Annotated in this window: 56 protein-coding genes and 2 pseudogenes (1 of these 58 running past the window's edge); 30 read left to right on the forward strand and 28 right to left on the reverse strand. The window is 71.8% G+C overall.

What is annotated here, in order from left to right; genetic code table 11:
- Window positions 1-78: 78 nt before the first annotated feature.
- From M1L60_RS39960 to M1L60_RS48415, 4 genes and pseudogenes are all read right to left on the reverse strand, one after another.
- Entirely contained in the window at window positions 79-423 is a 345-nt protein-coding gene (locus tag M1L60_RS39960; protein ID WP_253242798.1) for an ArsR/SmtB family transcription factor, read from the reverse strand.
- Window positions 420-845 (reverse strand): SRPBCC family protein, encoded by a 426-nt coding sequence (locus tag M1L60_RS39965; RefSeq protein WP_253242799.1) that lies wholly within the window; start codon window positions 843-845, stop codon window positions 420-422. The genes M1L60_RS39960 and M1L60_RS39965 overlap by 4 nt, the downstream gene beginning before the upstream one ends.
- 65 nt (window positions 846-910) lie before the next feature.
- Window positions 911-1,036: a hypothetical protein gene (locus M1L60_RS47405; protein ID WP_256518239.1), complete on the reverse strand. Its 126-nt coding sequence runs from the start codon at window positions 1,034-1,036 to the stop codon at window positions 911-913.
- A gap of 97 nt (window positions 1,037-1,133) precedes the next feature.
- Window positions 1,134-1,289 (reverse strand): annotated as a pseudogene (locus M1L60_RS48415) (RNA polymerase subunit sigma-70); the annotation flags it as partial.
- A 10-nt stretch (window positions 1,290-1,299) separates the two neighbouring features.
- On the opposite strand from M1L60_RS48415, the gene M1L60_RS39970 reads away from it, so the two are divergent.
- From M1L60_RS39970 to M1L60_RS47410, 6 genes are all read left to right on the forward strand, one after another.
- Window positions 1,300-1,719 carry a dihydrofolate reductase family protein gene (locus M1L60_RS39970; protein WP_253242800.1) on the forward strand — a complete coding sequence of 140 codons (420 nt, stop codon included), beginning with the start codon at window positions 1,300-1,302 and terminating at the stop codon, window positions 1,717-1,719.
- A 38-nt stretch (window positions 1,720-1,757) separates the two neighbouring features.
- Entirely contained in the window at window positions 1,758-2,807 is a 1,050-nt protein-coding gene (locus M1L60_RS39975) for an AI-2E family transporter (RefSeq protein ID WP_253242801.1), read from the forward strand.
- 65 nt (window positions 2,808-2,872) lie between these two features.
- Complete coding sequence (locus M1L60_RS39980) at window positions 2,873-3,214, forward strand: hypothetical protein (RefSeq protein WP_253242802.1); 342 nt, start codon at window positions 2,873-2,875, stop codon at window positions 3,212-3,214.
- Complete coding sequence (locus tag M1L60_RS39985) at window positions 3,211-4,551, forward strand: soluble NSF attachment family protein (protein WP_253242803.1); 1,341 nt, start codon at window positions 3,211-3,213, stop codon at window positions 4,549-4,551. The genes M1L60_RS39980 and M1L60_RS39985 overlap by 4 nt, the downstream gene beginning before the upstream one ends.
- Complete coding sequence (locus tag M1L60_RS39990; RefSeq protein ID WP_253242804.1) at window positions 4,548-5,372, forward strand: hypothetical protein; 825 nt, start codon at window positions 4,548-4,550, stop codon at window positions 5,370-5,372. Before M1L60_RS39985 ends, M1L60_RS39990 begins: the two co-directional genes overlap by 4 nt.
- Entirely contained in the window at window positions 5,369-6,970 is a 1,602-nt protein-coding gene (locus M1L60_RS47410) for a CHAT domain-containing protein (protein WP_308208609.1), read from the forward strand. The genes M1L60_RS39990 and M1L60_RS47410 overlap by 4 nt, the downstream gene beginning before the upstream one ends.
- On the opposite strand, the gene M1L60_RS40000 is transcribed toward M1L60_RS47410, so the two are convergent.
- Window positions 6,945-7,475, reverse strand: coding sequence for a CGNR zinc finger domain-containing protein (locus M1L60_RS40000; RefSeq protein WP_253242805.1), 531 nt, complete (start codon window positions 7,473-7,475; stop codon window positions 6,945-6,947). The two genes, M1L60_RS47410 and M1L60_RS40000, sit on opposite strands and share 26 nt — an antisense overlap.
- A 55-nt stretch (window positions 7,476-7,530) precedes the next feature.
- Here M1L60_RS40000 and M1L60_RS40005 point away from each other — a divergent pair, with 55 nt between their 5' ends.
- Window positions 7,531-8,781, forward strand: coding sequence for an MFS transporter (locus tag M1L60_RS40005; protein WP_253242806.1), 1,251 nt, complete (start codon window positions 7,531-7,533; stop codon window positions 8,779-8,781).
- 33 nt (window positions 8,782-8,814) lie between these two features.
- Window positions 8,815-9,633: a VOC family protein gene (locus M1L60_RS40010; protein WP_253242807.1), complete on the forward strand. Its 819-nt coding sequence runs from the start codon at window positions 8,815-8,817 to the stop codon at window positions 9,631-9,633.
- Window positions 9,634-10,061: 428 nt separating this feature from the next.
- Here M1L60_RS40010 and ligD read toward each other — a convergent pair whose 3' ends face one another.
- Window positions 10,062-11,207 carry a non-homologous end-joining DNA ligase gene (gene ligD, locus M1L60_RS40015; RefSeq protein WP_253242808.1) on the reverse strand — a complete coding sequence of 382 codons (1,146 nt, stop codon included), beginning with the start codon at window positions 11,205-11,207 and terminating at the stop codon, window positions 10,062-10,064.
- A gap of 76 nt (window positions 11,208-11,283) precedes the next feature.
- Window positions 11,284-11,664 carry a VOC family protein gene (locus M1L60_RS40020; protein ID WP_438862206.1) on the reverse strand — a complete coding sequence of 127 codons (381 nt, stop codon included), beginning with the start codon at window positions 11,662-11,664 and terminating at the stop codon, window positions 11,284-11,286.
- Between the two features lie 70 nt (window positions 11,665-11,734).
- Between M1L60_RS40020 and M1L60_RS40025 the strand changes: the two genes are divergently transcribed.
- Entirely contained in the window at window positions 11,735-12,700 is a 966-nt protein-coding gene (locus M1L60_RS40025) for a hypothetical protein (RefSeq protein WP_253242810.1), read from the forward strand.
- Window positions 12,701-12,753: 53 nt separating this feature from the next.
- Here the strand turns inward: M1L60_RS40025 and M1L60_RS40030 are convergent.
- The 4 genes and pseudogenes from M1L60_RS40030 to M1L60_RS40045 all read right to left on the reverse strand — a co-directional run.
- Window positions 12,754-13,146 (reverse strand): annotated as a pseudogene (locus M1L60_RS40030) (pectate lyase); the annotation flags it as partial.
- Between the two features lie 48 nt (window positions 13,147-13,194).
- The gene (locus M1L60_RS40035; protein WP_253242812.1) at window positions 13,195-13,467 is read right to left on the reverse strand and encodes a phospholipase D-like domain-containing protein; all 273 of its coding nucleotides are present in this window, start codon (window positions 13,465-13,467) and stop codon (window positions 13,195-13,197) included.
- A gap of 59 nt (window positions 13,468-13,526) precedes the next feature.
- Window positions 13,527-14,147, reverse strand: coding sequence for a 50S ribosomal protein L11 methyltransferase (locus tag M1L60_RS40040; protein WP_253242813.1), 621 nt, complete (start codon window positions 14,145-14,147; stop codon window positions 13,527-13,529).
- The gene (locus M1L60_RS40045; protein WP_253242814.1) at window positions 14,147-15,421 is read right to left on the reverse strand and encodes an APC family permease; all 1,275 of its coding nucleotides are present in this window, start codon (window positions 15,419-15,421) and stop codon (window positions 14,147-14,149) included. The genes M1L60_RS40040 and M1L60_RS40045 overlap by 1 nt, the downstream gene beginning before the upstream one ends.
- Before the next feature lie 6 nt (window positions 15,422-15,427).
- Between M1L60_RS40045 and M1L60_RS40050 the strand changes: the two genes are divergently transcribed.
- Window positions 15,428-15,757, forward strand: a complete 330-nt coding sequence (locus tag M1L60_RS40050) for an Lrp/AsnC family transcriptional regulator (RefSeq protein ID WP_253242815.1) — start codon at window positions 15,428-15,430, stop codon at window positions 15,755-15,757.
- Between the two features lie 3 nt (window positions 15,758-15,760).
- Here the strand turns inward: M1L60_RS40050 and M1L60_RS40055 are convergent, their stop codons facing one another.
- Entirely contained in the window at window positions 15,761-16,561 is an 801-nt protein-coding gene (locus M1L60_RS40055) for an Fpg/Nei family DNA glycosylase (RefSeq protein ID WP_253242816.1), read from the reverse strand.
- 192 nt (window positions 16,562-16,753) lie between these two features.
- Between M1L60_RS40055 and M1L60_RS40060 the strand changes: the two genes are divergently transcribed.
- Window positions 16,754-18,226 carry a gluconokinase gene (locus M1L60_RS40060; protein WP_253242817.1) on the forward strand — a complete coding sequence of 491 codons (1,473 nt, stop codon included), beginning with the start codon at window positions 16,754-16,756 and terminating at the stop codon, window positions 18,224-18,226.
- Here M1L60_RS40060 and M1L60_RS40065 read toward each other — a convergent pair.
- The 3 genes from M1L60_RS40065 to M1L60_RS40075 form a co-directional block, all read right to left on the reverse strand.
- Window positions 18,210-18,623, reverse strand: coding sequence for a DUF6640 family protein (locus tag M1L60_RS40065; RefSeq protein ID WP_253242818.1), 414 nt, complete (start codon window positions 18,621-18,623; stop codon window positions 18,210-18,212). The two genes, M1L60_RS40060 and M1L60_RS40065, sit on opposite strands and share 17 nt — an antisense overlap.
- The gene (locus M1L60_RS40070) at window positions 18,620-19,168 is read right to left on the reverse strand and encodes a DUF1697 domain-containing protein (RefSeq protein WP_253242819.1); all 549 of its coding nucleotides are present in this window, start codon (window positions 19,166-19,168) and stop codon (window positions 18,620-18,622) included. The genes M1L60_RS40065 and M1L60_RS40070 overlap by 4 nt, the downstream gene beginning before the upstream one ends.
- Window positions 19,169-19,246: 78 nt before the next feature.
- Window positions 19,247-20,008 (reverse strand): LPXTG cell wall anchor domain-containing protein, encoded by a 762-nt coding sequence (locus M1L60_RS40075; RefSeq protein WP_253242820.1) that lies wholly within the window; start codon window positions 20,006-20,008, stop codon window positions 19,247-19,249.
- An 85-nt stretch (window positions 20,009-20,093) separates the two neighbouring features.
- Here M1L60_RS40075 and M1L60_RS40080 point away from each other — a divergent pair, with 85 nt between their 5' ends.
- Window positions 20,094-20,450, forward strand: a complete 357-nt coding sequence (locus tag M1L60_RS40080; RefSeq protein ID WP_253242821.1) for a cyclic-phosphate processing receiver domain-containing protein — start codon at window positions 20,094-20,096, stop codon at window positions 20,448-20,450.
- Here M1L60_RS40080 and M1L60_RS40085 read toward each other — a convergent pair.
- The 3 genes from M1L60_RS40085 to M1L60_RS40095 form a co-directional block, all read right to left on the reverse strand.
- Complete coding sequence (locus M1L60_RS40085; RefSeq protein WP_253242822.1) at window positions 20,438-21,250, reverse strand: hypothetical protein; 813 nt, start codon at window positions 21,248-21,250, stop codon at window positions 20,438-20,440. The genes M1L60_RS40080 and M1L60_RS40085 overlap by 13 nt on opposite strands.
- Before the next feature lie 12 nt (window positions 21,251-21,262).
- A complete protein-coding gene (locus M1L60_RS40090) occupies window positions 21,263-21,871 on the reverse strand; it encodes a YdeI/OmpD-associated family protein (RefSeq protein WP_253242823.1) in 609 nt (202 codons plus the stop codon).
- A 125-nt stretch (window positions 21,872-21,996) separates the two neighbouring features.
- Window positions 21,997-22,488: a hypothetical protein gene (locus M1L60_RS40095; protein ID WP_253242824.1), complete on the reverse strand. Its 492-nt coding sequence runs from the start codon at window positions 22,486-22,488 to the stop codon at window positions 21,997-21,999.
- A 108-nt stretch (window positions 22,489-22,596) separates the two neighbouring features.
- On the opposite strand from M1L60_RS40095, the gene M1L60_RS40100 reads away from it, so the two are divergent.
- Both M1L60_RS40100 and M1L60_RS40105 read left to right on the forward strand, forming a co-directional pair.
- Window positions 22,597-22,848: a hypothetical protein gene (locus tag M1L60_RS40100; protein WP_253242825.1), complete on the forward strand. Its 252-nt coding sequence runs from the start codon at window positions 22,597-22,599 to the stop codon at window positions 22,846-22,848.
- Window positions 22,839-23,090: a hypothetical protein gene (locus tag M1L60_RS40105; RefSeq protein WP_253242826.1), complete on the forward strand. Its 252-nt coding sequence runs from the start codon at window positions 22,839-22,841 to the stop codon at window positions 23,088-23,090. The genes M1L60_RS40100 and M1L60_RS40105 overlap by 10 nt, the downstream gene beginning before the upstream one ends.
- On the opposite strand, the gene M1L60_RS40110 is transcribed toward M1L60_RS40105, so the two are convergent.
- Both M1L60_RS40110 and M1L60_RS40115 read right to left on the reverse strand, forming a co-directional pair.
- Complete coding sequence (locus M1L60_RS40110) at window positions 23,080-23,871, reverse strand: DUF1963 domain-containing protein (RefSeq protein WP_253242827.1); 792 nt, start codon at window positions 23,869-23,871, stop codon at window positions 23,080-23,082. The genes M1L60_RS40105 and M1L60_RS40110 overlap by 11 nt on opposite strands.
- Window positions 23,872-23,894: 23 nt before the next feature.
- Window positions 23,895-25,811 (reverse strand): S9 family peptidase, encoded by a 1,917-nt coding sequence (locus M1L60_RS40115; RefSeq protein WP_253242828.1) that lies wholly within the window; start codon window positions 25,809-25,811, stop codon window positions 23,895-23,897.
- A 32-nt stretch (window positions 25,812-25,843) separates the two neighbouring features.
- On the opposite strand from M1L60_RS40115, the gene M1L60_RS40120 reads away from it, so the two are divergent.
- Together M1L60_RS40120 and M1L60_RS40125 are read left to right on the forward strand one after the other, a co-directional pair.
- Window positions 25,844-26,848 carry a hypothetical protein gene (locus M1L60_RS40120; protein WP_253242913.1) on the forward strand — a complete coding sequence of 335 codons (1,005 nt, stop codon included), beginning with the start codon at window positions 25,844-25,846 and terminating at the stop codon, window positions 26,846-26,848.
- A gap of 35 nt (window positions 26,849-26,883) precedes the next feature.
- Complete coding sequence (locus tag M1L60_RS40125; protein ID WP_253242829.1) at window positions 26,884-27,804, forward strand: aldo/keto reductase; 921 nt, start codon at window positions 26,884-26,886, stop codon at window positions 27,802-27,804.
- Here the strand turns inward: M1L60_RS40125 and M1L60_RS40130 are convergent.
- The gene (locus tag M1L60_RS40130; protein WP_253242830.1) at window positions 27,801-29,783 is read right to left on the reverse strand and encodes a S9 family peptidase; all 1,983 of its coding nucleotides are present in this window, start codon (window positions 29,781-29,783) and stop codon (window positions 27,801-27,803) included. The genes M1L60_RS40125 and M1L60_RS40130 overlap by 4 nt on opposite strands.
- A gap of 277 nt (window positions 29,784-30,060) precedes the next feature.
- Here M1L60_RS40130 and M1L60_RS40135 point away from each other — a divergent pair, with 277 nt between their 5' ends.
- Window positions 30,061-30,636, forward strand: coding sequence for a DUF4352 domain-containing protein (locus M1L60_RS40135; protein ID WP_253242831.1), 576 nt, complete (start codon window positions 30,061-30,063; stop codon window positions 30,634-30,636).
- Between the two features lie 270 nt (window positions 30,637-30,906).
- Here M1L60_RS40135 and M1L60_RS40140 read toward each other — a convergent pair whose 3' ends face one another.
- A complete protein-coding gene (locus M1L60_RS40140) occupies window positions 30,907-31,746 on the reverse strand; it encodes a helix-turn-helix transcriptional regulator (RefSeq protein WP_253242832.1) in 840 nt (279 codons plus the stop codon).
- Between the two features lie 177 nt (window positions 31,747-31,923).
- On the opposite strand from M1L60_RS40140, the gene M1L60_RS40145 reads away from it, so the two are divergent.
- Complete coding sequence (locus M1L60_RS40145) at window positions 31,924-32,427, forward strand: DUF6624 domain-containing protein (protein WP_253242833.1); 504 nt, start codon at window positions 31,924-31,926, stop codon at window positions 32,425-32,427.
- Here the strand turns inward: M1L60_RS40145 and M1L60_RS40150 are convergent.
- On the reverse strand, window positions 32,422-33,216 hold the full coding sequence (locus tag M1L60_RS40150; RefSeq protein WP_253242834.1) for an HAD family hydrolase: 795 nt from the start codon (window positions 33,214-33,216) through the stop codon (window positions 32,422-32,424). The two genes, M1L60_RS40145 and M1L60_RS40150, sit on opposite strands and share 6 nt — an antisense overlap.
- A gap of 69 nt (window positions 33,217-33,285) precedes the next feature.
- On the opposite strand from M1L60_RS40150, the gene M1L60_RS40155 reads away from it, so the two are divergent.
- The 3 genes from M1L60_RS40155 to M1L60_RS40165 are packed head-to-tail and all read left to right on the forward strand — an operon-like array spanning window position 33,286 to window position 35,757.
- A complete protein-coding gene (locus M1L60_RS40155) occupies window positions 33,286-33,966 on the forward strand; it encodes a response regulator transcription factor (protein WP_253242835.1) in 681 nt (226 codons plus the stop codon).
- Entirely contained in the window at window positions 33,959-35,287 is a 1,329-nt protein-coding gene (locus M1L60_RS40160) for a HAMP domain-containing sensor histidine kinase (protein ID WP_253242836.1), read from the forward strand. The genes M1L60_RS40155 and M1L60_RS40160 overlap by 8 nt, the downstream gene beginning before the upstream one ends.
- A gap of 35 nt (window positions 35,288-35,322) precedes the next feature.
- On the forward strand, window positions 35,323-35,757 hold the full coding sequence (locus tag M1L60_RS40165; protein ID WP_253242837.1) for a hypothetical protein: 435 nt from the start codon (window positions 35,323-35,325) through the stop codon (window positions 35,755-35,757).
- Window positions 35,758-35,851: 94 nt separating this feature from the next.
- Here M1L60_RS40165 and M1L60_RS40170 read toward each other — a convergent pair whose 3' ends face one another.
- Window positions 35,852-38,572: a helix-turn-helix transcriptional regulator gene (locus tag M1L60_RS40170; protein ID WP_253242838.1), complete on the reverse strand. Its 2,721-nt coding sequence runs from the start codon at window positions 38,570-38,572 to the stop codon at window positions 35,852-35,854.
- 81 nt (window positions 38,573-38,653) lie between these two features.
- A complete protein-coding gene (locus tag M1L60_RS40175) occupies window positions 38,654-40,369 on the reverse strand; it encodes an MOSC domain-containing protein (protein WP_253242839.1) in 1,716 nt (571 codons plus the stop codon).
- A gap of 32 nt (window positions 40,370-40,401) precedes the next feature.
- Between M1L60_RS40175 and M1L60_RS40180 the strand changes: the two genes are divergently transcribed.
- Both M1L60_RS40180 and M1L60_RS40185 read left to right on the forward strand, forming a co-directional pair.
- Complete coding sequence (locus tag M1L60_RS40180; protein WP_253242840.1) at window positions 40,402-40,557, forward strand: P-loop NTPase family protein; 156 nt, start codon at window positions 40,402-40,404, stop codon at window positions 40,555-40,557.
- A 6-nt stretch (window positions 40,558-40,563) separates the two neighbouring features.
- Window positions 40,564-40,959 (forward strand): P-loop nucleotide/nucleoside kinase family protein, encoded by a 396-nt coding sequence (locus M1L60_RS40185; RefSeq protein WP_253242841.1) that lies wholly within the window; start codon window positions 40,564-40,566, stop codon window positions 40,957-40,959.
- Here the strand turns inward: M1L60_RS40185 and M1L60_RS40190 are convergent.
- Window positions 40,943-41,416: an NUDIX domain-containing protein gene (locus M1L60_RS40190; RefSeq protein WP_253242842.1), complete on the reverse strand. Its 474-nt coding sequence runs from the start codon at window positions 41,414-41,416 to the stop codon at window positions 40,943-40,945. The two genes, M1L60_RS40185 and M1L60_RS40190, sit on opposite strands and share 17 nt — an antisense overlap.
- A complete protein-coding gene (locus M1L60_RS40195; protein ID WP_253242843.1) occupies window positions 41,413-41,997 on the reverse strand; it encodes a hypothetical protein in 585 nt (194 codons plus the stop codon). The genes M1L60_RS40190 and M1L60_RS40195 overlap by 4 nt, the downstream gene beginning before the upstream one ends.
- A gap of 328 nt (window positions 41,998-42,325) precedes the next feature.
- Here M1L60_RS40195 and M1L60_RS40200 point away from each other — a divergent pair, with 328 nt between their 5' ends.
- From M1L60_RS40200 to M1L60_RS40220, 5 genes are all read left to right on the forward strand, one after another.
- On the forward strand, window positions 42,326-43,675 hold the full coding sequence (locus M1L60_RS40200; RefSeq protein WP_253242844.1) for a CHAP domain-containing protein: 1,350 nt from the start codon (window positions 42,326-42,328) through the stop codon (window positions 43,673-43,675).
- A gap of 140 nt (window positions 43,676-43,815) precedes the next feature.
- The gene (locus M1L60_RS40205) at window positions 43,816-45,051 is read left to right on the forward strand and encodes an FAD-dependent oxidoreductase (RefSeq protein WP_253242845.1); all 1,236 of its coding nucleotides are present in this window, start codon (window positions 43,816-43,818) and stop codon (window positions 45,049-45,051) included.
- 8 nt (window positions 45,052-45,059) lie between these two features.
- The gene (locus M1L60_RS40210) at window positions 45,060-45,566 is read left to right on the forward strand and encodes a MarR family transcriptional regulator (RefSeq protein WP_253242846.1); all 507 of its coding nucleotides are present in this window, start codon (window positions 45,060-45,062) and stop codon (window positions 45,564-45,566) included.
- A 215-nt stretch (window positions 45,567-45,781) separates the two neighbouring features.
- The gene (locus M1L60_RS40215) at window positions 45,782-47,059 is read left to right on the forward strand and encodes an AAA family ATPase (RefSeq protein ID WP_253242847.1); all 1,278 of its coding nucleotides are present in this window, start codon (window positions 45,782-45,784) and stop codon (window positions 47,057-47,059) included.
- A complete protein-coding gene (locus M1L60_RS40220; RefSeq protein ID WP_253242848.1) occupies window positions 47,056-47,685 on the forward strand; it encodes an RloB family protein in 630 nt (209 codons plus the stop codon). The genes M1L60_RS40215 and M1L60_RS40220 overlap by 4 nt, the downstream gene beginning before the upstream one ends.
- Before the next feature lie 102 nt (window positions 47,686-47,787).
- On the opposite strand, the gene M1L60_RS40225 is transcribed toward M1L60_RS40220, so the two are convergent.
- The gene (locus M1L60_RS40225) at window positions 47,788-49,329 is read right to left on the reverse strand and encodes a hypothetical protein (protein ID WP_253242849.1); all 1,542 of its coding nucleotides are present in this window, start codon (window positions 49,327-49,329) and stop codon (window positions 47,788-47,790) included.
- 81 nt (window positions 49,330-49,410) lie between these two features.
- On the opposite strand from M1L60_RS40225, the gene M1L60_RS40230 reads away from it, so the two are divergent.
- Together M1L60_RS40230 and M1L60_RS40235 are read left to right on the forward strand one after the other, a co-directional pair.
- The gene (locus M1L60_RS40230; protein ID WP_253242850.1) at window positions 49,411-52,320 is read left to right on the forward strand and encodes a helix-turn-helix transcriptional regulator; all 2,910 of its coding nucleotides are present in this window, start codon (window positions 49,411-49,413) and stop codon (window positions 52,318-52,320) included.
- Between the two features lie 200 nt (window positions 52,321-52,520).
- Window positions 52,521-55,412, forward strand: partial view of a S8 family serine peptidase gene (locus M1L60_RS40235; RefSeq protein ID WP_253242851.1) — the beginning only. Its footprint extends 3,177 nt past the window's final position; 2,892 of the gene's 6,069 nt are visible here — the first part of the coding sequence; its start codon is at window positions 52,521-52,523; its stop codon lies beyond the right edge, outside the window.

The raw sequence follows: 55,412 nt of genomic DNA on the forward strand, positions 1-55,412 counted from the left end.
CCCGCCCAACGCCATCCAGCGATCAAGAAGACCAACGTCAAGACCCCAAAACGACGAAACCGATGTTAAACGCGAAGGTCAGGCATTGTCGTTCCTTTCGGTCTGGATGGTCTCGGCGATGCGCTTGATCCGGCGCAGGCGGGCGTCCCATTCGGCGCCGACCGCGGCCAGTTGCGTCACCGCGCGTTCGAGTTGGGTGTCGTCGACCTGGTAGCGCTTCTCGCGGCCGGTCGGCGCGGCGCGGACCAGGCCGACCCGATCGAGTACGCCGAGATGCTTGGCCACGGCCTGCCGGGTCACCGGCAGGTGCCGGCTGAGGGTGGTCGCGGTGCCGGGACCGCCGGCCAGCAGCAGGTCGAGCAGGCGACGCCGGGTCGGATCACCGATCGCCGACCACAGGTCGTCGTCGACGGCGGTGCTCACGGCCGGACCGTCAGGGTGGCGACGTAGGGGGCGATGCGGGGCAGGAAGAAGTCCCAGCCGTTGACGTGGTCGTGGCGCATCTGTTCGTCGCGGAAGCCGGTCTCGGTGAGCTTGAGCAGCGTGCCCCCGCCCGACGGGACCAGCTCGAACGTGACCAGCAGGGAGTTGTCGGCGGTGGCGGGCTGCCCGCTCGGCTGCGTCCACCGGAACGTGAACGTCCGCGGCGGCTGCACCTCTAGGACGGTGAACGCCTCGACCTTGGTGCCGCCGAACGAGATCTGCCCGGTCGAGCCGGGCACGGCCTCGTAGTCGGCCTCGTCGGGCCACCACCGGCTGACGTGCTTAGGGTCGCTGACGACCTCGAACACGACCTCGGGCGCGGCCTCGATGTAGATCTCGCGCTCGATGGATCCGATCTCCATGTTGGCTCCCTCACATGCAACCTTTGGTTGCATACGACGGTAGCCCTCGCGGCAACAACGCGCAACTAAAGGTTGCGCTCGAAGTGCGGGAACAGATGCGGGCCGACAAACGTCACGCTGCGCCGGATCAGGCCGTCGCGCACCGCGAACACCTGGATCGAGTGGGCGCCCGAGGCGGTGTACGCGGCCACCGCCGGGCCGCCGTTGGCCTGAACCGGACGCAGCCGCCAGGTCTGGCCCGCGCATCTCGAAGACGCGGCGCAGGAACTCGGCGTAATGGGCCCGGCCCCGGAACCAGAGGTTGACCGGCGGCATCTCCAGGACGACGTCCTCGGCCAGCAGCCGGGTCAGGCCGGGCACGTCGGCCGCCTCGAACGCCTTCAGGTACCGCTCGACGACCGCCCGCTCGCCCGGGTCAGCCGGCTCGTGCAGGTCGTCCAGCACGGAGAACGGCGTGCAGCTCTACGGCCGGCACACCTGGGAACACTTCGCCCGGCTCTGGCCGACTCGCGACACCGACTACGCGAAACTCATGAACGCCGTACCGAAAAGAATTGCCACCCGTACGACCGTCGACCCGTCCGCCTGGTCCGCGGTCATCGAGGGCGACCCGCTGGCCTGGGCGGCCGACGAACGCACCCGCCGCGACGTCGTCGTGATCGGCAGCCTGACCCTGGTCCGCGCCCTGGCCGAGGCCGGCCTGATCGACGAGTACCGGCTGATCACCTTCCCGACCGTGGCCGGCGAGGGCGACCGCCTGCCCCTCACCGGCGACTTCCACTTCACCACCGTCGAACCGGCCGACCGGACCACCTTCACCGTGCTGCGCCGCCGAACCGGCTCACCCGGAACGGAGGAAGGCAAGGCGTCCTGACTCCCGCATAGTGGTCGTGCCCCGGAGGGAGGCCGGTCATGACCGCTGCGACACCGCGCCTGCCTCGTACGGTCGTGGTCTTCGCTGTGCTCAGCGGGATCGTGCTGACGATTCTGGGGTTGCGGGAGATCGCCTGGCTGGCCACGCCGGCCGCGTTCGCGCTGGTGATCGTCGTTTTGGTTCATCCGGTGTACGCCGGGCTGGTGCGGCGGGGTGTGCCGGCCGTTGTCGCCATGGCTGCGTTGTTGTTGTCGATCCTGGGCGTGCTGGCCGGGCTGATCGCGATCGTGGTGTACGCGATCGCGCGGCTGGCCACCGTGCTGCCGGGCTACTTCGACGAGGCGGCCGCGACGACCCAGGAGTTGTCCGGGTTCCTGGCCGAGCTGGGCCTCGGCCCGGACCAGATCCGCGCGATCGTCGACGACCTCGATCTGCGGACGGTGGCGACCTGGCTCACCGCGCACATTCCCTCGCTGGTCAGCGCCACCGCGACCCTGGTGCTGGTCTACAGCCTGCTCATGTTCGTCGGGATCGAGTCGGCTCAGATCGGGCGCCGGTCGGCCGCGTTGCGTGAGGACCACCCCCGGCTGGCGGGGGCGCTGACCGGGTTCGTGGCCAACACCCGGCGCTACGTGGCCATCACCGGCGTGTTCGCGGTCATCGTGGGGTTGCTGGACACCGTCTTCCTGCTCGTTCTCGGGATCCCGCTGGCCCTGCTGTGGGGGCTGCTGGCGGCAGCGTGCAATTTCATCCCGTACGTGGGGTTCATCATCGGTCTGGTGCCGCCCGCGCTGCTGGCGCTGTTGACGCAGGGCTGGCGCAGCATGTTGCTGGTCGTCGCCGTCTACACGATCCTGAACTCGATCATCACCACGATCGTGCCGGCCAAGGTGGTCGGTGACGCGGTGGGCATGTCGATGACGGTGACCATGGCCTCGGTGGCGTTCTGGTCGTGGGTGCTCGGGCCGCTCGGCGCGGTGCTGGCCATCCCGCTCAGCCTGCTGATGAAGGCGGTCTTCATCGACAACGTGCCCTCGGCCCGCTGGCTGGCCGGCTTCGTCGACAGCAACCGCAGCCGCCCCGGTTGAGCCGGTCCCTCCACTTGCGAGGGTTGCGTAGCCTGGGGCGACGCCGACCCGTCGAGGGGGTTTCCGTGGAGATCGAGATCGTCAGCGCCACGATGAGGCCGGCCGCGTTGCGGGCCGCGCTCGAGGCGGAAGTCCCCGGTGTGCCCTTCGCCGAACGGCCGCCGCGCTACCGCGCTGTGGACACGGCCGTCGTGGTCGCGCTCGTCTCCGGTGGCGCGTCCGCGTTCGCCGCGCTGATCAGCGGGGCGTTCTCGCTCGCGGTGGCCCGGCGGGCCGCTCAGCGGCCGCTGGTCATCCGGGGCCGGTCGGCCAGCATCGAGGTGCCGCCCGACACCCCGCCGGAGGACATCGCGAAACTCGTGGAGCTGGCCCGGGGCCTGGACGAGCCGGTGCTCGAGTTGCCATGACCGGCTGGGGTGCGTGGCCACGCGAGGAAGCCGCCGGGAAGTACGGCCCGCTCCTCGGGGTGCTGCTGGTGGCCCCGGCCCGCGGTGACCCCCGGCCGTTGCTGCAGATCATCGACCGGCTGGAGGCGGAGGGCAACGCGCTCGGACTCGAGGTCGTCGCCGACGGGATCAGCGCCGAGGCGCACGACGAGTTCCTGGACACCGACGCGCTCACCGTGCTCGTCCAGCTCGCCGTGCAGGTGTACGGCCGGGCGAGCGCCATCGCTTCCCCCGACCGGCAGCTGTTCCTGGCGGCCAAAGGGCTCGGCATGTCGTCGCTGCTGCACGACGACGTCACGAGCCTCGGCGAGGACCTGGCCGGGGGCATGAGCGAGGCGCTCGGCACGACCGACCCGGCGTGGCTGGTCGACGCGGCGAAGGAGGCGAGGCACCACAACCTGCCGCTGACCGTGGCCATGCTCCACGCGCTGCGCGACACCTCGCCCGAGGCCGCCGAAGTGCTCGTGTTCTTTCAAGAAGACCTCATTGCCCTGTACGACCGGCTGGGGCTGCCGCGGGCCGCGTTCGAGACGGCCGTGCTGGCCACCTACGCCGCGGCGTACTCCCAGCGCGACAGTGAGACCTCGGTGCGGCTGGCCCGGGCGGCGCTGCGCCGCGGTGACACGCTCCCGGACTCCATCGAGCTGCGCGACCGGCTCTACTCGCTGAGCCGGCAGACGCTGGACGCGGACGAGGTCGCCCGCCGCTTCGAGCGGATCGCGGTGCGGCTGCGCGACGAGCAGAACTGGTCCGGGCTGGCCTACCGCTACTTCGTGGTGGCCGAGTACACCGGCGTGGAGCGCCACTATCAGCTGGCTGTCTACTACTTCGAGAAGGCCGCGGCGCTGGGTGCTCGAGAGGAATATCGGCAGCTGGAGTGCCGGGGGTTCGCGCTGGGCGCGTCGGCCCGGCTGAACCCGTCGGCCGAGACGTTCGACCAGGCCGCCGCGATTCTTGACCGCGCCGCCCGGCTCACGTTCCAGAACGAGCGGCTGTTTCTGTTCTACAGCTCGACCGGGCATTTCTTCGCCGCCCACGCGCACCTGGTCCGAGGTGATGCGGCCGGCGCCGCCACCGCGTTCGACCAGTGCTTCGACATCATGCGTCAAGCCTTCCGCCCGTACGCCGAAGTGCTGCGCCGCATGGCGGCCGGAGCGGCCGAGCCGTGCCCGCCGGATCAGGTGGCCGAGCTGCGGCGGACCATGCACCCGCGACCGGAGCAGCTGGCGGCGGCGGCCGCGGCGGGCGACCTGACCGCGGTCGGGGCCGGCTGTCTCTACCTCAATCCGCTGCTGTGACCACGGTGTTCGACCGGCTGTACATGGCGCCCGAGTTCGCCCCGGTGCCCGAGTCCGTGCTGTTCGCCACCACCGACGGGCCGGACGAACCCATGATCGTGGCCGAGATCGACGTCTACTTCGACCCGGTGTCCGGCTCGCCGAACGTGTCGAAGGGCGGCCAGTGGCGAACCACCGACCGGGCCGTGGCCGAGGTCTACTGCGCCGAGCGGGACCGGCTGCTGGGGATGCTGGCCGGCCTCGCCCCCGACCTGCACATGGCCGTGCCGGCGGCCACCCACCGGCCGCGCCGGACCGAGCGGCTGCGGCGACTGCTCGGGAACGCGGTGCGGGCCGGGGATCGGCCGAACAACCCGTACGGCGGCGAGATCCTCGACCTCGAGCATTGGCTGGACCGGGCCGACGCGGCGTTCTCCCCGGCGGTGGACGACGACCGGACCGGCGTCCTGCTGGACGCCCGGTTCCTGCCCGCGCTCGTGGAGTGGCTGCGGCTGGACGCCACCGCCACCGGGGTGCGGCGGCGCATGATCCGGCTGGACGGCGGCCTGCCGCTCGGTGACCTCTCCGGCGTGACAACGGCGCTGGCCGCCGCGTTCCGCGAGCCGGGCCTGGCCGCCTACCGCCAGGCGGCCCGGGTCGTGTTACCGGCTCGGCCGCCGGTGGCCAACCTGGTGTTCGCCGAGCATCGCGACGGCGTCCGGCCGGTCGCCGTGGGCCTGCTGTTCCCGCCGCTCGACGAGTACCCGCTCCGGCTGGCCGACGGCAGTCTCGTGCGGCTGCCCCGGCCGCCGTGGGAGTACGGACGGATCCTCGAGCCGTGACCGACGTGGTGGAGACGCTGGCCGGGGCCCGGCGGCTGCGCGCGGCGGGCCGGGACCTCGCCGCGCTGGATCTGCTGGCCGCGCAGGCCGACCGGGACTGGACGCTCGATCCGGCCGGGCTGCGGCTGGCCTGGCTGGAGGAGTTCGTGGCGGTGTTCCGGGCGCTGGCCGACGACGTCGCGGCGGCCGAGCTGTGCGAGCGGATGGTCGAGCTGGACGACCGGCTGTCGCGATCGGCCGGGGCCGTGCTGAGCCCGGCCGACCACGACCGGATCGCCCGGGCGTACGAGTTGCTGGTGATATTCCACGCCGAGCTGGACCGTTACGACGAGGCGCACCGGGCGACCACGCTGCGGTTCGTGGAGGCGGCCAAGGAGGCGGCGTTCTCGCGCGCGTTGCCGGTCGCGGCCGGCGACCCGGAGCTGGTGCGGGAGCTGGCCCGGTTGGAGGCCGCCGCCGACCACCGGCTGCGGGCCGAGCTGGACGCCGCACCGGGCCGGGCCACGCGGGGCCTGATCGTGCGTCAGGCCCACGACGTCGACCGGGAGCGGGACCGCCGGATCGCCGAGCTCCGCGCAGTGCTCGCCGCCCGGCCGCGTACGGGCCGGGTCCGCGCCTACCTCGACGCCCGGCCGGCCGCGATCGCCGGCGTGGACCAGCTGGCGTACCGGCTCGACCGGGCCGAGAACGAGCTGACCGCGTACCTGATCCGCGCCGACGGCAGCACCGCGGCCTGGACGACCGAGGTCAATCCGGCCGCGCTGGACGCGCTGCTGGTCGTGCTGGGTCATTTTCCCGAGGGCGAGCTCGACTACCTGGTCGAGCGGCTGACCGCGCTGCTGGTGCCGCCGCCGGTGGCCGCCGCCCTCGACGCCGGGACGGTGCTCGTGTCGCCGGATCCGCAGCTGCTGGCCGTACCGTGGGAAGCTCTGGGTCTGGGGTTGCGGTTCCGGCTGTGCCGCACGCCGTCGCTGCTGCGGGCGTCCGGTCAGCCGATCGACGTCCCGGTGCGCCGGGCGCTGGTGGTCGCGGACCCGCTCGGTGACCTGCCGGCCGCTGCGGCCGAGGGCGCCCGGGTCGCGGGTCTGCTGCGGGCGTACGGGGTCGAGGTCACCGAGCTGGCCGAGGCCGGGCGGGATGCACTCGCGCGGGCGCTGCCGGATTTCCCGCTGGTGCACTACGCCGGGCACACCGACTATCTCGCGGCCGACCCGGCGTCCAGCCACCTGGTGCTCGCCGACGGCCCGCTCACCGTCGGCGACCTGGCCGGCGTGACGCCGGCCGCGGACGCGGTGTTCTATCTGAGTTCCTGCGAGTCGGTGCGGTCCGGGCCGGACACGCTGGGGCTCGGCGCGGTGCTGGTGGTCAAGGGCGCGGCCGCGGTGATCGGCAGTAACTGGCCGGCCGGTGACGCGGCCAGCGCGGCCATGGTCGAGCCGTTCTACGCCGCCCTGCTCGGCGGTGACACGGTGGCCGGCGCCCTGCGGTCGGCCCGGGCCACGCTGGCCGGGCGCGGCGAGCCGATCGCCGCCTGGGCGCTGCCGGCCGTGATCGGGCAGCCGTTCGTCCGGGTCAGGACGCCGAGCCTCGGGCCCTGAGGGTGCGGGCGCGCCAGGCCTCTTGTTTGGCCCGGTTGCCGCACAGGCGCATGGCGCACCACTTGCCGGTGCCGCCGCGCGAGGTGTCGTAGAAGGCCCAGCGGCAGGTGTCGCGGGCGCAGACCTTGAGCCGCGGCCAGGTGCCGGCGGTCATCGCGTCGAGCACGCGGAGAACCAGGTCGCCGAGGGCGCCATCGACGCCGGTCGCGCGTGATGCCGTACGCCAATGGCGGTCGGGGGTGAAAGCGACGACCAGGTCGGCGCGGCGGGCGGCGTCGTCCAGGACGGCCACCACTGCGGCGGGCAGCGGGGTCTTGTCGTGGTTGGCCGCGGCCGCTGTTCGCAGGGCTTCGCGCAGTTCGCGGGCGCGGTGAAGATCGTCCGGGTCGGTCGAGTCGAGCCAGTCGTCCAGGGCGTCGGTGCCGGCCTCGATGTCGAGCGTGTTGATGAAGCGGCGGACCGGCTCGAGCTGGTCCGGGGCTGCCATCGAGAGGCCGGTTGACATGCGGCCAGCGTAACCGACTTGCCCACCTAACCGGTTACCCATAACCTCCTTGAGCATGAAGACGGTTACGGAGAGGCCGGTCTGGTCCAACCGCAATTTCCGCCGGCTCTGGCGGGGATCGGCCGCCTCGACGCTCGGCAGCGAGGTGGCCGAGATCGCGCTGCCGCTGTTCGCCCTGGTCACGCTGTCGGCCACCGCGTCCGAGGCGAGCATTCTGCGGGTCGCTCAGTTTCTGCCGTTCCTGCTGGTCACCATCCCGGCGGGGCTGCTCGTGGACCGGTTCCAGGGCGGCCGGCTGCGGATGATGATCGGCGCCGACCTCGGCCGGGCGCTGCTGATCGTGCTGCTTCCGCTGGCCGCGTGGACCGGGACGGCCGGCATGCCGGTGCTGTACGTGGTGGTCTTCGCCGCCACCACGCTGACCGTCGTCTACCAGGTCGCCGACTTCGCGATCCTGCCCCGGATCGTGACCGAGGGGCAGCTCGTCGACGCCAACGGCAAGCTGGCCGCCACCCAGTCGGCGTCCGAGATCGGCGGCCGGGGCGCCGGGGCCTTGCTGGTCCAGGCCCTGTCGGCGCCCGTGGCCCTGCTGCTCAACGCGGCCGGTTACCTCGTGTCGGCGCTCTCGCTGAGCCGGATCCGGCTGCCCGCCACGGCCGAGCCGCCGGCCGGCGATCCGCCGGTGCGCGATCTGGTGCGGGGGCTCAGGTTCACCGTTCGCCACCGGTTCGTGCGGCCGCTGCTCGGCGAGGCCACCACCTTCAACCTCTTCAACGAGATCATGATGCTCGGCTTGCTGCTCCACGCCGTACGGGAAGCGGGTTTGACACCGTTGGCCATCGGCGCGGTCTTTGTGGCCGGTGGCGTCGGCTCCTTCGCCGGCGCGTGGTTCGGGTCCCGGTTCACCGCCCGGTTCGGGTACGGCCGGGTCCTGCTCGTCACGCTGATCCTGGGCAACGGCGCGCCGCTGGGGGTGCTGCTGGCCGACCGCGTGGGTTCCGGGCTGGTGGCCCTGCTGTGCGGCGTGTTCGTCGTCATGGGGGTCGGCATCGGCATCGCCAATGTGCACGCCGTGAGCCTGCGCCAGGCCGCCACCCCCGAGGCCCTGCGCGGCCAGGTGAATGCCGCCTATCGGCTGGTGTCCTGGGGCGCCATCCCGGTCGGCGCGGCCCTCGGCGGTGTCGTGGCGACGCAGGCCGGCCCGTTCACGGCGATGGCGGTGGGCGCGATCGGCGTCTCGGTGTCCACAGTGTGGGTGGCCTGCTCGTCCGTCCCCCGGCTGCGGACGATCCACGACGCGGCTTGACCCTGACGCGGGTCAGGCTCGCAGAATCGGTTCATGGACAACGATCATCAGGACGAGCGGTGGCAGATCGGGCAGTTCGCCGAGCTGGTCGGGCTGAGCATTCCGCAGCTGCGCCGCTACGACCGGCTGCGGCTGCTCGAACCCGACGGCCGGGAAGCCCAGTCCGGCTACCGCTACTACACGCGGGGCCAGACCGGCGCGGCGCGGGTGATCGCCCTGCTGCGGTCGTTGGACATGCCCATCGCCGACGTCCGCCGGGTGCTGGCCGGCGCCGGTGACGAGGAGCGGCGCCAGCTGTTCCGCGACCATCGCGCGCGGCTGGAGGCCCGGCTCGACGAAGTGCGCCGCCTGCTGGAGGCGGTCGACGCCCTGACCGAGGAGGACCACGTGAACGCCACCACCGAGATGACGACCTGGTTGCACCTCATGCCCCGGCTGTCCGTCACCGACATGGACCGGTCGATCGCCTATTACCAGGAGGCGCTCGGCTTCCGGCTGGCCTGGCGCACCGCCGACAACAGCCTCGCCGCCATGGCCGGCGGTGAGATCGACATGCTGCTGCTCGTCCCCTGGACCGGCGACTCGCCGCCGCCGGCCCACACCGCTTACGTGTACGTCGAGGATCCCGATGCTTTGTGTGCCGAGTACCAGCAAGCCGGGGCCGACATCGTCGACCCGGTAACGTCACGCCCGACCGGCATGCGCGATTTTGTGCTGCGCGACCCGGACGGGCACCGCTTCATCCTGGGCCGCGGCGAACAACGCCTGCGCGAGGTAGCCGACCAGTACGGCCTGACCGCCGAAACAATCACCGTAGACCCGTCCTGGCTGCAGGACCGCAGCCGCTCCTAGTGCGCAGGCGAGGAATCGACCGCCGCCCGGCCGTGGTCGCTGACCCGGACCTCGCACCCAGGCCTTCGATCCGAAGAGTGCCCCAAGGCACTCCATGGCGGTACATGGCGGTACGTGGCGGAGAAGCCGGCTTGTTCGGACACGGAACCACCTCAGAGATCTCCGTAAGGATTCATGCGGTCGCGCTTCATCCATGCAACCGCTCGGCTATTCGGCCAGGCCCCGGTCACGCAACCACTGCAGCGTCTGACTGCTTACCGCAGGAATGCTCTGGTCGCTGCGGAAAGGCGAGCCATGGCGACAGCGTGTCGCGGTGGCCGTGCCACTACAACCGGCGGACGAGTACCCGACGAAGCGATCGCTCAGTGCCCTGATCAGAGCACAAGCGAACCGGAGGCCGGCATCCGGCATCCAGCCGCGAGGTGCTGCTAGGCGGCGCGGGCCTCGACCAGGTCGCCCAGGTGGATGCCTGCTTCTTCGAGCAGGCGCTGCACCGTCGCGATGGAGAGGCCGTCGATGATGTTGTCGCCGTGGATCAGGCGGTAGAAGTCCTGGCGGTTTCGGCGTACGGCTTCGACGCGCCAGCGGCCGTCGGGGGTCTGCATCGCGCCGATCACCGTGCCCTGGGACGGCGGCGGGATAGGCTCGGCGGCGCGGCGGATCGAGGACGCGGCCCGGTCGGTGCGCAGGCCCCGCCACGAGGGGTGGCGCAGGCGGCCGTCGGGGGTCCAGTTGCGGAAGGCGACCTCGCCGATCAGGGCCGGCTCGACCCAGTGGGCGTGGCGGGCGTGCTCGCGGGGGACGTCGCCGACGGGTGGGGTCGTCCGGGTCATGGTGGCCAGTTCGCGCTGCAGGTGGGTCAGGGCGGCGTCGGTGAAGCCGGTGCCGACGTGGCCGGCGAAGACCAGGTGGTCGTGCTCGTCGTGGACGGCCAGCAGCAGCGAGCCGATCGTGCCGGCGCGGCGGCCGGCGCCGGGCTTCCAGCCGATGACCAGCACTTCCTGGGTCTTGATGAGCGGGACCTTGGTCCAGTCGGCCGAGCGTTTGCCGGGGCGGTACGGGCCGGCCAGGCGCTTGGCGACCACGCCTTCCATACCGGCCAGCTCGGCCGCCTGCAGCACCGTGCGGCCGTCGACCTCGAGGAACCGGACGGGCACCCGCACGTACTCGCTGGCCAGGTCGAGCCGGGCGAGGCGGTCGCGCCTGGTCGCGTACGGGAGGGAAGTGAGATCTTCGCCGTCGAGTTCGAGCAGGTCGAAGACGTAGAAGAGCACCGGGACGGACGCGACCAGGGCCGGGCTGGGCGACGGGACGTGCATGCGCTGCTGCAGGCGGGCGAACGAGGGGCGGTCGGTCTCGAGGGCCACGACCTCGCCGTCGAGCACCGCGCTGCGGTCGCCGAGCAGACCGGCCAGCTCGCCCAGCTCCGGGTAGCTGCCGGTGATCAAGTTCAAGTTCCGCGAGTACGCCTCGACCCGGCCGTCACGGACGTCCGCGATCGCGCGTACGCCGTCGTACTTGAACTCGAACGCCCACCCCGGCCCGGCCGGCATCGGGCCGGCGGCCGCGAGCATCGGGCTGATCATCACACCAGTCAGGCCCATAAAACCCGGGTCGGCAACCGGTACGCGGAAAGATCACCTAACTACATCAGTGTAGTTTTCCCAGCTCAGGTGCCCAACCGGGGCGTGCGACGAGGCAGAACGGGTGGCCGGCCGGGTCGGCGAACACGTGCTCGTCGCCCAGCGCTGTCGCACCGAGCGCCAGCACGGCCTCGGTCGCCGCGGCCAGGTCGTCGACCATGACGTCGTAGTGGGCCTGCTGCGGGACAGCCGGGTCGGGCCAGGTCGGCCGGTGGTGACCGGGGGCGCGCTGGAAGGCGAGCCCGGAGGTCGTGTCGTTGTCGGCGACGACCACGAAATCGTCGTCCTGATACGTGATGGGCCGGCCGAGCAGCGCGCTCCAGAACCGGGCGGCCTCGGCGGGCTCCGCGCAGTCGAGGATCAGATGGTGCAGACGTCCGATCGGCATGACATTCATCCTGAAAAGCGGTTGATCGATGGCTCTACGCTGAGCGGGTCTTACCACGAAACGGGGAACAATGCGCGTTCAGCGTCACATGGCCGGCGTCATCGCCGGTGTCACCACGCTCACTGTGCTCGGCGGGTGCGCCGCCCAGCAGCTTCAGGCGCTCGAGCCCAAGATCGAGCTGCGCAACGCGGCTCAGCAGCTGGCCGAGGCCAAGCAGTCCGGCTTCACGCTCAAGCTCACCGGTAAGCCGGCCGACCTCGTCGCCGCCGTCGGCGAGCCGGATGACGCCGAGGCGGTGGGCCAGCTGTTCAACTCGTCGATCACCATGGCCGCCGACAAGGGTGGCGACGGCGAGGCCGACGACAAGTCGAGCATCGCGATCAACGTCGACGGGGTGGCCGGCACCGAGATCCGGTTCGTCGACGGGTCGCTCTACCTCAAGGCTCCGGTCAAAGAGCTGGCGGCCAAGTTCGGGGCCGGTCCGGCCGACATCAAGGAGCTCAGCGGCGGGGCGTCCGAGTTCGACGCGCTGATCTCCGGTCAATGGGTCTCGATCGACACCAAGCAGCTGCCGGGGGCCGGCGCGACGGCCAAGCCCGACGCCGAGCAGAAGAAGATTCTGGCCGAGGTCACGGCCAGCGCCACCAACCTGCTCGAGGGGGCCGAGGTGGTCCGCGACAGCGCGGACGACAAGCACCTCATCGTCACGTCGTCCACGGCCAAGGGGTACGCCGAGGCCAAGCGCCTGGTCACCGCGGTCGAGCCGTCGCTGGCGTCGGAGCTGCCGGCCGACCCCAAGAAGGACCAGCCGGTCGTCGTCGACCTGTGGCTCGACAACGGCAAGTTCACGGCGGCCGAGGTCGACGTGCTGCAGTTCGTCGAGGGGGCCCAGGGCCGGGTGGCCGCCCGCCTGGAGTTCACCGGCGGCGCCCCGATCACCGCGCCCACCGGCGCGACCAAGATCGACCTGTCGGGGCTGCTCGGCTCCGGCGGCGCGAGCATGCCGTACCTGAAAGACCTGCGCCCGGGCAACTGAGCGCGCGAAAGGGGTGGGCCGGCAGTGTCGGTCCACCCTTTTCTTTCGTACGCCTAGTTGTAAGTGATGTCGGAGGCCGAGTACTTGCAGTAGGTGCCGTCGGGGCCGGACCCGGTCTTGGTCGGCTCGTTGCCGCTGCTGTTGCCGGTGTAGCGGTCGCAGATGATGTTGCGGAACGTGGCCGTGTCACCGTAGTTGTTGTTGATGCCGGCCAGCGAACTGCCCGGGGACGTGGCCCGGATGTTGTTGATGACCACGGTGCGCTTGTACTGCGTGGAGCAGTTGCCGCACGAGCGGTACAACTTGTCGAAGTTCTGCACCTGGAAGTTCTGGATGGTCAGGGTGCCGCCGCCGTTGTGCTGGAACATGCGGAAGGTGGCCGCGTCCTCGCCGACGTCGAGCCACCAGACGTTGCGCAGGGTGCAGGAGCCGTCGCAGTGCACGCCGTCGCCGGCCGGGGCCGGCGCCGAGGTCGGCGCCGGCCGCTTCTCGGACTATCCGATGGCCGCGGGCTCGGGCTGCTCCACCGCTTCGTCCTCTTGCGCAGGCGAGACCGCTTCGTCCTCGTGCACCGGGGAGCCGGTGAGCAGTTCGACCTCCCAGCGTTCGGCGAGAGCCTCCTCATCGGGCTCGAGGTAGCTGCGCACGCGAACCCCGAGGCCGAGCTGGTTGGCCGCCTTCAGGTGTTCGGTCACCTCGTCGATGCTGGTCAGGTAGTACGTGGCGATCAGATCGGGCAGGGCTGTGGTCTCGTCCAGGTCAGTCACCGCACCAGGGTAGGCGGCGCCACGGGCGTCCGCATGTGACGGTCCACCCCGGCGGGTGATTAATGACGAAGGTCCCACACGCTCACCGGTGCGGCCGGGCCGGTGAGCGGATGCCAGGCGCGGTGCATCGGGAGGGTGGCCGTCAGCACGCGGCGGCAAGTCCGGCCCTCCAGGTTGTGGCTCGGAAGGATGTCGGCGGCCGTGGTGCGGACAACGGCCGCAGCGGTGTGGTCGAGGACGAGTCGCAGGGTGTCGAGGCCGTCGGGTCCGCCGCCCTCGTGCAGATGCCGCTGGTCGGGCTCGACCGACTTGAGGATGGACTGCGGTCGTTGCGGTGGGTTGACGGCAAGCAGGTCCGCATCGATCCGGGACAGCTCGCGGAAGTCGAGCTGACGGGTCTGCAGCCGGGCGGAGGAAACGCCCCCAATGGTCCGGGCCACATTGGCGCGTGTCAGCTCGACGGCGACGGGGTCGATGTCGATGGCCACAACCCGGTCAGCCCCGGCCCGCAGAGCGGCGATGGTGATGAGCCCGGCGCCGCAGCCCGCGTCGATGACCGTACGACCCGCGCAGTCATCCAGGGCGGCCGCGAGCAAGGCCGAGAACCGTGAGGGCGCGTGGACGCCCGGCGCGAGTGGCAACACGGAACCGAAAGCGAACCAGGAACGCCAGTCGCTCATCATCGGGTCATACCGCTCTCCTGACGCAGGGTGGTCTCGCTTCGGTTCGTAGCGCAACGAGCCTCGCCGTAGGGCAGCGGACGACGCGCGAGTGATCGTGCGCCGAAGCGACTCCGGCCGACCGCCGCCACAACCGCGAGCAGCGCGGCGGGCACCAACGCCCATCCCGAGAAGGCCAGCACCATGATCACACCGAGGGCAGCCGCCACCGCCGCGGCCCGGGCCCAGCCCTGCAGAATTCGTCCCGCCGCGACGGTGCTGACCAGGTAGACCACCAGGAAGAACGCGGTCGGTACGGTCACCGCGGTGGCCACCGAAACCACGCCGGTGCCCGCCCCGGCGAAGACGAGCGCGCCGGATCCGGCGACCGCCGGCAGGAACCAGGGCGCCCCTCCCGGCCGCCGGTCCCCGACCGCCCCGGCCAGATAGGCGTTCACAGCGCCCAGGGTGAGCAGAACGGCGCAACCGGCGGCGACGACCGCCCCCGCGTCACCGAGGCTGAAGGCGAACAAGGCGGCCATCGGCACGTCGGTGGCGGCGGCCGGCCCCAGCGCCGCCACCGTGACCGTCGCCAGCGCGAGATAGATCACCGCAGTGATCAGGAACGCCACGGCGATCACCCGGGGCAGGTCCCGCCGCGGGTCGGCGAAGTGGCCGGTCAGCGACGCGATGGCCTCCCAGCCGACGAACGACAGCATGAGGACCATGGCGGCCGAACCGATCGAGGCCCAGCCGTGCGGGGCGAAAGGCGTGAAGTGGGCCGCGTCGGCGGACGGGAGGGCGCCCACCACGGCCACCGCGATGCCGAGCAGCAGCACCGTGACGAGCAGGAACTGGACGGTGGTGGACGAGTGCAGGCCGCGCGACGTGAGGCCGAGAGCGGTGACGAGCAGGAGACCCGCGATGAGCACGGTGCCACCACGCCCCAGCTCCAGCGGGCCGGCGACGTAGCCCGCACCCATCAGGCACACGACGGGGGCGCCGGAGATGACACCGGCCCGGAAGCACCACTGCGCCACCCGCCCGCCGGCCGGGCCCAGGCCGCTGCGGGCATAGCCGGCGACACCGCCGGGCAGGGCGACGCCGAGCGCGGCGAAGACCACGGCGAACAGGCCGGACAGGGCCAGCAGCCCGGCCCAGGCCAGGATCGAGGCCGGACCGGCGAGGCCGGCCGCGAGGCCGGGCAGGACCAGCAGGCCCGGGCCGAGCAGTGCGCCGACATACAGCGCGACACCCCGTCGGCCTGCCTGCGCCGGCTGCGCGCGCTCGAGCACGACGGGTTGATCGCGGGCTACCGGGCCGAGCTCGACCGGGCACGGCTCGGCCTCGACCTGACGATCTTCGTCGAGCTCAGGGTGGAAGCCCATTCGCAAGAGACATCGCAGCTGGTCGGCTCGGCGCTGAACGCGATCCCCGCCGTGCTCGCCTGCTACGTGGTCTCCGGGTCGGCGGACTTCCTGGTCGAGGCCGCGGCGTCGTCCCTCGCGCAGTACGAGCGGATCCTGCTCGACCAGATCCTCGCCATCCCCTCCGTCGTCGACGCCCGCAGCACCTTCGCCATCCGCACGGTCAAGAGCCGCGGCCCGCTCCCCCTCGGCCACCTGGCATAGCCGTCAGGCCTGCTCGCGGCTGCACCACCAGCTCGTACGGCCGCCGACTGTGCTCTTGGACATCGGGGCGCCGTCGCGGGGGCAGTGGCCGCCCGCGACTCGGTACGGGATGATCGTCAAGGTGTGCACGCCGCCACCCTGGATGGCGGCCCGCACCGAAGCACGGGTGGCCCGCAGCAGGCGCGCGACGTCGTCGTCGGTGAGCTTGTCGACGCGGCGGCCGGGGTTGAGGCGGGCCGCCCACAGGATCTGGTCGGCCAGCAGGTTGCCGATGCCGGCCACCGCGTCCTGGTCGAGCAGCCGCGCCTTGACCGGGGCCGTGCCGAACGCGAGCGCGGCCCGGAACTGCTTCGGCGTGATCGTGGCCGCGTCCGGGCCGAGCGCCTCGACCGGCGGGTCGAGCCGGACGCGGCCCAGCCGGCGCGGGTCGACCAGCATCAGCCGGCCGCCGTCGGCGAAGCTCAGGGCGAAACGCGACCACCGGTAGTCACCGGGCAGGCGGCGTCCCTCCCAGTAGTCACCGCCGTCGACCTCGGTGCCGTCGGCGTCGCCGATCACGATCTTGCCCGACATGCCCAGGTGGATGCCCAGCTCGGGGCCGTCATCGCCGGTGTCGCACCACATGCTCTTGCCGCGCCGGTGGGCCGCCACGAGCTCGCGCCCCACCAGTGCGTCCCGGATCTGGCCCGGAAGATGGGGCCGGCAGACGTACGTATCGGTGTCGTCGACATCGATGATCTTGCGGCCCAGCCCGGACCGCTCGATGACGGCGCGGGCCGATTCGACTTCCGGCAGCTCCGGCATGGTTCCTCCTACAACTGTTCCGCCAAGCGATCGTATTCGGCCACGCGCCCGGCCCGACCTCAGCCCGGACGAGCTGTGGCTCCGGCTGCGCGGCATCCTCGCCGTGGCCGCCGACCACCCGGCGGCCCGGCAGTGGGCGGTCACTTTCCTGGCCGCCGCGTTGAGCGCGCCGCCGACCGTTATCGTTCGGACATGACCGGGATCGACGACGTCGCGCTCGACGCGGCCCTGGACCCGCTGGTCCTGGCCCTGGACATCGGTTCCACGGCCACCCGCGGCGGTGTGCACGACGCGTCCGGCCGGCGGGTGCAAGGCTTGCAGCACAAGGCGCCGCACGCGTTCACGGTGGCGCCCGACGGCACCTCGGTCATCGACCCCGACCAGGTCACCGCCGAGATCGAGCAGGTGCTCGACGCGGTGACCGGCGATCCCCGGCTGGGCACCCGCATCGCCGGCGTCGCGATGGACACCTTCGCCGCCTCGCTGATCGCGGTCGACGCGGCGGGTCGCGCGCTGACGCCCTGCCTGACCTATGCCGACTCCCGCAGCGCGGGCGCGGTCACCGCCCTGCGGGACGAGCTGGACGAGCACGCCGTGCAGCAACGCACCGGCACGCGGCTGCACACGAGCTATCACGGCCCGCGCCTGCGCTGGCTCGCCATTGCCGAGCCCCGCGTGGTCGCCGCGGCCGCCGCCTGGTGGTCGCTGGGCGAGTACATTCTGGCGCGGCTGATCGGGCTGCCGCTGGCCGGGACGTCCACGGTGGCCTGGACCGGGCTGCTCGACCGCCGCACCGGCGAGTACGACGCCGAGCTGCTGACGGCCGCGGGGGCCGACCCTTCGCAGTTCTCGCTGCCGAGCGACACACCGCGGGACGCCCCGAGCCGCTGGCCCGCCCTGGCCCGGGCCGCGTGGTTCCCCGTCATCACCGACGGCTTCGCCAGCAACATCGGCGCCGGCGCGCTCGACGCCACCGTGCTCACCGCGGCCACTGCCACCAGCGGCGCGCTGCGGGTGCTGCTCGACGGCCCGGCCGACCCCCTGCCGTTCGGGCTCTGGAACTACAAGGTCGATGCCACCCGTACGCTGCTCGGCGGCGCGATCAACGATGTCGGGCGCGCGGTCAGCTGGGCCCAGAACACGTTGCGCCTGAGCCCGGAACTCGGAGCCGTCCTCGCCGCGCCGCCGAGCGCCGGCACGCCGCTCGTGCTGCCCTATCTGACCGGGGAGCGCGCGCCGGGCTGGGTCGGCGGGGCCCGCGCCGCGCTGACCGGCGTGTCCGCGGCCACCGACGCCGACGCGCTCTTCCGCGGGGTCATCGAGGGCGTGGCCATGACGTACGCCCGGGTCGCCGACGAGCTGCGCCCGGCCGCCCCGCAGGTGGTCGAGGTCGCGGCCGCCGGCCGGGTCAGCAACGACCAGCCGGAATGGTTGCAGGTGCTGGCCGATGTGCTCGGACAGCCGGTCACCCACGTGACCCGGCGGCGGGCGACCCAGCGGGGCACGGCGTTGCTCGCGCTCGACGCGCTGGCCCCCGGCGTCCCCCGCGCGCCCCGGGCCACCGGCGCGACGTACGAGCCCCGGCCCGCATACGCCGATCACTACGCGGACCGGCGGGCCCGATTCACCCAGACCTACGACGCGCAGATCAGGGGCGCCGGGTAGCCAAGCCGTAGCCGGCCAGTGTCAGCGCGATGAACACGCCGGCCAGCAGCAGGTTGAGCGGGAGGCCGAGCAGGCGGCCGACCTCGCCCGGGTACTCCTCCACGCTGGTGCCGGGGACGAACAGCGGCACGAAGAACGCGCCCCACACCACGACCGGCACGGCCGCCGCCACCCGCAGGCTCGTCACCGGGTCGGTGGAGCGCCGCCACACCAGCCACAGTCCCACGACCGACATCGCCATGCCGATCGCCAGCAGCATCACGGCGTGGTAGCGGGCGTGGGGCGGCCAGTCCTCGTTGAAGACATGGCTCTCGTTGAAGTCGACCACCGTCGGCCCGAGCAGGGTCGCGGCCAGCGCGACGGTCAGGACGATCCGGCCGGTACGCCGTAGGCTCACTTGCCGTCCATCATGTTCAGCAGCTTGACGGTCGTGTTCCAGCTGCGGATGGTCATCGACTTGTAGAGCGGTGACGCGATGATCGAACTCAGCCGGCTCTTGGTGCGCTGCGCGCTGAGCCGCTCCGAATAGACGACACCTCGGCCCGGCCAGACCCGGTCGACGCCCTCGCGCGGGTTGAAGATCGGCATGGCCTCGGCCACGTCGACGCCAATGAGGAAAATGGCGTCGCTGTGGTATTTCTCGGGGTGATCGCCGAAGCCTTTCGGCCGGTCGTCGACAACCGCCTTGAGCTCGGCCTTCGTCAGGACGTGGACCTTGATGAGCTCGCTGTCGAGCTTGAACGCCTTGGGTAGCTCCGCCTCGATCCGCGACGCGAGCTTGGCCGCGGTCAGATCCGAGCTCAGGATGACATTGCCGCTGACGATGTAGGTCGACACGTCGAGGAATCCCAGCCCTTCCAGGAATGTCCTCAGTTCCGCCATCGCGACCTTGTTCTTGCCTCCGACGTTGATGCCCCGCAGGAGAATCAGGAACGTCTTCATCGCGCTGATCCTACTCATGATGGCCGACACGCCCGGCTCGACGCATGGTCAAGCCGGGCGTGTCGTTTCCACTGTCAACTAGGCCACGAAGCGGGACCGGCGCCGGCGGGCCAGCACGTAGCCGAAGCCGCCGAGAACCAGCAGGGCGCCGCCGACGGCGGCCACGAGCCCGGTGTTCGAACCGGTCACGGGCAGGCCGCCACCCTCGCCGCCGTTCTCGCCACCGGGCGCGGCCGGGGTGGTGGACGCGGTCGGGTCCGGGTCGGCGGGCGTAGTGACGCCAGGCGTGGTGCCCGGGGTGGCCGTCGGCGTCACGGTGGGGGTGACGGTCGGGGTCGGGGTCGGCTGTGCCGCGCAGTCGAGCGCCCGCGCTTCGTACACGCCCTCGTTCAGGTAGGCCCGGTAGACGTCGACACCGGCGTCGGGGGTGTCCAGCACCTTCTGGGTGGCGGCCTGCACGTTGGGGCCGGCGCCGGTCAGCGTCCGCACCACCGAGACCCGCAGCGCGACCTCCCACGCTTGCAGCACGCCGACCTTGAGGAAGGCCCGCAGGTCAGCCTCGTCGCCGCCGTCCAGCTTGTCCTCGATCGCGTCGGGCAGGACGGGCAACGACTCGTTCCGGGCCACGGTCAGGACCTGGCCGGCCAGCACCTCCAGGTCCTGCTCGGAGGCGGTGTCGAGATCGATCTTGATGAGGTCACGGATGTCCCGGTACGTCTTGCGCTCGACCGTCTGGCAGGCCTGGTCGAGCCCGGGCGCCGCGGCCTGGGCCACCGCCGGCGCCGCCGGAATCACAAAAGCCAGCGCCATCACGACACCGGCCACCATCTTGCCTCGCATGTGGTACGCCCTCCCCCGCTACAGCCAAAACACGGAGATATTACCGATGATCCATGGATCGGCAAGAGCCGGGCATCATGTCGAGGTGACAAACAACGATGTCAGGGTCCTGCTGGTCGACGACCTGCGGTCGTTCGTCGACGGCCGCCGGGCCGAAGTGGCGCGTACGAGCGGAGCCGCGACCGAGCTTCTCGCGCGCTACCGCGACCAGCGCCTGGACGAGCTGTGGCTCGACCACGACCTCGGCGAGGACGACACGATCTGGCCGGTCGTCGAGATGCTCGAGCGCGCCGCGTTCGACGGCCGGCCGTTCGACATCGGCATCGTCCACATCCACTCGGCCAACCCGGCCGGCGTGGCGAAGATGGCGCAGGCCCTGCGGCGCTGGGACTACCCGGTCGTCATCGCCACAGGTTCGGCCGAGGTCGGCTATGCGCCCTGATCGTCGCGGAAAGCGAGCCCGGCCGCATCGAGCGCCGACCGCAGATGGCGTACGGCGTAGGGGCCGACCCCGTGCAAGGCCTGGACCTCGCCGACGCCGAGTTCGGCCACCTGCTCGAGGCGAACCACACCCCGGGCGGTGAGGGCGCGAGTCGCGGCGGCCCCCAGGTGCGGCAGCGGGATACCCGGTTCCGGTGCCGACCGGCCGGCGGACGGCCGGGGATATCCCTCGTGATCCAGGACCGCGGCCCCGCGCGCCGAGAGCCGGTACCCGATGTCGAGTGATTCGGTCAGGCCGCGCTCTTTCAGCTTGCGCACGTTCAGCTTGAACGAGGGCGTGTCGCGGCCCATCCGTTCCGCCAGGTCGGGCGCCCGCCTGGCCGGCAGCTCGTCGATCAGCGCCAGTGTCGCCCGGGTCCACGGCCCGGCCGGCGAGGCCCGGTCGAGCCGGTCGAGCCAGGCGCCGAGCGTCTCGAGCTCAGCCGCGTCGGGCACCGACTCCCGCAGCGCCTGCCGCGGATCGGCCCCGGCATACCGAAGCCCGACCCGATACACCGGCCGGTCGGCGTGCACCTTGTCCAGCCCTTGCCGCAACGCCGCCAGCGAGGCCGCCCCGGCCCGGCGCGCGTCCGCCGCGGTCAGCCTGCTCACCGGCACCCGGTCGACCGACGTGATCTCGACCAGCCCGACCGCGGTCCGCATCCTCGTACCCACCTTGACCCGAGGCCGCTCCCACCGCCGAAACGCCACATCGACATCACCGGCCCGGATCGCCTCCAACTCCGCAGGACGCATCTGCATGGCCCTAGTCTGCTACTTCGGACCGGCTTCTGGTTTGGCCTTCTGGGGGTAGAACGACTCGTGGCGGGCGAGCATCGCGACGAACTCGCGGATCTTGCGTTCCCGGGTCTCGGCTCGTTTGACGGCGTTGAGACGGTAGATCAGGGCGAAGCGGTTGGCCTTGGTGAGGACGTCGAACATGGCCTGCGCGGACGGGTCGGCAGCGATCGCGGTCACGAGGTCGTCGGGCACCTCGGCCTCCGAGGGCGGGGCGTAGGCGGCGGCCCACCGGCCGTCGGCCTTGGCCAGCTCCACCGCGTCGCGGCCCGCGGAGAGCATGCGGCCCTCGGCCTCGAGCCGGGCAACATGGGAGACGTTGCGTTGTGACCACGCGCTGCGGGCACGGCGCGGCGTCAGGCGGATCCACGACATCGACTCGTCGCCCTTGCGGGCCTGACCGTCGATCCAGCCGACGCACAGGGCCTCGTCGACCGCCTGCTGCCAGGTCAGGGTGGTGACGGTCCCGCCCTTGCGGGTCAGCGCCAGCCACACCCCGGCCGAGCTGCCGTGGTGTTCCAACAGCCACGCCCGCAGCGCCTCGGCGTCAGCGACGACCAGTTCCTCCAACTCGATGCCTGCCATGAAGGGCAGGCTAACGGAGACGTTCGGCGGCTTGGTCCCGTAGGGCGTCACCGCCCGCCGCGGCCCCGCCGAGCAGAGCCATCTCGCGGGCGTTGTACGCGGCCATCCGCAGGACGGCAGCTCGGTCAACGGCGCGCGGCGTAAAGCCGATATGTGATGGCGCCGGCGCAGATGGCCAGCACGACCGGCACCACCCACCAATCGGGGAAAGTGGTCCGGCGTGTCTCGGGCTTCTCGGGTCCGTTGCGTTCGGCGGTGATCGCGCCCAGCCGGTTCGCCAGGTATTGGGCTCGCTCGCCCCGGGTGGCCAGGAACGACTCGTTGAGGGCCCAGGCCCGCACCCGGCGGCCGGACTTCAAGGTGAGCCGCAGGGTGAGCCAGTCGAGGTGGATCTCGGCGACCGCGCCGTACGGGATGTGGTGGGTCGTGAGGAAGTTGACCACCTCGAAGTGGTCGGGGCGAGCCACGAACCGCGTGCGGAAGGCAGCCCGGAAGAGCAGCCAGCAGATCCCGGCCAGGAAGACGGCGGCGACCACGTCAGTGGCCGGGCCGGCCACCGATGGCTGGGTCATCTCCAGCGGAAAGGCCACCAGCACGACCATCAGCACAGCCGCCATGATCAAACGGTCCATGTCTCCTCGCCGGTTCCGGAGTGCGAGCCGACTGTACGGGAACCGGAAGCGGCCCGGCGGCGTCGAAAGGGCCGCCGGCACGAAGGGGGACCTGTGGGACGAAGACTGTGGTGGGTTGCGGCGGCGGCGCTGCTGGCCGGGTGCGCGAACGCGCCGGTGGCGGCACCGCCGGTGGATGAGCTGCAGCTGCTTCGGGAGCGGGCCGAGGTGGTGCTGGCGAACTACGACAAGGCCGTTGGGGACGCGGGGCTGGTCGTATTGCCGGGCGGGGAAACCGCGGTCGCCGGAACGTTGGAGCCGAGGAACGAGCAGCTCAAGACGGCCGGCGGCTCACCGTGGGGCTGATCGGGGCGAAGGAGGGCGCCGACCAGCCGTGCGGTGAGGACTACGTCGCCGAGGCCGTCGAGTCGGACAACGCGGTGGCGGTGCTCGTCCAGGTGCGCCGCTACATCGGCCCAGGAAATGAAGTGCCACCGGGCTGTCTGTTGGTCGGCCACCCGCGCACGGCCACGGTCACCCTGGCCCAGCCGCTGAACGGCCGCGCCGTACTGGAGGTGCAGCAGGGCCAACCCGTTCCTACTCGCTGAATTCGGTCACCGAGAACGCCCGGTCCAGCCGGCCCGCGCTCAGGTCGTCGTGACGAATCACGAAGGATCCGGAGTAGAACTCGTCGGCCACCGAGAAACGGGCCAGCGACACCCATTCGTCCGCCAGCCGATGCTGCTCCTTCTCCACGTGGGAGTACCACTGGGCGACCGGGACGTCGAGCCGGCCGGCCAAGGTCTGCTCCGCGATGCTCCTCATCACCTCGTCGTCGACGTAGCCTCCGATGCGGGCGCTGGCCAGTCCGCCGCCCGACGGCCACAGCTCGCCGGCCAGGGCGCACAGCTCGCCCCGGTGCGGGAAGTCCTGGATCAACTGCTGCTGGAAGGGCGACAGGTCGTCCTCCTCCTCGTCCTCGTCCGGCTCGAGCCAGGTCGGCGGCTGCGCGAGCAGCGTGGCGTGCAGGTCGTATTGTTCGACGATCGGCTCGTAGCTGACGCGGCCGGGCTCGTGGACGACCCGCGCGCGGTCGGCGGCGCCCAGGTGATCCTGTTCGTGGTCGAGGAAGAAGAGCAGCGAACCGCCGGCCGGCAGGCCGAGGCCGTCGATTCGCGGCAGCGCCGCACAGTCGACCGAGAACACGAACGGCAGCGGGCTCTCGTGGGCCGCGAGCCGGGGGCGGCCGCCGAACTGCCCCACCGGGGCCTCGCCCGAACCTCCGCTCAGCTGAATCACCACGCGGAGGTGTTCGGCGAACCGGCCGGCCTCCTCGTCCGGCAGGCCCGACTCGAGTGCCGCCCGGCGGAACCGCTCCTGAAGATCCATGGCCGAGCATGATGCCACGAGATTCAGCCCAGCAGGGGTGGGGGTTGCCAGGGCTCGCCGCGGACGTGGTGGTCGAGGAAGGCCAGCATCGTGGCGTGCCACAGTGCCAGGTGGCCGGGCTTGGCCACGATGTGGCCGTCGTCGGGGAAGTACAGGAACTTGTGGCGGTCGTCCGTGGCGCGGGACTGCAGGTCCCGCCACAGCCGCAAGGCCTCGCCGATGGGGACGCGGTAGTCCTCGTCGCCGTGCATCACCAGCATGGGGGTGGTGATGGCGTCGGCCGCGCGGTGCGGGGAGTTGGCCTCCAGACGCTCGGGGGTCAGCTCACGCAGCCAGTAGTACGGGAAGTCGGTGGTGGCCATCATCTGGTCGAGCGCCCACATCGACGCGCTGCTGACGATCGCGTCGAAGCGGGTCGTGTGCCCGGCGATCCAGTTCGCCATGTACCCGCCGAACGACGAACCCACAGCGGCTGTACGGGAGGAATCGACCTCAGGCAGGCCGAGCGCGGCGTCGGTGATAGCCATCAGGTCCGTGTACGGGGTGTCGCCCCAAGCACCCCAGCCGCGGCGCAGGAAGTCGAGGCCGTAACCGGTGGAGAGCGCCGGATCGGGCATCAGCACCGCATAACCGCGGGCCACGGCCGGCCACGGGTTCGAGTTCCACTTCCACGTGTTCCACGAGGCGAGCGGCCCGCCGTGCACCCACAACACCAGCGGGGCCAGAGTTTCGGCGCCGGTCGGCAGAGCGAGCCAGGCCCGCAGCGGGCTGCCGTCGGCGGCTCGCGCGGTCACCTCCGTCAGACGCCCCGGCACGTCGACCGCCGCCGCCGGACCCGGCAACGGCCTCACCTGCTGCGAAATGAGCGAAACACGCACCGGGTGGGGCGGCTCGGCGATCGTGCTGCGCAACGCGTACACGAAACGCCCGTCCGGCGACACGCGCGGAACGGTGTAGGCGGCGTCGTCGTGCGTGATCCGGGTGACCTTGCCGGTCGTCGCGTCGACGCGCCACAAGGGCGACCGCCCGTTGTCGTCCGCGGCCACGATCAACGCAGTGCCGTCCGGAGTCCACCGTGGACTGTGGGGCCAATGCTCCCACCCGCGGGTCAACGACTCGACCGGTCCGCCGGTCAGCGGGACCGACGCCACCCAGATGTGCCCCGGGTCGTCCGGGGTAGCCCATCGGCGTACGAGAAAAGCCACCCGCGCGCCGTCCGGCGACACCCGCGGCGCGGTGCAGTCCTGACCGGCCTCGTCGGCCAGCACGCGCCGCTCGCCGGTCGCGACGTCGATGACCACGATGACCGACCGCTGCGCCCCGCCCGGCTCGGCCCGCTCCCACGCGGTGACCACGCCGCGGCCGTCCGGCGTGATCTCCCAGTCCCCCTGGTTGTCGAGCGCGTGCCCGACGTGACCGGTGAGGTCGCGCAGGACGGCGTCGTCGAGCGAACCGGCCATCAGCCGAGGCCGCTCCGGCCCGAGATCGTGATCCCAGTAGCGCACCGGGAACGACTCGTGCAGAATCGCCGACACCCCGGCCGCCCGGCGCCGCTCCCCCAGCGAGTCATCCCCCGACGGCAGCACCGCCGACCCGGCCACGATCGTCCCGGCCGCGCTGACCCGTACGCCATGGATCCCACCCGGCAGCTTCGCGATCTCGTACGCCTCCCCGCCCGCCTCCGGCTGCCGCCACAACACCCCGGACGACGTGAACAACAGATCGCCGGACGGCGTGAACCCCGCGCACGCCACACTCTGCTCGCGATACGTCAGTTGCCGAGCGGGTCGCTCACCGTCCGGGTCGACCTGCCACAACGCCGTGCGGACGAGCGTGCCCACCCCCACCACCAGCCGTCGCCCGTCCGGCGAGAGCCACAGCCCAGCCACTCGCGGCAGCCGAACGTACGAGTCCAGGTCGTGAAAGGCGTCGACGCTCATCCAGACGTTTCTATCACTAGGGTGGCCTCGTGATGGAGAAGGCGCGGCGCGAGCTGCGGCGCATGCGGGAGTCCCCGGAAGCGTGGCCGGATCTGGCCTACGAACCCGCGACCGACGCCGAAGGCTCCGAGTGCGACGGCAACGCCGCGCGTCGGGCGCAAGTGTTGTGGGCGCTGCAGTACGACCGGCGGCCGTCCGACTTGGCGCTGGTGCGATGGATCGCGGAACAGGAGGCCCGCTGCCGCCGCAAGGCACCGTTCCAGGGGATGACCGAGGAGGCCGAGCTGGCCGGCTTCCTGCTGGCCGAGCACCAACTGGTCGAGGACGTGTGGCGGCACTGGCAGCTCAAGCGGGCCAACTTCGACACGTGGTGCGGCTACGACCGCCGCCACCTGTGCGCCGCCGGCGTCGGCGCAACCCTGGCCTACGTCCGCGAAAGCGCACACCCCGACCGCGACGAAGTGCTGGACCTCGGTCTCGAGGAGTTCTCCGAGGAGAGCCTCGCGGAGTGGACCGGTCACCAGCGGGAGCGTTTCCCGTCCGATCCGGCCGCGGAGGAGCCGCTGCTCTGGGTCGAGCGAGCCAAACTGGCCGGCGACCTCCCGGCGGCCCGGCAGTGGCTCGACCGCTGGGCCGCCGATCGGCCGCGGGATGCCGAGACGCTCAACGCGCTGCAGTACGAGCTGGCCGATCTGGGCGCGTTCGGCGAGGCCGCGGCCGTCCAGCGCGAGGCCGTTGCCCACGCGGAGGGCGCGTGGTACGTGGCGGCGGCCTGGCTCGCGTTGGCCGCGCTGGAACGTCAGGCCGGTGAGCGGCCGGCGGCGTGGGCTGCGCTCGGTGAGTGCCGTCGCGCTCTCGATGGCGTGCCCGGTTGGACCGAGGTGGGGCTGGGCCGCGCCTATGCCCACGAGCTGTACCTCGTGGCCGACACGGCGGAGCAGTTCGCCGCGGCCGACCGTCAGGCGCGCCAGGTTCCCCGCCTGCCGCCGGTGGCGTTGGCGGCAGCGGCCGCGGCAGCCAAGAGAACCGGGGCTTGACCTCGAGTGCGCTCGAAGCGGCAACATCGCCGGGCATGAGTGAGATCGTGCTGGGGGCCATGCTGTTCGGGACGCGGATCGGCGAGCGGGAGTCGTTCGCGCTGCTCGACCGGTTCGTCGACGGTGGTGGGAAGTGGATCGACACCGCCAACAACTACGCGTTCTGGCTGCATCCGTCGGGGCTCGGCGGGCAGAGCGAGCAGGTGATCGGACGCTGGCTGGCCGCCCGGCCGGGGATGCGGGACCGCGTGCTGATCAGCACCAAGGTCGGGGCCGAGCCGACCGACCCGGCCCGCGGGCTGGACGCCATGGAGGGTCTGGCCGCGCCGACCGTCCGGGCCGCGCTGACCGGCAGCCTGCAACGGCTGGGCACCGAACGGGTCGACATGTACTGGGCGCACGTCGAGGACCGTTCGGTGCCGCTGGCCGAGACCGCGGGCGCGTTCAGCGAGCTGGCGGCCGAAGGGCTGGCGGCGCGGCTGGGCGCGTCCAACACCCCGGCCTGGCGGGTCGAGCAGGCTCGCGGGCTGGCCCCGCACGGCTGGACGGCCCTGCAGTTGCGCCATTCCTATGTCCAGCCGCGGCCGGGCGCCGCCCTCGAATCGTGGTCGCACCGGCAGGTGTCGCCCGAGACGCTCGATTACGTACGCACCAACGGGTTCGACCTCTGGGCCTACTCCGCGCTGATCAACGGCGGGTACGGCCGGGCCGACCGTCCGCTCGAGGAGGCGTACGCGCACCCCGGGACGGAACGGCGACTCGCCGCCCTCAGCTCCGTCGCCGCCGAGGCCGGCGCCACCCCGAACCAGGTCGTGCTGGCCTGGTTGCTGGGCGGCGACCCGGCCGTGTGGCCGATCGTGGGGGCCAGCACGCCCGAACGCCTCGGCGAGGTGCTGGCCGCCCGCGACCTGAAGCTCGACCCCGAGCAGCGCCGGCGCCTCGACGACGCGAGCTAGCCGAGCAGTTCCGGGCGCTGCCATTTCTCGCCGAGCACGTGGTGGCCGAGGAAGGCGAGCACGGTTTCGTACCAGACCCGGGCGTTGCCCGGCTTGAGGATCCAGTGGTTCTCGTCCGGGTAGTAGAGGAACTTGTGCTCGCCCCCGGTGCGCGACAGCAGGTCCCACCACAACCGCAGCCCCTCGCCGATCGGCACGCGGTAGTCCTTGTCGCCGTGGATCACCAGCATGGGGGTGGTGATCTCGTCGGCGAAGCGGTGCGGCGAGTTCTCCTCGAGCCGGGCCGGGGTGAGCTCGCGCATCCAGTAGAACGACATGTCGGTGGTGGCCATCATCTGGTCGAGGGCCCACAGCGACGCGTGAGTGACGATCGCGTCGAAGCGGTCGGTGTGCCCGGCCACCCAGTTGGCCATATAACCGCCGAACGAGCCACCCATCGCCGCGGTGCGGGTGGCGTCCAGATCGGGGCGTTCGAGCACGGCGTCGGTGATGGCCATCAGGTCGGTGTACGGCTTGTCGCCCCACGTGCCCCAGCCGCGCTTGATGAAGTCCAGGCCGTAACCAGTGGACAGGGCCGGGTCGGGCATCAGCACGGCGTAGCCGCGCGCCACCAGCAGCCACGGGTTCCAGCGCCACGACCACGAGTTGTACGAGCTGAGCGGCCCGCCGTGGATCCACAGCACCAGCGGCACGGGCTCGTCGGCGCCGGTCGGCAACGCGAGCCAGGCTCGCAGCGGGCTGCCGTCGGCGGCTTGCGCGGTCACTTCCTCCAACCGGCCGGGTACGTCGAGAGACGGCGCCGGACCGGGCAGAGGCACGACCTCGCGGGTCGTGAGCGACACGCGCACCGGTTGCGGCGCGCTGTCGATCGCGTTGCGCAGCGCGTACACGAATCGGCTGTCGGGCGACACGCGGAGGTCGGTGTAGGCGGCGTCGTCGTCGGTCAGCCGCGTCACCTCGCCGGTGGTCGCGTCGACCCGCCACAGCGGCGACCGGCCGTTGTCGTCGGCCGCCACGATCAGCGCGGCGCCGTCCGGCGTCCAGCGGGGGCTGTGCGGCCAGCGGTCCCAGCCGCCGGTCAGCGGCACGATCGGACCGCCGCCGAGCGGGGCCGACGCCAGCCAGATGTCACCCGGGTCGTCCGCCGAGGACTTCCGGCGTACGAGGAAAGCCACCCGCGACCCGTCGGGCGACACCCGCGGCGAGTTGTAGCCGTGGCCGTCATCGCCCGCCAACTCCCGGCGCTCGCCGGTCGCGACGTCGATGACGGCCACGGTCGACCGCTCCGCGCCGCCCGCCTCGGCCACGAGCCAGGTGGTGACCACGCTGCGCCCGTCGGGGGTGAGCTCCCAGTCGCCCTCGACGTCCAGGGCCCGCCCGGTGTGCCCGGTGATGTCGCGCAACTCGGGCTCGGGCAGCGTGCCCGTGAACAGCCGCGGCCGGTCAGGCCCGAGGTCGTGGTCCCAGAACCGCACCGGGTACGCCTCGTGCAGGATCGCCGCGACCCCGGCCTCCTTGCGCTGCTCGCGCAGCTTGTCGTCACCCTCGTCACCCGAGGGCAGCACGGCCGACCCGGCGACCAGCGTGCCGTCCGGGCCGGCCTGCACCCCGTGGACACCGCCGGGCAGCCGGGCCAGCACCCGGGCGTCCCCGCCGGCCGCCGGCAGCAGCCACAGCGCCGCCTTCGCGTCCTTGTCGACGTCACCGTCGGGCGTGGGCCGGGCCGAGGTGAACAGCAGGTCGCCGCCGGGCGTGAACCCGGCCCCGGACTCGCCCTTCACGCTGCGGGTCAGGCGCCGGGCGGGCCGCTCCCCCGCCGGGTCGACCTCCCACAACGCGGTGGCGTACCGGGCGTTGTCCTTGTCGGGCGTGCCCACCCCGACCACCAGGCGTTCGCCGTCGGGCGAGAGCCACAGCCCGGCCAGTCGCGGCACCCGGACGTACGCATCGAGATCAGTGAAAGGATCGGCAGCGCTCATCGGCCCTTTCTATCACCGAGTCCGAATGCCCCGGCCGATCGAGGGAATGCCACGACGATGCTCGTCCACATGTCCGCGGTCACCGCGCCTACGACCGCGCGGCCCGCCGCGGCATCCACCTGCGGATCGTACGACCGCGGCGCGGGCTGCGCCGGCTGCCGGAGATCGCCGGAATGCCGGAGACGCTGACCGCTGACGCCAATCGGACGATTCCGTAGTCATCGCGCCGACGATCACGCACAGTGAACAGAGAGACACCCTGGCGCGTGGAGTGATCATGCCGCACGACGCTCGACCCCGATACCGGCTCGCCCCGCTGCTCGCCGTCCTGTTCTCGGTGATCGCGATCGTCGTCCTGTTCTTCACCGGCGTCGCCGCCCAGCAACTGAGCAGCAAACAGCCGGTGGCCGCGGCCGAACCGACCAGGTCCCCCACCAAGCCGCCCGCCCGGCCCGGCCTGGGCGACAAGGTCCGCGACGGCAAGTTCGAGTTCGTCGTGTCCCGCCTCGACTGCGCCCGCACCAGGGTCGGCCCGGAACACCTGCAACGCACCGCCCAGGGCAAGTACTGCCTGGTCAGCCTGTCGGTGCGCAACATCTCGGACGGCACCCGCTACTTCCTGGGCCGGGCCCAGAAGGCGTACGACGCCACCGGCACCGCCTACGGCGACGACACGCTCGCCGGCGTGTACGCCAACCGCGACACCCAGACGTTCCTCGAGAAGCTCGACCCCGGCGAACGCGTCACCGGCCGCCTGGTCTTCGACGTACCCAAGAAGGCCAAGCTGACCACCATCGACCTGCACGACTCCCCCCTCTCGCGCGGCGTCAAGGTCGAGCTCACCTCGCGGTGACCTCGACGCGCAGGATGCGGTCGTCGCCGGGCTTCGGGCCGACGCCGCCCCAGGTAGAACGGTCGGGGGGTGCTCGGCGGCGAGCTGCTCGAGGAGCCGGGTGCGCCGGCCGCCGACAATCACGGTGCGACCCTGGGCCCGCAGGCGCAGAGCCAGACCGAGGCCGATGCCGGAGGTCGCGCCGGGGATGAAGATGGTGTTCACAGGATTCCTTCGCTGACTGTTTCCGGGCACGCCGAAGCGACCCGTGTTACCGGAGTGAGGGGTGATTCAGGCGAACTTCTGATTTCCCAGTACGTCGAGAAACGCGATCTGGTCATGGGCCGCCGACCCGGGCCGGGGGCGGAAAAGAATGAGCCGGTGACCGGTGGACGGACTCAGCACGACATCGCATTGCAGGTCGAGCTCGCCGACGAGCGGATGCCGGATGAGTTTGGGCGTCGAGGTCAGCGCGGCCACGTGCTGCTGGGACCACAAATCGGCGAACTCGGGGCTGCGCTGCCGCAGATCAGCCACCAACCCGTGGGCGAACCGGTCGCCGGCCGGCCGCTGAGCCACCCCGGCCCGCAGATCGGCCGCGTAGGCCTGCCCGATGCGCTCGTGCTCGGCCGGATCGTTGCTGTCCCGCGACGACGGATCGGCGAACCACCGCCAGGTGACGTTGGATTCGTAACCGGGCAGGCCGGTCCAGACCCCGAACAGGTTCTCCGCCGCCCGGTTCTGCGCGACCACCGTGAGCAGGTCGTCGCTCACCTGAGCGGGCGTCGCCCCCAGGGCATCCAGCAGATAGATCATCGCTGGATCGACGTGGGCCAGCGGTGAGCGCGGCTCCGGCGGCTGCTGCCCGGCCAGCCGGAACAAGTAGTCCTGCTCGTCGCCGGTGAGCCGGATGGCCCGGGCCAGACTGGCCAGCGCGGCCGGCGACGGGGTGCGGACCCGGCCCTGCTCGAGCCGCGAGTAGTAGTCCGGCGACAGCGCAGCCAGGCTCGCCACCTCTTCGCGGCGCAGCCCGGGCGTGCGGCGGCGCCCACCACCGGGCAGGCCCACATCTTCCGGCCGCAACCGCTCCCGCCGATGCCGGAGAAATTCGCCGAGCGCCTTGTCGTCCATCACTGCCCCCCTTCGTGCCGCCGTGAAGCCAGCATCGCCGGGAAGCCGCGGGATATGAAGGCCGCATTTAGCCTAGGTATCCCAGACCGGGTATATGAAAATTATTGTCAATCGACATGTGTCGATAAGCTGCTGAGGGTGGCGAAGCGCTGGGCCAGGCTCCTTTAGCGTGCGGGCATGACCGATGACGCACTGGCGCAGGAACTGATCGACATGACCGACGAGGACCGGCGGCTGCAGTCCGGCGCCCTCGGCGACGACCTCGCGGCACAACTGGCCCACCGCCGGGTCACCGTACGCAACGGCGACCGCCTGGCCGAGATCCTCGACGAGCAGGGATGGCCGACCGCAGAACTCGTCGGCCCCGAGGCCGCCCGGCGCGCGTGGCTCGTGGCGCAGCACGCCGACCGGCAGCTACCCCTGCAACGCCGGGCGCTGGTCCTGCTGACCGAGGCCGTGCAGGCGGGCCAGGCCGAACCGGCCCAGCTGGCCATGCTGCACGACCGGCTGCTGGTCAACGAGGGCCGCCCGCAGATCTACGGCACGCAGATCGCCGCTGTCGTCGAGGGGCGGCCCGTCCCGTGGCCCTGCGAGGACCCGGAGGGAATGGATCAACGGCGGGCCGAAGCCGGCCTGGACCCGTTCGCGGTCCACGTCACCAAGCACGCGCCGGCGTCATAGCAGTGCCGTGAGGGCGCGGGCGAAGCCGTCGTCCTCGACCGACGCGGTGTGGTCGGTGGCGGCGGCCAGCACCTCGGGTGGGGCGCCGGCCATAGCCACCGAACGGCCGACCACGGCGAACATCGTCGTGTCGATGGGCATGTCGCCGAAGGCGATCGTGCGGGCCGGATCGGCGCCGACGACGCGCAGGGCGCGCAGCACCCCGCTGGCCTTGTCGATCGGGGCCGCGGTGACCTCGACGAAGCGGCGGCCGGCCCGGTGCAGGCCGAGCCGGGTGGGATCGAAGCCGCCCTCGATCAGGGCCGCCACCAGCTGTTCCGGCGTACGGTCGGGGTGGCCGAGCACCAGCGTGCAGGCTTCCGCCTCGGGCAGCGCAGCGGCTTCGACGACGGTGATCGGGCCCTTGTGGGTGTTCGGGCGCATCGCCTGGTAGGTCGCGGTCATCCGCCACCGGCGGCTGTCGTAGGCGGCCAGCGCCACCGTGGGCAGCTCGCGGGTCAGGAAGGCGACCAGATCGGCGACCTCGGCCCGGGGCAGCAGCTCGCACCAGGCAGGTTCGGGCGCGCCGGGCACCCAGCCGACCGCGCCGCTGCAACAGACCGCGAACGCCAGGTGCGGGGCCAGCGTCGTCAACGCGGCCACGCCCGTGGGCGTGCGGGCGGTAGCGGCCAGCAGCGGCACACCGGCGGCGGAGAGAGCGTGGGCCGCCTGCAACGTGGCCGCGCTGACCGTGCCGTCGGCCCGGACCACCGTACCGTCGAGATCTGTCACCACCGCGTCGAAAGCCACCGCCGAAACGTAGAGCATCCGTACATTGCCCGAACACAAGCGGGCCCCGGAAGCGGGCAGAATGGGCCGGTGACGGAGAAGGGGCTGGTGCTGGTCGTCGAGGACGAGCGGCCCATCGCGGACCTGCTGCGCCTCTATCTGACCCGGGACGGGTTCGGGGTGCACGTCGAGCACGACGGCGCCCAGGGGCTGGCCGCGGCCCGGCGGATGCGGCCGGTGGCCTGCGTGCTCGACATCGGGCTGCCGTCGCTGGAGGGCACCGAGATCTGCCGCCGGCTGCGTGAGGACGGGGACTGGACGCCCGTCGTCTTCCTCACCGCGCGTGACGACGAGGTCGACCGGATCCTCGGCCTGGAGCTGGGCGGCGACGACTACCTGACCAAGCCGTTCAGCCCGCGCGAGCTGGTGGCCCGCGTCCGGGCGCTGCTGCGGCGCGCGGCCGGGCCGGGTGAGGGCGAACGCGTACGCACGCTGGGGCCGGTCTCGCTCGACCCGGCGCGCCGGTCGGTGACCGTGGGCGACCGGCCGCTCGTGCTCACGCCGACCGAGTTCGACCTGCTCGGGCATCTGCTGCGCCGCCCGGGACGGGTCTTCACCCGCGAGGAGCTGCTGGCCGGGGTGTGGGGGTACGCGTCGCACGCCGGCACCCGCACCGTGGACGTGCACGTGGCCCAGCTGCGCGGCAAGCTCGGCGACGCCGCCGGGCTGATCCGCACCGTCCGCGGGGTCGGGTACACGGCCGATGCTTAGGACGCTGACCGGCCGGGCCGTGCTGGTCACCGCGGCCACCGCGGTCGTCGCCGTGATCGTGACCGCGCTGGTGGCGCTGCCGATCGCCGTCCGGTCGGGGAACAACGCGGCCCGGGCCGACCTGGCCGACAAGTCGGCGATCGCGGTCGAGCTGCTCACCACCGAGCGCTTCGCGGCCCGGCAGCGGATCGTGGCCCGGCTGCGCGACGACGGCATCTCGGTCTATCTGGTGCGGCGGGGCATCGCCGACCGGCCGGGCCTGCCCCCGCGGGTGCTGGAGCAGATCGCGGCCGGTTCGACCGTGGACACCCGCGGCGTCGTCGCCGGTGAGGCGGTGTTCATCGCCGGGCGCCCGCTGAACGGCAACGACGCCGGGGTGGTGCTGACCCGGGCCGCGTCGTCGGGCACGGCGGCCCAGGTGCTGGGCGGGGTGTGGGTGGCCCTGCTGGCCGGGCTGGCCGGCGGGATCGGGGCCGGGGCGCTGCTGGCCCGGTTCATCGCCCGGCCGTTGCGCCAGGCAGCGCTGGCCGCCGGGCGGATGTCGGCCGGTGACCGGTCGGTGCGGCTCGCCGTGCGCCCACCGGTCGAGGCGGCCGAGCTGGCGTCCGCCCTGAACCAGCTGGGCGCGGCCCTGCAGCGCAGCGAGGGCCGGGAACGCGAGTTCCTGCTCTCGGTCTCGCACGAGCTGCGGACGCCGTTGGCCACCATCCGCGGCTACGCCGAGGCCTTGGCCGACGGCGTGGTCGAGGGGCCCGCGGGCGGCGACACGATCCTGCGCGAGGCCCAGCGACTCGACCGGCTGATCAGCGACCTGCTCGCCCTGTCCCGGCTCGAGGCCGACGACCTGCCGGTGACCGTGGTCGCGGTCGACCTGAACGAGCTGATCGACGCGGCGGCGCAGGCCTGGCAGCCCCGCTACGGCCCGCAGTTGAGCGCCGAGCTGCCGGCCGAACCGGTGGTGGCCGACACCGACCCCGACCGGATCCGCCAGGTCATCGACGGCCTGTGCGAGAACGCGTTGCGGGTCGTCCCGGCCGGCACACCGCTCGTGCTGGCCGTCCGCGCGGGCGAGGCGGGTGGGGTGGTCGAGGTGCGCGACGGCGGGCCCGGCTTCACCGACGAGGACCTCGGGGTCGCCTTCCAGCGGGGCGCGCTGCGGCAGCGGTACCGCCACGAACGCCCGACCGGCAGCGGACTCGGCCTGGCCCTGGCCGCGCGTCTGGTCACCCGGCTCGGCGGAACGATCACGGCCGGGCACGCGCCCGAGGGCGGCGCCATGTTCACGATCACGCTGCCTTACACAGCCCGAACAAAACCCTGACTGCTTCCGCGTACGCCGGCTCGAAGCTTTCCCCCATGACACGTACCCGCAAGACGTTGACCCTGACCGCTCTGGGCGTGACCGGCGTGCTCGCCGCGGTGGCGGTCGGGGCGGCCGCCGCGGCCCCGGCCGATGCCGCCGAAGAGACGTACGCGAAGGTCGCCCTGGAGGGTGACCAACAGGCCGGAGCCAAACCGGCCCGGGCCTACCTGCGCAAGAACACGCTGCACGGCGAGGTGGTCGTCGACGGCCAGCAGGGCCCGCGCACCGTGGTCGTGCAGCGCGGCACGGTCACCGCCACCGACGACAAGACCCTGAGCGTGAAGTCGACCGACGGCTTCACACTGACCTGGACCAAGGGCGACAAGCTGCGCGTACGCGGCACCCTTAAGTCCGGCGCCCAGGTCGGCGTGGCCGGCGCCAAGGACGGCGACGCCACCGTGGCCCGCCTGGTCGTCGTCAAGCCCTGACGCGCAGGCTCCCGTCCCGGCCACCGGCGCCCCGTGACGGTGTCCCAGCACCGGTGAACTTCGGCGGGCCTGACTTTTCGGAGGGGCGGATGCCTCAATCAGCGGCCGCGGAGTCGTGGGGTAGGGCGTCGCGCAGGTGGCGGCGGGAGGTCACGCCCAGTTTGGTGTAGATCTTGCCCAGGTGCCACTCGATCGTGCGGGGGCTCAGGAACAGCCGTTCGCCGACCTCGTGGTTGGAGTAGCCCGAGCGTACGAGGACCGCGATCTGCCTCTCCTGGGCCGTGAGCTCGTCGCGGACCGCGGCCGCGACCGTGCGCCGGCGGACGACCTCGCCGGTGGCGGCCAGTTCGCGGCGGGAGCGTTCGGCGAACGCCTCCAGGCCCATCGCCGTGAACATCTCGTGCGCGGTCCGCAGGTGGTGCCGGGAGTCCGAGCGCTGCCGGTTGCGGCGCAGCCATTCGCCGTACAGCAAATGGGCCCGGGCCAGTTCGGCGCGCAGCTGCGTGCGGCCGAGGTGGTCGATCGCCGTTCGGTAGAGCTCGGGTTCGCCCAGCAGGGCCCGGCAGCGGGCCAGCGTGCCCTGAGCCCAGTCGGTGTCGCACGGCCCGGCCGAGTCGGCCAGCCGGTCCAGGGCCGACCGGGCGACCGCGATCTCGCCGACCCGCACCGCTGCCTCGACCAGTTCGGGCAGTGCCCAGTCGGCCACCCACAGCACCGGCATCGCGGCCGAGGCCTGCGCGGCCGCCATCGCCTGTTCGAACCGGCCCAGCCCGTTGCGCAGCACCGCGGCCGACCACTGCGAGATCGTCACGCCCAGTGCCTCGCCGGCCGCCTCGGCCTGGGCGATCGTGCGGGCCAGCAGGGCCGACGCCTCGGGCTCGCGGCCGCGCAGGGCGGTCAGGCGCAACCGCACGTACGGTGAGATCGGCAGGCCGAGCGCGGTCGCCATCGCCTCGGCCTCGGCCGCGATCGCGGTCACCGCGGCCAGGTCGCCGGTGAACGAGGTGGACATGCCGGACGCGGTCAGTTCGAGCGGCAGGTGGGCCAGCGCCCCGGCCGCGCGGACCACGGCGACCTGCCGGTCCGACAGGGCCCGCATCGCGGCGTCGTCCCAGATCGAGGGGGGCACCCCGTTGGCCACCCAGCCCCAGACCAGGGCGTCGCCGACCGGCAGCTCGGCCATCAGCACGACGGCCTGGCGCAGCGTCTTGACCGCTCGGGCCCGATCGCCGATCACCAGCTCGCCGTAGCCCGCCAGCACCAGATCGAGCGCGCGCGGCGGGCCGTCCCGCGGTGGCAGCGCGGCCGTCGCCCGGGCGATCGCCTGCATGGTGTCGCCGGCCCCGGCCATCAGCGCCGCGCCGTAGGCCAGCATGTACGTCTCGCGGGCCAGATCCATGTCGTACGGCTCCAGCCGCTGAGCCGCCGCCAGCAGCGCCCCCGGAGCCTCGCCGGTGCGTCCGGCCGCGAACGCGATGTGCCCGCGGATCAGCTCGGCCCGGGCCCGCGGGAACTCGTCGCCCGCGTCGCGCCCGGCCAGCTCGGCGAAGTGGCGGGCCTGGTCGATGTCGCCGGCCTGCAGCGTCGCCTCGGCCGCGGCCAGGGCCCGGCGGATCCGGCGGGGCGCGTCGACGGTCAGCTGCATGGACCGCTGCAGGAAGGCAGCCGCCGCGGCCCGCCCGCCGCGCGCCTGGGCCCGCCCGGCCGAGCGCTCCAGTTCGGCCGCCACGTCCTCGTCCGGTCCGGGCGCGGCGGCGGCCCGGTGCCAGGCCCGGCGGTCGGGGTCGGTCGTCTCGTCGGTGACCTCGGCCAGGGCCAGGTGCACGGCCCGCCGCTGCGCGGGCTCGGCCGCCTGGTAGACCGCCGAGCGCACCAGCGGGTGCCGGAAGGTGATCTGTTCGCCGACCGTGAGCAGCCCGTCGGTGCCGGTGGCCAGCGCGGCGTCCGGGGTGACGCCGAGCCGCCGGGCTGCCGCCCACACCAGCACCGGGTCGCCCAGCGGTTCGGCCGCCGCGATCAGCAGCAGCCGGCGGGTCTCCTCGGGCAGCTGGGCCATCCGGTCGAGGAAGCTCTGCTCGATCCGGCCCGGCAGCGTGTCGCCCGCGCCCAGCAGCCCCAGCCCGCCCGCCATCTGGGTCAGCGACAGTCCGCGGGGCAGCTCGACCAGGGCCAGCGGGTTGCCGCGGGTCTCGGCCACGATCCGGTCGCGGATGGGTCCCTCGAGCGAGGTGTGGGTCAGCGAGTTGAGCAGCGCGTGGGCGTCGGCGTCGCGCAGTCCCACGACTTCGAGGTCGGGCAGCCCCGGCAGCACCTTGCCGCGGTCGCGGGTGGCCAGCAGCAGGGCCACCGACTCGGCCAGCAGGCGGCGGGCGACGAAGCCCAGCGTCTGGGCCGAGGCCTGGTCCATCCACTGGGCGTCGTCGACCACGCACAGCAGCGGCGTCTGCTCGGACGCTTCGGAGAGCAGGCTGAGCACAGCCAGGCCGACCAGGAACCGGTCGGGCGGGCTGCCGGTGCGCAGGCCGAGCACCACTTCGAGCGCGTGACGCTGCGGTTCGGGCAGCCGGTGCAGCAGGTCGAGCAGCGGCGCGCAGAGCTGGTGCAGCGCGGCGAAGGCCAGCTCCATCTCGGACTCGACGCCGGCCGCGCGCAGCACCCGCAGCCCGGGCGCGCTCCGCACGGCGTAGTCGAGCAGCGTGGTCTTGCCGACCCCGGCCGTGCCGTGCACCACGAGCACCCGGCTCTCACCGGTGCGCACCGCCGCGATCGTACGGTCGAGGGCGGCACACTCCCGGCGCCGTCCCAGCAGCTGCATCCCAGGTCTGATCGCCGATCCCCCCTCAAGGCGCCGATCTCATCGTGATCCATCCGCACCCGGAAGAGAAGAGAGTCTGCCCTAAAGGTCCAGCACGATGTCGCTTTCCGGACGACTGGAGCAGATCAGCACGCTGCCCTCGGCCGGCGGGTCGACCGGCTCGGTGGTGTAGGCGACTTGGCCCGAGAGCAGGCCCGACTCGCAGTTGTGGCACACGCCGACCCGGCACGACCAGCGGACCGGGACGTCGCACGCCTCGGCCAGGTCGAGCAGGCTGCCCGCATCCTCGGGCCAGGGCACGGTCAGGCCGCTGCGGGCGAACGCCACCGCGGGGCCGGTGCCGGGCTCGCCGGCCGGCGAGTGTGGAGGGCGGCTGGGCTGGGCCGCGATGCCCGGGGTCAGGCCCGGGTGCGCGCCGAAGATCTCGGAGTGCACGCGCAGGCCGGTGAGCGCGGCGGTCACATCGGTGAGGAAAGAGGCCGGGCCGCAGACGTAGGCGTCGGCGTCCGCCGGCAGCTTCAGGCCGCGCAGCACATCGGCCGAGAGGCGACCGGCGAAGTCGTACGGGTGGGTCTCGTGCGGGCCGGGGCGGCTGAAGCAGACGTACGCCCGGGAGCGGGGCAACCGGGCCAGCAGCGCCCTCGCCTCGGCCGCGAACGGCTGCTCGTCGGAGTTGCGGGCGGCCTGCACCCACCACACCTCGCGGGTCGAGCCCTGGTCGGCCAGCGCGTACAGCATGGCCAGCACCGGGGTCGCGCCGACGCCGCCGCTGATCAGCACCACCGGGCCGTCGCCGGGGGCCAGCACGAACGTGCCGCGCGGGGCAGCCGCCTCGAGCAGGTCGCCCGGGTGCACGCTCGTGTGCAGGTAGGCGCTGGCCGCGCCGTGGGGCTCGCGCTTGACGCTGATCCGGTAGTCGGGGCCGCCCGGCTGCCCGGACAGGGAGTAACTGCGGATGAGTCCACTTCCCAGCCGTACAGAAAGAAACTGACCGGGAAGGGCGGCGGGCAACGGCGTGCCGTCCGGGTCGGCCAGCCGCAACGACGAAATGGTGGAACTCTCCCGATCGATCGCGGTCACGCGTAACGGCCGGAACCCGGGCCAGGCCGGTCGGGGCGAGGCCGCGACCAGGCCCGCGTTGCCGCTCGAGGACGCCGGCTCGTCCAGCATGGCCCGGAACGACCCCTGCCAGCCCGGGCTGAGCGCGGGGATGCGCAACGCCTGCTCGATCCGTTCCCGCGGGTGCCCCGGCAGGTAGAGCAGCGCGTCGACCTCGGCCACGGTGATCGGTTCCGGACCGGCGGCGACCCGCACGATGTCGTCGCCCGCCCGCACCGCGCCCTCCTCGAGCACCCGGAAATAGAAGCCCGGCCGGTGATGCTGCACGAGCAGGGCCGGCATCCGCGGATCGTCCATCCGGATCCCGACCCGGTAGCAGGTCACCCGGGGCTGGGTCACCTCGAACAGCGCGGCCCCGATCCGGTAGCGGTCACCGACCCGCACCTCGTCGTCGGCCAGCCCGTCGACAGTGAAGTTCTCGCCGAACTGCCCCGGCACCAGATCGTCCCGGCCCAGGAACTTCTCCCAATACCGGTACGAGTCGAGCTGGTAGACGAACACGGCCCGCATCTCGCCCCCGTGGCCGCCGAGGTCGCCCTGCCCGTCCCCGTCGAGGTTGAGCCGGCGGGCCGTCACGGGGCCGTCGACCGGCGCCTTCCAGATCCCGGTGTGCACCGTGCGCCCGCGCCACTCCACGTCCCGGGGCAGGCCGACATTGACTGATCGAAGCGTCGCCACTCCACCATGGTCCACCCGGATAGCATTTCCGGATGGCCCGACTCGTCCACCTGAACGGCCCGCCGGGCATCGGCAAGTCGACCGTGGCCGCGCTGTACGCCGACCGCCACCCCCGCACGCTGAACCTCGACATCGACGCCCTGCACCACCTGGTCGGCGGCTGGCGCGACGAAAAAGTCGACAACTAGCCGCTGGTGGGGGCGCTGGCCCGGTCGATGGCCACCACCCACCTGAGCGGCGGCCACGACGTGGTGCTGCCTCAATACTTCGCGAAGGTCGACGAGATCACCGAGTTCGAGGGGCTGGCCCGCGCGACCGGCGCGTCCTTCCACGAGATCGTCCTGCTCGACAACCGCCAGGCGGCGATCGACCGCTTCCACCACCGGGCCCGCAACACCGACGACCCGTGGATCCGCCACCACCACCGCCTGCTGGAACGCGCCGGCGGCTCGGCGGTGCTCGGCGCCATGTACGACAACCTGCTCGAAGTCGTCCGCCTGCGCCCGGCCACGATCGTCCTGCCCAGCGCGGCCGGCGCGGTCACCAAGACCTACGAACTGCTCGCCGAAGCCCTCACAGGCCGAGCGTGAGCGGTGCGGCCGGCGGCCCGTCCTGCAGCAGATCGGCCATCAGCGGGGCCAAGGCGCGGGGCGAGAACAGGTCGGGCCCGGGATAGCCGGTGATCTCGGCGAGCGACCACCAGCGGAAGGCGGCGAGCAGCTCGCCGGTGGCCAGGTCCTCGTCGGTGAACTCGCCGCGGGGCTCGAAGTGGGTCGTGCGGACCAGGTAATAGTCGTTGACGATCCCGGGCGCGATCTGATGCCAGACGTACGGTTGGTCGTTGTCGACGATCAACCCGGTTTCCTCGCGCAACTCCCGGCGCAGCGCGGTCATCCCGTCCTCGCCCGATTCCACGCCGCCGCCGGGAGCAGCCCAGACGGCCGGCACTCCGGCGGGCACTGCCGGGTGGGGAAAGACGAACTGGCACAGCAGGATGCGGTCGTCCTCGTCGAGAATGATCCCGCGGGCCGCGTGGCGAGGGTTCACTGCGACGGCCGGATCCGGGTGAAGAACCGGCGGCGCAGCCCCTCGGCCAGCAGCAGAAAGGCCAGCACGGTCACGACCAGCAGCCCGCCCACGATGAGCAGGAAGGCCGGGTCGCCCGCGTACCAGACCGAGGCATCGGACAGCATCTCACCCCACGACGGGTCCGGCGGGGTGCGAAGACCCCTTCCCACGTACGCCATCCGGACCTCGACGATCAGGTTGAGCGGCACCAGCAGGGCCCCCGCCAGCAGCGCCGGCCCCAGCAGCCCCCGCACCCGCCCCCGCCGCACGGCGACCGCCACCCCCAGCCCGATCAGCACCTGCACGAGGGCCGCGGCCAGCGCCACCCCGAGCGAGAACTGCAGACTGCGCACGAGCCGGGTGAGCACGTCCCGCCCCATCCCCGGCTCGACGCCCAGCCAGTGCTCCCCGCTGATCCCCCCGAAGCTGCCCACCGGCGCCCCACTCGTCGGATCGAACCGATCGATGTTGAAACTGTACGAATCGTGCCCGGCCGCAGCCGTGATCACCGGAGCCAGGGCCGCCACCGCCACCAACGACCCGGCAGCAACCGCACCCACCACCAACACCTTCGACCGCCGTCGCCCCGGCGCCACGCGCTGCTCTTGATCCATTCGCTCCACCCGATCCCCGAGCCGCGGATGCTATCGGAAAAGAGGCGTCCGAATCGACCAGCACCGGCTAATCCGGGGGCGTGACGGCCGTACGGCTGAAGCCTTTGGTGTCTGCCCTGGTCACCGCCCTTGGTCGTGACTGATCAGGGGAGGCCGGCCCGCCGTTCGCGGGATTCGGCGGCCTTTGGTCCATTTCACGGGCTCCCGGGTGATTCGAGGCTTGGCCTACCGCGACGCCCGATCGCGGATCGTGCCTGACGCAGAAGGACACTCGATGACACACCACCGCTCGCCCCTCCGGGGACGCAGCATCGCCGCCCTGACGGCCTGCGCCGTGGCCGCGACCGGCCTCACGGTCGTGACCGGCGCCGGCGCCGCCTCGGCCGCGGCGAACAGCTACCGCTCGATCTCCGTGACCGCCGACGGGTCGGGCTACGTGCTGACCAACACCGGCGGCGGCACCTATGCCTTCGGCTCGGTCCGCTACCGCGGCAACCCGGCGGGCTTCTCCGGAGAGATCGTCGGTGTCTCGGCCACTGCCGACGGATCCGGCTACGCGGCCATCTCGAGCCGGGGGCAGGTGTACGCCTACGGGACCGTCACTTACCGAGGCAACCCGACCGGCTTTTCCGGGGACATCGTCGGCGTCTCGGTGACCGCCGACGGATCCGGCTACGCGGCCGTCTCCAGCACCGGTCAGGTGTACGCCTACGGGTCCGTCCGGTACCACGACAATCCGCGCGGCTTCACAGGTCGCATCGTCGGCATCTCGGCCACCGCCGACGGGTCCGGGTACGCGGCCGTCTCCAGCGCCGGTCAGGTGTACGCGTACGGGACGGTGGCCTACCGCGGCAATCCGGCCGGCTTCTCGGGGCAGATCGCCGGCATCTCGGCCACAGCGAACGGTTCCGGCTACGCCGCCATCTCGAGCACCGGTCAGGTGTACGCCTACGGCACCGTCGCCTACCGCGGCAACCCGACGGGTTTCACCAACGGGATCAGCGGGATCTCGGTGAGCGGCAACGGATCCGGGTACGCCGCAGTGTCGGGCATCGGCCAGGTCTACGCGTACGGCACGGTGGCCTACCGCGGCAACGCCGACCCGGGCAGCACGGCGCCGAGCGGTCTGCGGGCCCGGATCGTCGAGCGCGCCATCGCCGAACTGAACAACACCAGCCGCAACAACGGGGCCCGGCCCAGCAAGTGCAACTTCTATTCCGGCACCGGGACGACGGGCGCTGTGTGCACCGGCCCGAACAAAGAACGCTGGCGCAGCCAGGACTGGTGTGCCGACTTCACGCGCTGGGTGTGGGGCCAGTCCGGGGCGAACGTCGGCGGCCTCACCGCCGGGGCGGTCAGCTTCAAGAAGTACGGCGACGCCAAGCGTACGTGGGTGCCCGGCAACACCCTGGCCGGAGTCCAGCCCGGCGACGCGATCGTGTACGACGTCAACAACGCGAGCACCTGGGCCAGCCACGTCGGCGTCGTGGTCGCCGTCGGGAACACGACGGTCACCACGATCGACGGCAACTTCAGCGGCGGCAAGATCGTCCGAAGCACCGTCACCCGGGGCGCCCGGTTCGGCTCGAAGACGATCTCGGGATACGCCCGCCCGGTCAGCTGAGGCCGCTGAAGCGGAGCCAGGCCTCGGCGGCGATCGGGTCGATCCCGAGGCCGTCGAGGTCACCGGTCAGCGTGACGCGGACGTGGAGGTCCTGACCCCGTCAACCTTGCCGCAAACATCTTAGCCATTAAGATAATGCGATGGACATATCGACCGACTTCTCCGTGGCGATCTCCGGGGCCGGGCTGTCCGGGCTCTGTCTCGCCCAATATCTGATGCGCGCCGGTATCGACGTGCATGTGTACGAGCGGGATCCGGGGCCCTTCGTGCGGCAGCAGGGCTATCGGATCATCCTGGACCGGCACGGGCTGCGGGCGCTGCAGGAGAGCCTGCCCCGCCCCCTCTACCGCCTGGCCCTGGCCACCGGGGACGAGCCCGGCGGACATCTGCGCTTCACCGATCGGCGGCTGCGCAACGCGATCACCATCAACTTCAAGGACGAGCCGCACGCGACCCGGCAGGTCGACCGGCTGACCCTGCGCTCCATCCTGATGGCGGGGCTGGACGGGCGCATCCACTACGGCAAGACGGCCGTCGCGGTCGACAACAGCCCGGCCGGGCTGCGGCTGCGGTTCGCCGACGGCACGGCGATCACGGCGAGCGTCGTCGTGGGGGCGGAGGGCGTCCGCTCGACCCTGCGCGCGCAGCTCATGCCCGACGCGAGCCCGGCCGCCACCCCGATGGCCGGTGTCTACGGCCGGTCGCCCCTGCGGCGCAACGCCCTCCCTGAAAGCTTGCGAACGAGCGGCGTCCTGGCCATCGCCGACCGGCGGGACCGGGCCTTCTTCTTCACCCCCATGCGGTTCGGTGAGAACCCGCGTCAGGCGTTCGCGCGGCTGGCCCCGGGCAGCTACGCGCCCACCGGCGACGACTACGTCATGTGGGGCATGCTGCTGAGGCAAGAAGAGGTGCCCCACGGCGCCCGCGGTGACCTGCTGGCCCTGCGGGATCTGGCCTCCGAGCTGAGCGAGGACTTCCACCCGCTGATCCGGCGGCTGGTCGACACGGCCGAGCTCGACGCGACAGTGCTCAATCTCTTCGCCACCGGCCGCCGGCCCCAGCAGTGGGCCCTGCCCCGGGCGACCATGATGGGCGACGCCGTGCACGTCATGCCCCCGTTCGGCGCGCACGGTGGCAACACCGCGCTGCGCGACGCCGCCCTGCTGGGCCACAAACTCGTCGAGGCCCGGGCGAGCGGCGCTCCGGTCGAGGACGCGATCACGGCCTATCAGGACGAGATGATTCCGTACGCGTTTCAGGCCGTTGACACCGCGGCCCGCCTGATGCGCCGCTTGATCGGGGGCGCGGCGGCACCGCACTGGGTGCTGACCCGCGTACTACCGCGGCTGCACCGCGTCACCGTGCCGGAGGCATGATGGCCGGCATGTCCCCCGAGCCCACCCGTACGTCCGCGATCGCCGACCTGATGCGGGCCGGCCGCGAGATGTCCCGGCTGTCCATGGTGTTCCGCTACGCCATCGCCGACCGGCTGGGCCTGACCGTGAGCGACCTGGAGTGCCTGGACTTCCTGGCCGACGCCGGCCCGGCCACCGCGGGCCAGATCGCCGACCGCACCAACCTGACCACCGGCGCCGTGACCAGCATGCTCCGCCGGCTCCAGCAGTCCGGCTACCTCACCACCGAACGCGACCCGGCCGACCGGCGCCGCGTGATCGTCACCCCCCGCCCGGAGCGCATCGCCGAGCTGGAGCAACCGTACGAGCGCTTCGCCAGCCGCACAGCCAGCCTAATCGAGGGCTACAGCACCGACGAACTCACCCTCCTGACAGACCACTACACCCGAATGCACCAGATGTATGCCGACGAACTAGACCAGCTCCGCGATGGCCGCCCGCACACCGGAGGGCCCGGACCGGCCTCCTCTCCATAGCCGACCCCGCTCGGCACCAGCCGGGCACCGAGGAGTCACTCGACCACACGATGGATCCGGCGGATGACGATGCCCGTCGGGCCGATGCGTCCCGAGCTTATACCCAGCCATTCAATCGCGAATGGACCGTGCAACTGCGGCTAGAGCACAGGTTTCGTAGATTTTTGACGAAACTGATGGCGTGTCGACACCAGCGCGGCAGGTAGGATGACCTGGTGTTGATCAGGTTCGAAGCGTCCAACTTCCGGTCTCTGGCAGAGAACGTGGAGCTCTCGATGGTTGCCGTGGATCGGGACCGGGACGAGGCGCGACCGGCCCCGCTCCTCGGCGAGAGCCTGGTAACGGTGGCCGCAATCTATGGGCCGAATGCTTCAGGAAAATCTAATGTCGTCGCCGCTTTCACATGGCTGAGAGACGCGATACTTCTCTCACTTCGAGCGTGGGAAGACGAGATCCCGATCGAGCCGTTCGCATTCGGCGACAGCGCTGACGACAACTCCGTCTTCGTTCTGGAACTGCTCATCGACGGCGTGCGATTCGAATATCTACTCGAACTCGACCGTGAGCGCGTTTACTATGAGGCACTGTTCCACTATCCCGAGCGAAAAAGGCGACGAATTTTTGAGCGGGACGATCTGGAATTAAAGCTTCAACGTGGACTCGGCGGCCTGTCGGGTACGCGTGAGCTCTTGACCCCGACCACTCTCGCACTGTCCGTCGCCCGCAGGTTCGAAGAGCCGCTGGTCAGCCAGTTTGCCCGAGAGCTGGCCCGCGCCGAAGTCTTCGGGCTGCAGCGCCGTTCACGTTACAGCGGTGCCGGTTTCGGGCCTACGCGATCATCGATTGCATCGCGCGCAACGATGCGCTGGTTCGAGGACAGCGTCGACCAGTTGCCGCTCTTCGGCGATCAATCCGAACGGGATCAGGCCCTGGCACTGCTTCAGCTGGCCGACCTCGGGATCTCCGATGTTGTCGTGGACGAGGAGGAAATGGTCTACTCGTCGTCACCCCGCGAGAGATCGAGTCGCAAAAGGGTTCGGTTGGTGCACAAGGCAGGAACGCGCGATGTCCCTTTGAATTTCGAACTGGAATCGGAGGGCACCAAAACCTGGTTCCACATGATTGGACCAGTGCTGAACGCGTTGCGTGATGGTTCGATCATTGTCTTCGACGAGCTGGATGCCAGCTTGCACCCCACCGTCTCCGCAGAACTGCTCAAGTTCTTCCACAGCCCGACACTCAACCCGCGCGGCGCGCAGCTCGTCTTCACCTCGCACGACACAAGCCTGCTCAATCACCTGAACCGCGATGAGGTGTGGCTGACCGAAAAGAGAGACGACGGATCAACCAGGCTGGGCGCACTGGCCGAATTCGCGGGCGAACGAGTTCGCCGCTCCCAGAACCTGGAGTCAGCGTATCTTCACGGCCGATTCGGCGCGTTGCCGCAGGTAGATCAATCCGATTTCCTGCGGGCTGTCGGACTGATCGGGTGAAAGACAGTCGTCTGAAACGAGAGCGCGGCCGATCGGGCAAACCGCTGAAGCGGCGGGCCGGGAGCCGGCGCGAACTCAAGACAATAGTCGTGTTCTGCGAAGGCAAGAACACGGAGCCGGATTACGTGGGCGGGCTCAAGAGGCTGCCCCAAGTCCAGGACAGCACGGCCCTCAACATCGAGATTCACCCGGAGCAGGGAACGCCACTGACTCTGGTCGAGATGGCGGTGGGGCGGATAACTGAGCCTGAGGTTGATGAGTGCTGGTGCCTGTTCGACGTCGAGTGGCCCCAGAATCACCCAAATCTGAACGCTGCAGTTGCATTAGCTGATGCAAACGGAGTTCAGCTTGCCATATCGAATCCATGCTTCGAGCTCTGGCTCATCCTCCACTACCAAGATCATACCCGATTCGAGAACACCAGTGCGGTCGAAAAGGCCAGCCGGCAGCTTGATCGGCGGAAAGGAAAGACGATCGACGCATCTGTCTACATGCCGCTACGCCAAGCTGCCGGCCGGCGGGCCGCCGCACTGGATCGCCGTCACGCCAAAGACGGAAACGTATTCCCGAACAACAACCCCTCCTCCGGAATGCATCGGTTCCTGGAAGCCGTGGAAGGATCGTGAAAACCGCATCCTCCACCGGAAGGTGTGACCAGATGCTGTCAAACCTTCCAGAACCAAGAAGCATCGCTGGAGCGGAGTGAATCGCTTTGGTTCACGACGTGGTCAACGTTCGGGAACGCTGAGCCCGACCAGGATGACGCCTCGGTAGACGACGACCGGGGTGCCGGTGCCGTCGCGGCGGGTCACTACGACCTCGTCGAGTGGGCCGGGCTGCGACCCGGGGCGGGCCGCCCGCAGCGAGATCACGAGGTGGGCGCCGTCCGGGGTCGGGACGACCGGGCCGAGGCGCTGGTCGGGGCCGGCGCCGGTGGCCACCTCCGTCCGCCCGCCGGTCCCGTCCGTGATCAGGATCCGGCTGTCGGCCAGGCCGTGCAGCACGGCGCCATCACCGAGCGCCTTCCCGGGGGCGGCGCCCGGTGGAACCGCGGCGATCCGGCCCTCCCGGGTGAGGGTCATCGACTCGCCGCCCGGCTGGAACGACAGCGCCGGCACCGCCTCGGCGGCGGCCGGACCAGCCTCGGCCTCGGCGACCCGTACCGCCGACGCGGCCGGGGCGCCCGGGACGGCGGTGGCGGTCGCGGAGCTCAACCGGACCGACCAGGCGCTGGTGGCGCGCACGGGTGGGGTCGCGGCGTCCGGCGCGAACGGCAGCTCGACGGCCAGGGCGGTGTCGCCGGCGGCAATCGCGGTGACGGCCCCGGCCATCGGCGGCAACCCGGCGACCGGCGTGACCGACCCCTTCTCGAGATCCAGGACGGCCAGCCGACGCGCGTCCTCGATCAGGGCCCGCCGCCCGTCAGCGGCGAAGGCCACCGTTCCGACGGTGGCCGGGAACGTCCGCACGACGCCCTCGGGGGTGACCACGCTGATCCGGCGCCGATTGTCGACGACGTGCGTCAGGGCGAACCCGCCGGCGGTGAACGCCCCGGAGACCCTGGTGACGGTCACCCCGGTGTGCCGCCGACCGGTGCTGGTGTCGGCGACGACGAGTTGCCGGGGCCGCTCGGTTGTCACCGCGGCCAGCATGCGGCCGTCGGCCGAGGCGGCGATCGGGTAGGCCGGCAGCGCGACTGCCGGACTCGCCCGGCCCGTGGTCAGGTTGATGCCGCCGTACCGACCGGCCCGCTGGTCCGTCCAGTACGCACCGCCGAGCTCGGCCGCGTCGCACGAGGCCTCTGTCGCGGGCTGCACGACCGCGCCGTCGCCGGCCACCACGACACAGCGGGACCCGGTGATCGTCAGCCCGGCCCCGACCCCGGCGGCCTGCCGGGCGGCCACATGGTCGGGCAACGTGACGTCGCGGAGACGGCCGTCGACGACCAGCGCGTCCCGCGGGTCCTCGGCCAGCCCCCGGGCCACGGTCGGGAACCGGGGATCACCCACGGCGACCTCGACATGCCGCCGGACGGGGGTCGGACCGGGCAGGTCGGCGCCGAAGGTGTCCACCGCGAACAACCCGGTCAGGTCGTCGCGACGCTGGTCCGCGACGGGCGCCGCGAGCACCGCCGGACCGAGCCCGCGCACCCCGTCCGGCGCCGGGGCGACCCGGGCGGGCAACGCCGGCGCCTCCGTCCCCGAGCAGCCGGCCACGGCCGCCACCAGGGCCAACGCGGCCATTGCCGAGCCGATCCGCCTGTTCGCCATGCCTTCAGTGTCGATCACGGGCGCCAGACCGGACCAGCCGGTGGTCTTGCGCCCGATCGCGGAAGAGCGGGATCATCACGCATGCCCGACCCGGCCGTTGCCACACCGCGTTTTGTCGGTCGCGATCGTGAGACGGCGGCGCTGCGGGGCGCCCTGGCCCGGCCGCCGGCGATCGTGCTGGTGGAGGGCGAGGCCGGGATCGGCAAGAGCCGGTTGCTGCGCGAGTGGCTGGCCGCGCCCGACCAGCCCACCGCCCTGGTCTCGGTGTGCCCGCCGCTGCGGGAATCGCTGACGCTGGGGCCGATCGTCGACGCGTTCCTGGGGATCGAGCGCCCGCTGCCGAGCGAACGGCTGACCGAGCTCGCGGGCGCGCTACGCCCCCTGTTCCCGGAATGGTCCACGCACCTGCCACCCGCCCTGCCGCCCCTGGACGACGCGAAGGCGGCCCGGCACCGGCTGTTCCGGGCCCTGGACGAGTTGCTGCGGGCGCTGCGGGTCGACGTGCTCGTGCTCGAGGACGCGCACTGGGCCGACGAGGTGACCCTGGAGTTCCTGCTGTTCGTCCTCTCCCGGCAGCAGTCGGACGGGCTCAGCCTGGTGATCTCCTACCGGCCCGAGGAGGTGGACGACGGCTCGCTGCTTCTGCGGCTGACGTCCCGGTTGCCGGCCGGCGTGACCCAGCTGCGGATCGCCCTGGCGCCCATGCGGCCGGACGACACGGCGGCGCTGGTGTCCTCGATGCTGGACGGCAATCCGATCTCGCAGGAGTTCACGACGTTCATGCACGACCGGACCGGCGGCGTCCCGCTGGCCGTGGAGGAGTCGGTCCGTCTCATGTGCGACCGGGCCGACCTGGTCTTCCGCGACGGCCAGTGGGTCCGGCTGAGGTTGCGCGAGCTCCAGGTGCCGCCGACGGTGCGCGACTCCACCCGGGAGCGGGTGAGCCGGCTGTCACCGGCGGCCCAGCAGGTGTTGCGCGCGGCGGCCACGCTGGCCGAGCGGTCCTCGGTGGACACGATCGCGATGACCGCCGGCCTGTCACCGGCCGCGTCCAGGGGCGCCATCGCGGAGGCGGCCGGCGCCGGTGTGCTGGACGGGGACGACCGCGACCGGTGGCGGTTCCGGCACGTGCTGGCGGCCACCGCCGTCTACGAGGCCATCCCGTTGACCGACCGCAGGCAGTTCCACCTGCTGGCCGGGCGGGCCCTGGAGCTCCTGCAGCCGCCGCCCGTGGCCCGCCTCGCCCACCACTTCCGCGAGGCCGGTGAGACCACGTCCTGGGCGCGGTACGCCGAACAGGGCGCCGAGCTGGCCATGGCCTCGGGTGACCACACCAAGGCGGTCGACCTGCTGGTCGATCTGCTGTCGTGGTCCGTGCTGCCGCCGGCCGACCGGGCCCGGGTCGCGCGCACGGCCGGGGTCGCCGCGCTGGGCCGCCGGGAACAGGTCGACGAGGTCTACCACCGCGTGGTCCGCACCCTGCGCTCGGTGCTGGGGACGCCCGGCCTCTCCGCCCGTCAGCAGGCCGAGATCCGCAACCCGCTGGGCCGGCTGCTGATCACCGGGGGCGAGGCTCAGGCCGCGCTGCGCGAGCTGGAACAGGCGGTGGCCAACCTCGACCACGATCCGTTCGAGGCGGCCCGGGCGATGACCTATCTCGGGTGGGCGTACGCGGGACCGTGGCCGGCCTCGACCCACCGGCGCTGGCTGGATCGGGCCGCCGACCTGGCGGCCCGGATCGACTCCCCCGCGCACCGGCTGAACCTGGACGGTAACCGCGCCGCGGCGCTGCTGATGCTGGGCGAGGAGGAAGCCTGGGACGTGGTCGCCGGCCTGCCCGTCGACGGCCCGACGGCGGCCGAGCGCCTCGACGTGGCCCGCATCCACGTCAACATCGGCACCGGGGCGCTGATCTGGGGCCGCTACGCCGACGCCGAGGAGCACCTCGCCGTGGCCCTGCGCCTGGCCGAGGCCGAGCAGGCGTCCCGGTTGCAGCACAATGTCCGGCTCGAACAGGCCAACCTGGCCTGGAACACCGGCCGGTGGGACGGTCTGGCCGAGACGGCGGCGGCCCTCGCCGAGGCCGACCGGGACCGGCCCGCGCACTACCTCGGCAGCGTCCGCCTGCTGGCCCGGCTGGCCGCCACCGCCGGTCGGCGCCGGGCCGCGGAGGAGCAGTTCCAGCTGGTCCTGGACGAGTCGGCCCGGCTCGGCGCGGTCGACGACACCTTGGAGGCGGCGGCCGCGCTGTCCCGGCTGTGGCTCACCGACGGCAACAGCCGCCGGGCTCTGCGCGTCACGAACGAACCCCTGGACACCGTACGGCGGAAAGGCATCTGGGTCTGGGCGACCGACCTCGTGCCGGCCCGGATCGAGGCTCTCCTGGCCGAGGGCGACGCACCGGCCGCGACCCGCCTGGCCGACCAGTTCGCCCGGGGACTGCGCGGGCGTACGGCCCCGGCCCCGCGCGCCGCGCTCACGTTGAGCCGAGCCCTGCTGCTCACGGCGGCCGGGGATCATGCGCGCGCGGCGACCGCCTACGACCGGGCGGCGCGCGCCTGGAGCGCTCTACCCCGCCCGTACGACGCCCTGCGCGCCCGCGAACGCCAGGCCGAAGCACTCCTGGCCCAGGGCCGGGTCGAACCGGGTCGCGAGCTGCTGGCCGCCCAGTACGAGCAGCTGTTCCGGCTCGGCGCCCGCGGCGACGCCGACCGGGTGGCCCAGCGGCTGCGTGAGCACGGCGCCGAGGTCCCGCGGTTGTGGCGCGGCGGCCGGCGCGGGTACGGCGACCAGCTCTCCCCGCGCGAGCTCGACGTGGTGCAGCTGGTCGTCGCGGGCAAGACGAACCGGCAGATCAGCCGGATCCTGGCCAAGTCACCGGCCACTGTGGACCAGCAGCTACGGGCGGCGATGCGCAAGCTGAAGGTGAACTCCCGCACCGCGCTCGCGGTCAAGGCGGTCGAGGCCGGCGTGTTCGCCGATGAAGTTTGACGTATCTGCTCAATAGCTAAGGTCGCTCGTTCCGCCTGAGCATAGCTCCATGATTCATAGCCCCCGGCCGATGGATGACTCCGAGGGCGAGCACCCGCCGCCCTCCGAGCTGCCGCAGGAGTCGCACGACGACGCCCGCGACGACGCCGACGACAAGAGCCACGACCCCTACCAACCCCTGTAGGCGGGAAGAGACACCCATGAGATGGAAAACCCTGGCGGCCTCGCTGGCCGTCATGCTCGGAACAAGCATGTTCCAGGCGCTGCCGGCCTCCGCGGCCGAACCGGAACCCGGCCCAGCCGCGGGCAAGATCGCATCGCCGCTCAAAGACCGCTTCCGATCGCAGCCGTCCTCCGACTTCTGGATCACCTTCGAGACCGGGGCCGACCTCACGCCGGCCAAGAAGATCGCCGACTGGGCGGCCCGCGGCCAGTTCGTCTACGACGCGCTGACCGCGGCCACCAAGAAGTCCGTGACCTCCGTCGCGTCCGAACTCGACCGGGCCGGCGTCAAGTACACCTCGTACCCGATCGCCAACGCTGTGCTGGTCGAGGGCGGCACCGAGAAGCTCGCCCTCGACGTGGCGGCGAAGACGCAGGTCGACGAGATCCACGCGACGCCGCAGGTCGCGCTGGTCGAGCCGGTGGACCAGCAGACTCCCCCGGCCGCCCGGACCGCCGCCCCGAAGGACGGCGCCGTCCCGTGGGGCCTGGACGCCATCCATGCCCCGCAGGCGTGGGCGATGGGGGCCACCGGCGCCGGCATCACCGTGTCCAACATCGACTCGGGCGTGCAGTTCGATCACCCCGCCCTGGCCCACCAGTACCGCGGCGTGATGGCCGACGGCACGGTCGACCACAACTACAACTGGATGGCCACCCGGGGCTCGTGCGCGGGCGCGCCGTGCGACGGCAACGGGCACGGCACGCACACCATGGGCACCATGGTCGGCGACGACGGCACCGAGCACGTCGGCGTCGCCCCGGACGCGCAGTGGATCGCCACCAACGGCTGCTGCGAGAACGGCGTCGAGTCGCTGCTGCGCTCCGGCTGGTGGTTGCTCGCCCCGACCGACGTCCAGGGCAACAACCCCGACCCGTCGAAGCGCCCCCACGTCGTCAACAACTCGTGGGGTCAGAACGTCGAGCACGACTTCAACGACTTCTTCCAGGCCGTCGACGAGGCCTGGACCGCCGCCGGCATGTTCAGCACCTGGTCGTCGGGGAACAGCTCGCCGTACGCGGCCTGCGACACCGTCTCGTCGCCCGGCGCCACCGGCAGCGCCTACTCCGTCGGCGCCCTGTCCGAGGACGGCACGTTGGCCTCGTTCTCCCGCAAGGGCGAAGGTGACGGCGGCCGGATCAAGCCCGAGATCTCCGCTCCCGGCAACGGCGTCCGTTCGTCCTACCCGAACAACACCTACATCGAGATGTCCGGCACCTCGATGGCGGCGCCGCACGTCGCCGGGGCCGTCGCGGCCCTTTGGAGCTACGACCCGACCCTGATCGGGCAGGTCGACACCACCCGCCGCCTGCTCGGCGAGTCGGCCGTCGATGTCGACGACACCGAGTGCGGCGGCACGGCCGAGGTCAACAACAAGTACGGCGAGGGCCGGCTCGACCTCGTCCGCCTGCTGGAACTGGCCCCCCGCCAGGGTGGCACGCTCACCGGCGTCGTCACCGCCGGCGGCGAACCGGTTCCGGCCGCGGACGTGACGATCAGCGGGCCGTTCAGCCGCTCGATCGGCACCGACACGGACGGCAAGTTCACGACCAACCTCCCGGTCGGCGACTACCAACTCAGCACCAAGGTCTTCGGGTACCTGACCGCGACCGCCGACGTCACGATCACCCTCGGCCAGGACACCGCGGTCAAGCTGGCGCTGACCGCGGCCACCAGGCACGACATCAGCGGCCGGGTCGTCGACGACAAGAAGCGGCCCGTCGCCAACGCCGACATCACGATCAAAGACACACCCCTCAAGCCCGTACGTACGGACGCCAACGGCACCTTCGCTTTCAGCGGTGTCCCCGAGGGCGCGTACGGCCTGGCCGTCGAGCCCAACGCCTGCTTCTCGCCCACGACGGTCCCCCTGACCGTCGGCGCGCGGAACGAGCCGTCCGAGATCCCGGTCGGGCTGGTCGTCGACGAAGGCGGCTACAACTGCGCCGTCACCGAGGGCGAATACCTGCGCGGCACCGACCCGGTCACCTTCGGCAGCGGCGTCTGGGCCACGGTGAAGCTGCCGTTCCCGATCGCGCTCTACAACGGCAGCCACGACACCCTCGGCGTCGGCCTGCGCGGCGTGATCTCCCCGGACACCACCACCTCCCCCGGTCACGGCGGTGCGGGCGTCTTCCCGTTCTATGTCGAGAGCCCGCTCGAGTTCGCGCCCGGCGGGGGTGTCTTCACGGCGGCCACCAAGGTCAACGGTGAGGACGCGTTCGTCGTCGAGTACCGCGACGCCGAGATCTGGGCCTGGCCGATCCGGCCGGAGAACACGAAGCCGGTCAACTTCTCGGCCACGTTCACCCGCTCGGGCACGGTGATCCTCGGGTACGGCGACGGCATCGGCCCCGACGACCCGGTGACCGCGGGCGCGAACGGCGTCACCGGCATCCAGGGCTGGGCCGGCGTCGACGGCATCCGGTTCTCCGACCACGCCGCGGTGCTGCGCGACGGCCTGGTCGTCACCTACGACCGGCCCGACTTCGGCTACCTCGACGCGACAGTGGCCGACAAGAACGACAAGCTCCCGGTCGCCGGCGCGAAGGTGTCTTTCAGCACCAAGGCCGGGCTCGTCGAGGCCGTCACCACCAACGGGACGGGTCTCGTGCACCGCCAGCTCCCGGTCGGCGACTACACGATGACGGTCGAGGCGCCGAACTACACGACCGCGTCGTACCCCTTCTCGCTGAAGAAGCTCTACGCCCAGGCCAGGATCGACGTACGGCTGACCACCGGCGCCGCCGGGCTGAAGACCGACGGCCTCGACGCACTGCTGGGCGCCGGCCAGAACGGCGTGGGCTCGCTGACGCTGACCAACAACGGATCCGCCCCCGTCACGTACACCCTGGGCGAAGCTGCCCGG

Source organism: Paractinoplanes aksuensis, assembly GCF_024137025.1.
Classification (GTDB): domain Bacteria; phylum Actinomycetota; class Actinomycetes; order Mycobacteriales; family Micromonosporaceae; genus Actinoplanes; species Actinoplanes aksuensis.

What these genes read in the sequence shown, in the direction of transcription:
- M1L60_RS39965 (WP_253242799.1), bottom strand. Translation starts at nt 845, where the DNA reads ATGGAGATCGGATCCATCGAGCGCGAGATCTACATCGAGGCCGCGCCC.
- M1L60_RS39975 (WP_253242801.1), top strand. Translation starts at nt 1,758, where the DNA reads ATGACCGCTGCGACACCGCGCCTGCCTCGTACGGTCGTGGTCTTCGCT.
- M1L60_RS39985 (WP_253242803.1), top strand. Translation starts at nt 3,211, where the DNA reads ATGACCGGCTGGGGTGCGTGGCCACGCGAGGAAGCCGCCGGGAAGTAC.
- M1L60_RS40000 (WP_253242805.1), bottom strand. Translation starts at nt 7,475, where the DNA reads ATGTCAACCGGCCTCTCGATGGCAGCCCCGGACCAGCTCGAGCCGGTC.
- M1L60_RS40005 (WP_253242806.1), top strand. Translation starts at nt 7,531, where the DNA reads ATGAAGACGGTTACGGAGAGGCCGGTCTGGTCCAACCGCAATTTCCGC.
- M1L60_RS40010 (WP_253242807.1), top strand. Translation starts at nt 8,815, where the DNA reads ATGGACAACGATCATCAGGACGAGCGGTGGCAGATCGGGCAGTTCGCC.
- ligD (WP_253242808.1), bottom strand. Translation starts at nt 11,207, where the DNA reads ATGCTCGCGGCCGCCGGCCCGATGCCGGCCGGGCCGGGGTGGGCGTTC.
- M1L60_RS40020 (WP_438862206.1), bottom strand. Translation starts at nt 11,664, where the DNA reads ATGCCGATCGGACGTCTGCACCATCTGATCCTCGACTGCGCGGAGCCC.
- M1L60_RS40025 (WP_253242810.1), top strand. Translation starts at nt 11,735, where the DNA reads ATGCGCGTTCAGCGTCACATGGCCGGCGTCATCGCCGGTGTCACCACG.
- M1L60_RS40040 (WP_253242813.1), bottom strand. Translation starts at nt 14,147, where the DNA reads ATGAGCGACTGGCGTTCCTGGTTCGCTTTCGGTTCCGTGTTGCCACTC.
- M1L60_RS40055 (WP_253242816.1), bottom strand. Translation starts at nt 16,561, where the DNA reads ATGCCGGAGCTGCCGGAAGTCGAATCGGCCCGCGCCGTCATCGAGCGG.
- M1L60_RS40060 (WP_253242817.1), top strand. Translation starts at nt 16,754, where the DNA reads ATGACCGGGATCGACGACGTCGCGCTCGACGCGGCCCTGGACCCGCTG.
- M1L60_RS40070 (WP_253242819.1), bottom strand. Translation starts at nt 19,168, where the DNA reads ATGAAGACGTTCCTGATTCTCCTGCGGGGCATCAACGTCGGAGGCAAG.
- M1L60_RS40075 (WP_253242820.1), bottom strand. Translation starts at nt 20,008, where the DNA reads ATGCGAGGCAAGATGGTGGCCGGTGTCGTGATGGCGCTGGCTTTTGTG.
- M1L60_RS40085 (WP_253242822.1), bottom strand. Translation starts at nt 21,250, where the DNA reads ATGCAGATGCGTCCTGCGGAGTTGGAGGCGATCCGGGCCGGTGATGTC.
- M1L60_RS40090 (WP_253242823.1), bottom strand. Translation starts at nt 21,871, where the DNA reads ATGGCAGGCATCGAGTTGGAGGAACTGGTCGTCGCTGACGCCGAGGCG.
- M1L60_RS40095 (WP_253242824.1), bottom strand. Translation starts at nt 22,488, where the DNA reads ATGGCGGCTGTGCTGATGGTCGTGCTGGTGGCCTTTCCGCTGGAGATG.
- M1L60_RS40110 (WP_253242827.1), bottom strand. Translation starts at nt 23,871, where the DNA reads ATGGATCTTCAGGAGCGGTTCCGCCGGGCGGCACTCGAGTCGGGCCTG.
- M1L60_RS40115 (WP_253242828.1), bottom strand. Translation starts at nt 25,811, where the DNA reads ATGAGCGTCGACGCCTTTCACGACCTGGACTCGTACGTTCGGCTGCCG.
- M1L60_RS40120 (WP_253242913.1), top strand. Translation starts at nt 25,844, where the DNA reads ATGGAGAAGGCGCGGCGCGAGCTGCGGCGCATGCGGGAGTCCCCGGAA.
- M1L60_RS40125 (WP_253242829.1), top strand. Translation starts at nt 26,884, where the DNA reads ATGAGTGAGATCGTGCTGGGGGCCATGCTGTTCGGGACGCGGATCGGC.
- M1L60_RS40130 (WP_253242830.1), bottom strand. Translation starts at nt 29,783, where the DNA reads ATGAGCGCTGCCGATCCTTTCACTGATCTCGATGCGTACGTCCGGGTG.
- M1L60_RS40135 (WP_253242831.1), top strand. Translation starts at nt 30,061, where the DNA reads ATGCCGCACGACGCTCGACCCCGATACCGGCTCGCCCCGCTGCTCGCC.
- M1L60_RS40140 (WP_253242832.1), bottom strand. Translation starts at nt 31,746, where the DNA reads ATGGACGACAAGGCGCTCGGCGAATTTCTCCGGCATCGGCGGGAGCGG.
- M1L60_RS40145 (WP_253242833.1), top strand. Translation starts at nt 31,924, where the DNA reads ATGACCGATGACGCACTGGCGCAGGAACTGATCGACATGACCGACGAG.
- M1L60_RS40160 (WP_253242836.1), top strand. Translation starts at nt 33,959, where the DNA reads ATGCTTAGGACGCTGACCGGCCGGGCCGTGCTGGTCACCGCGGCCACC.
- M1L60_RS40165 (WP_253242837.1), top strand. Translation starts at nt 35,323, where the DNA reads ATGACACGTACCCGCAAGACGTTGACCCTGACCGCTCTGGGCGTGACC.
- M1L60_RS40170 (WP_253242838.1), bottom strand. Translation starts at nt 38,572, where the DNA reads ATGCAGCTGCTGGGACGGCGCCGGGAGTGTGCCGCCCTCGACCGTACG.
- M1L60_RS40180 (WP_253242840.1), top strand. Translation starts at nt 40,402, where the DNA reads ATGGCCCGACTCGTCCACCTGAACGGCCCGCCGGGCATCGGCAAGTCG.
- M1L60_RS40200 (WP_253242844.1), top strand. Translation starts at nt 42,326, where the DNA reads ATGACACACCACCGCTCGCCCCTCCGGGGACGCAGCATCGCCGCCCTG.
- M1L60_RS40205 (WP_253242845.1), top strand. Translation starts at nt 43,816, where the DNA reads ATGGACATATCGACCGACTTCTCCGTGGCGATCTCCGGGGCCGGGCTG.
- M1L60_RS40210 (WP_253242846.1), top strand. Translation starts at nt 45,060, where the DNA reads ATGTCCCCCGAGCCCACCCGTACGTCCGCGATCGCCGACCTGATGCGG.
- M1L60_RS40225 (WP_253242849.1), bottom strand. Translation starts at nt 49,329, where the DNA reads ATGGCGAACAGGCGGATCGGCTCGGCAATGGCCGCGTTGGCCCTGGTG.
- M1L60_RS40230 (WP_253242850.1), top strand. Translation starts at nt 49,411, where the DNA reads ATGCCCGACCCGGCCGTTGCCACACCGCGTTTTGTCGGTCGCGATCGT.